The 57,671-nt window shown below is 69.7% G+C and carries 44 protein-coding genes and 5 pseudogenes (1 of these 49 running past the window's edge); 20 read left to right on the top strand and 29 right to left on the bottom strand.

Going from position 1 to position 57,671, the window contains the following annotated elements:
* The 4 genes from ACFUK0_RS14450 to ACFUK0_RS14435 form a co-directional block, all read left to right on the top strand.
* Positions 1 to 524, top strand: the end of a protein-coding gene (locus tag ACFUK0_RS14450; protein ID WP_380249808.1) for a hypothetical protein. 2,950 nt of this gene lie to the left of the window's left edge; only the last 524 of its 3,474 coding nucleotides appear in the window; its start codon lies off the left edge, out of view; it ends in the stop codon at positions 522 to 524.
* 86 nt (positions 525 to 610) lie between these two features.
* Complete coding sequence (locus tag ACFUK0_RS14445; protein WP_380249806.1) at positions 611 to 1,711, top strand: hypothetical protein; 1,101 nt, start codon at positions 611 to 613, stop codon at positions 1,709 to 1,711.
* Between the two features lie 660 nt (positions 1,712 to 2,371).
* A complete protein-coding gene (locus ACFUK0_RS14440) occupies positions 2,372 to 2,521 on the top strand; it encodes a hypothetical protein (RefSeq protein ID WP_380249804.1) in 150 nt (49 codons plus the stop codon).
* Between the two features lie 351 nt (positions 2,522 to 2,872).
* Positions 2,873 to 3,385: a hypothetical protein gene (locus ACFUK0_RS14435; protein WP_380249802.1), complete on the top strand. Its 513-nt coding sequence runs from the start codon at positions 2,873 to 2,875 to the stop codon at positions 3,383 to 3,385.
* Between the two features lie 277 nt (positions 3,386 to 3,662).
* Here ACFUK0_RS14435 and ACFUK0_RS14430 read toward each other — a convergent pair whose 3' ends face one another.
* On the bottom strand, positions 3,663 to 3,902 hold the full coding sequence (locus tag ACFUK0_RS14430) for a hypothetical protein (RefSeq protein WP_380249800.1): 240 nt from the start codon (positions 3,900 to 3,902) through the stop codon (positions 3,663 to 3,665).
* 544 nt (positions 3,903 to 4,446) lie between these two features.
* On the opposite strand from ACFUK0_RS14430, the gene ACFUK0_RS14425 reads away from it, so the two are divergent.
* The gene (locus tag ACFUK0_RS14425) at positions 4,447 to 5,229 is read left to right on the top strand and encodes an IS5 family transposase (RefSeq protein WP_380249798.1); all 783 of its coding nucleotides are present in this window, start codon (positions 4,447 to 4,449) and stop codon (positions 5,227 to 5,229) included.
* Positions 5,230 to 5,737: 508 nt separating this feature from the next.
* Here the strand turns inward: ACFUK0_RS14425 and ACFUK0_RS14420 are convergent.
* From ACFUK0_RS14420 to ACFUK0_RS14365, 12 genes are all read right to left on the bottom strand, one after another.
* Entirely contained in the window at positions 5,738 to 6,391 is a 654-nt protein-coding gene (locus tag ACFUK0_RS14420; protein WP_380249816.1) for an IS3 family transposase, read from the bottom strand.
* Positions 6,274 to 6,627, bottom strand: coding sequence for an IS3 family transposase (locus tag ACFUK0_RS14415; protein ID WP_380249796.1), 354 nt, complete (start codon positions 6,625 to 6,627; stop codon positions 6,274 to 6,276). Before ACFUK0_RS14415 ends, ACFUK0_RS14420 begins: the two co-directional genes overlap by 118 nt.
* A gap of 41 nt (positions 6,628 to 6,668) precedes the next feature.
* Entirely contained in the window at positions 6,669 to 6,935 is a 267-nt protein-coding gene (locus ACFUK0_RS14410) for a transposase (RefSeq protein ID WP_380249794.1), read from the bottom strand.
* A gap of 442 nt (positions 6,936 to 7,377) precedes the next feature.
* Positions 7,378 to 7,842, bottom strand: a complete 465-nt coding sequence (locus tag ACFUK0_RS14405) for a hypothetical protein (protein ID WP_380249792.1) — start codon at positions 7,840 to 7,842, stop codon at positions 7,378 to 7,380.
* Positions 7,835 to 9,037, bottom strand: a complete 1,203-nt coding sequence (locus tag ACFUK0_RS14400; protein ID WP_380249790.1) for a hypothetical protein — start codon at positions 9,035 to 9,037, stop codon at positions 7,835 to 7,837. Before ACFUK0_RS14400 ends, ACFUK0_RS14405 begins: the two co-directional genes overlap by 8 nt.
* A gap of 16 nt (positions 9,038 to 9,053) precedes the next feature.
* Positions 9,054 to 9,875 (bottom strand): thiopeptide-type bacteriocin biosynthesis protein, encoded by an 822-nt coding sequence (locus ACFUK0_RS14395; RefSeq protein ID WP_380249788.1) that lies wholly within the window; start codon positions 9,873 to 9,875, stop codon positions 9,054 to 9,056.
* An 18-nt stretch (positions 9,876 to 9,893) separates the two neighbouring features.
* Positions 9,894 to 11,138, bottom strand: a complete 1,245-nt coding sequence (locus ACFUK0_RS14390) for a lanthionine synthetase C family protein (protein WP_380249786.1) — start codon at positions 11,136 to 11,138, stop codon at positions 9,894 to 9,896.
* Positions 11,135 to 14,038: a lantibiotic dehydratase gene (locus tag ACFUK0_RS14385; RefSeq protein ID WP_380249784.1), complete on the bottom strand. Its 2,904-nt coding sequence runs from the start codon at positions 14,036 to 14,038 to the stop codon at positions 11,135 to 11,137. Before ACFUK0_RS14385 ends, ACFUK0_RS14390 begins: the two co-directional genes overlap by 4 nt.
* 92 nt (positions 14,039 to 14,130) lie before the next feature.
* A complete protein-coding gene (locus tag ACFUK0_RS14380) occupies positions 14,131 to 14,313 on the bottom strand; it encodes an FxLD family lanthipeptide (RefSeq protein ID WP_380249782.1) in 183 nt (60 codons plus the stop codon).
* Between the two features lie 66 nt (positions 14,314 to 14,379).
* Positions 14,380 to 15,573 (bottom strand): methyltransferase, FxLD system, encoded by a 1,194-nt coding sequence (gene fxlM, locus ACFUK0_RS14375; protein WP_380249780.1) that lies wholly within the window; start codon positions 15,571 to 15,573, stop codon positions 14,380 to 14,382.
* Between the two features lie 224 nt (positions 15,574 to 15,797).
* A complete protein-coding gene (locus ACFUK0_RS14370) occupies positions 15,798 to 16,325 on the bottom strand; it encodes an ATP-binding protein (protein WP_380249778.1) in 528 nt (175 codons plus the stop codon).
* Between the two features lie 23 nt (positions 16,326 to 16,348).
* On the bottom strand, positions 16,349 to 16,723 hold the full coding sequence (locus ACFUK0_RS14365; RefSeq protein ID WP_380249776.1) for a hypothetical protein: 375 nt from the start codon (positions 16,721 to 16,723) through the stop codon (positions 16,349 to 16,351).
* A 265-nt stretch (positions 16,724 to 16,988) separates the two neighbouring features.
* Between ACFUK0_RS14365 and ACFUK0_RS14360 the strand changes: the two genes are divergently transcribed.
* The 4 genes from ACFUK0_RS14360 to ACFUK0_RS14345 all read left to right on the top strand — a co-directional run bounded on the left by ACFUK0_RS14360 (position 16,989) and on the right by ACFUK0_RS14345 (position 19,756).
* On the top strand, positions 16,989 to 18,260 hold the full coding sequence (locus ACFUK0_RS14360) for an XRE family transcriptional regulator (protein ID WP_380249774.1): 1,272 nt from the start codon (positions 16,989 to 16,991) through the stop codon (positions 18,258 to 18,260).
* Positions 18,245 to 18,775, top strand: coding sequence for a GNAT family N-acetyltransferase (locus ACFUK0_RS14355; protein WP_380249772.1), 531 nt, complete (start codon positions 18,245 to 18,247; stop codon positions 18,773 to 18,775). Before ACFUK0_RS14360 ends, ACFUK0_RS14355 begins: the two co-directional genes overlap by 16 nt.
* Before the next feature lie 174 nt (positions 18,776 to 18,949).
* Complete coding sequence (tpg, locus tag ACFUK0_RS14350; protein WP_380249770.1) at positions 18,950 to 19,411, top strand: telomere-protecting terminal protein Tpg; 462 nt, start codon at positions 18,950 to 18,952, stop codon at positions 19,409 to 19,411.
* A gap of 144 nt (positions 19,412 to 19,555) precedes the next feature.
* Positions 19,556 to 19,756: a hypothetical protein gene (locus ACFUK0_RS14345; protein WP_380249768.1), complete on the top strand. Its 201-nt coding sequence runs from the start codon at positions 19,556 to 19,558 to the stop codon at positions 19,754 to 19,756.
* 200 nt (positions 19,757 to 19,956) lie between these two features.
* Here the strand turns inward: ACFUK0_RS14345 and ACFUK0_RS14340 are convergent, their stop codons facing one another.
* The 3 genes from ACFUK0_RS14340 to ACFUK0_RS14330 form a co-directional block, all read right to left on the bottom strand.
* Positions 19,957 to 20,925, bottom strand: a complete 969-nt coding sequence (locus ACFUK0_RS14340; RefSeq protein ID WP_380249766.1) for a hypothetical protein — start codon at positions 20,923 to 20,925, stop codon at positions 19,957 to 19,959.
* A 403-nt stretch (positions 20,926 to 21,328) separates the two neighbouring features.
* The gene (locus tag ACFUK0_RS14335; RefSeq protein WP_380249764.1) at positions 21,329 to 21,832 is read right to left on the bottom strand and encodes an SMI1/KNR4 family protein; all 504 of its coding nucleotides are present in this window, start codon (positions 21,830 to 21,832) and stop codon (positions 21,329 to 21,331) included.
* Between the two features lie 48 nt (positions 21,833 to 21,880).
* Positions 21,881 to 33,439 (bottom strand): LamG-like jellyroll fold domain-containing protein, encoded by an 11,559-nt coding sequence (locus tag ACFUK0_RS14330; RefSeq protein WP_380249762.1) that lies wholly within the window; start codon positions 33,437 to 33,439, stop codon positions 21,881 to 21,883.
* Positions 33,440 to 33,918: 479 nt separating this feature from the next.
* Between ACFUK0_RS14330 and mycP the strand changes: the two genes are divergently transcribed.
* The 5 genes and pseudogenes from mycP to ACFUK0_RS14305 all read left to right on the top strand — a co-directional run.
* Positions 33,919 to 35,166 carry a type VII secretion-associated serine protease mycosin gene (gene mycP / locus ACFUK0_RS14325; protein ID WP_380249760.1) on the top strand — a complete coding sequence of 416 codons (1,248 nt, stop codon included), beginning with the start codon at positions 33,919 to 33,921 and terminating at the stop codon, positions 35,164 to 35,166.
* Between the two features lie 65 nt (positions 35,167 to 35,231).
* Positions 35,232 to 35,732, top strand: a complete 501-nt coding sequence (locus ACFUK0_RS14320) for a hypothetical protein (RefSeq protein WP_380249758.1) — start codon at positions 35,232 to 35,234, stop codon at positions 35,730 to 35,732.
* A gap of 32 nt (positions 35,733 to 35,764) precedes the next feature.
* Positions 35,765 to 35,944, top strand: a complete 180-nt coding sequence (locus ACFUK0_RS14315; protein ID WP_380249755.1) for a hypothetical protein — start codon at positions 35,765 to 35,767, stop codon at positions 35,942 to 35,944.
* Between the two features lie 248 nt (positions 35,945 to 36,192).
* Positions 36,193 to 36,336 carry a hypothetical protein gene (locus ACFUK0_RS14310; RefSeq protein ID WP_380249753.1) on the top strand — a complete coding sequence of 48 codons (144 nt, stop codon included), beginning with the start codon at positions 36,193 to 36,195 and terminating at the stop codon, positions 36,334 to 36,336.
* Between the two features lie 1,477 nt (positions 36,337 to 37,813).
* Positions 37,814 to 38,155: pseudogene (locus ACFUK0_RS14305) on the top strand (transposase); the annotation flags it as partial.
* 22 nt (positions 38,156 to 38,177) lie between these two features.
* Here the strand turns inward: ACFUK0_RS14305 and ACFUK0_RS14300 are convergent.
* On the bottom strand, positions 38,178 to 39,455 hold the full coding sequence (locus ACFUK0_RS14300; protein WP_380249751.1) for an IS110 family transposase: 1,278 nt from the start codon (positions 39,453 to 39,455) through the stop codon (positions 38,178 to 38,180).
* Positions 39,456 to 39,750: 295 nt separating this feature from the next.
* Here ACFUK0_RS14300 and ACFUK0_RS14295 point away from each other — a divergent pair.
* Positions 39,751 to 40,131: pseudogene (locus ACFUK0_RS14295) on the top strand (transposase); the annotation flags it as partial.
* Positions 40,132 to 41,265 (top strand): MFS transporter, encoded by a 1,134-nt coding sequence (locus tag ACFUK0_RS14290; RefSeq protein ID WP_380249814.1) that lies wholly within the window; start codon positions 40,132 to 40,134, stop codon positions 41,263 to 41,265. It begins immediately after the preceding pseudogene.
* Positions 41,266 to 41,989: 724 nt separating this feature from the next.
* Here the strand turns inward: ACFUK0_RS14290 and ACFUK0_RS14285 are convergent.
* The 3 genes from ACFUK0_RS14285 to ACFUK0_RS14275 form a co-directional block, all read right to left on the bottom strand.
* Positions 41,990 to 42,391 (bottom strand): Imm7 family immunity protein, encoded by a 402-nt coding sequence (locus ACFUK0_RS14285; protein ID WP_380249749.1) that lies wholly within the window; start codon positions 42,389 to 42,391, stop codon positions 41,990 to 41,992.
* Positions 42,392 to 42,651: 260 nt separating this feature from the next.
* Positions 42,652 to 43,086: a helix-turn-helix domain-containing protein gene (locus tag ACFUK0_RS14280; RefSeq protein ID WP_380249747.1), complete on the bottom strand. Its 435-nt coding sequence runs from the start codon at positions 43,084 to 43,086 to the stop codon at positions 42,652 to 42,654.
* 2 nt (positions 43,087 to 43,088) lie between these two features.
* The gene (locus tag ACFUK0_RS14275; RefSeq protein ID WP_380249745.1) at positions 43,089 to 43,838 is read right to left on the bottom strand and encodes a helix-turn-helix domain-containing protein; all 750 of its coding nucleotides are present in this window, start codon (positions 43,836 to 43,838) and stop codon (positions 43,089 to 43,091) included.
* A gap of 652 nt (positions 43,839 to 44,490) precedes the next feature.
* On the opposite strand from ACFUK0_RS14275, the gene ACFUK0_RS14270 reads away from it, so the two are divergent.
* Positions 44,491 to 44,865 carry a hypothetical protein gene (locus ACFUK0_RS14270; RefSeq protein WP_380249743.1) on the top strand — a complete coding sequence of 125 codons (375 nt, stop codon included), beginning with the start codon at positions 44,491 to 44,493 and terminating at the stop codon, positions 44,863 to 44,865.
* A gap of 532 nt (positions 44,866 to 45,397) precedes the next feature.
* Positions 45,398 to 45,790 (top strand): hypothetical protein, encoded by a 393-nt coding sequence (locus tag ACFUK0_RS14265; protein ID WP_380249741.1) that lies wholly within the window; start codon positions 45,398 to 45,400, stop codon positions 45,788 to 45,790.
* A gap of 511 nt (positions 45,791 to 46,301) precedes the next feature.
* Here ACFUK0_RS14265 and ACFUK0_RS14260 read toward each other — a convergent pair.
* From ACFUK0_RS14260 to ACFUK0_RS14250, 3 genes are all read right to left on the bottom strand, one after another.
* Positions 46,302 to 46,538: a hypothetical protein gene (locus ACFUK0_RS14260; RefSeq protein ID WP_380249739.1), complete on the bottom strand. Its 237-nt coding sequence runs from the start codon at positions 46,536 to 46,538 to the stop codon at positions 46,302 to 46,304.
* A gap of 176 nt (positions 46,539 to 46,714) precedes the next feature.
* Positions 46,715 to 47,677 (bottom strand): hypothetical protein, encoded by a 963-nt coding sequence (locus tag ACFUK0_RS14255; protein WP_380249737.1) that lies wholly within the window; start codon positions 47,675 to 47,677, stop codon positions 46,715 to 46,717.
* A 204-nt stretch (positions 47,678 to 47,881) separates the two neighbouring features.
* Positions 47,882 to 48,274, bottom strand: a complete 393-nt coding sequence (locus ACFUK0_RS14250; protein WP_380249735.1) for a hypothetical protein — start codon at positions 48,272 to 48,274, stop codon at positions 47,882 to 47,884.
* Between ACFUK0_RS14250 and ACFUK0_RS14245 the strand changes: the two are divergent.
* Positions 48,245 to 49,066 (top strand): annotated as a pseudogene (locus tag ACFUK0_RS14245) (glycosyltransferase); the annotation flags it as partial. The gene ACFUK0_RS14250 and the pseudogene ACFUK0_RS14245 sit on opposite strands and share 30 nt — an antisense overlap.
* Before the next feature lie 267 nt (positions 49,067 to 49,333).
* On the opposite strand, the pseudogene ACFUK0_RS14240 reads toward ACFUK0_RS14245, so the two are convergent.
* From ACFUK0_RS14240 to ACFUK0_RS14230, 3 genes and pseudogenes are all read right to left on the bottom strand, one after another.
* Positions 49,334 to 50,449: pseudogene (locus tag ACFUK0_RS14240) on the bottom strand (P-loop NTPase fold protein); the annotation flags it as partial.
* A gap of 1,365 nt (positions 50,450 to 51,814) precedes the next feature.
* A pseudogene (locus ACFUK0_RS14235) lies at positions 51,815 to 52,550 on the bottom strand (IS110 family transposase).
* A 420-nt stretch (positions 52,551 to 52,970) separates the two neighbouring features.
* On the bottom strand, positions 52,971 to 53,615 hold the full coding sequence (locus tag ACFUK0_RS14230) for a hypothetical protein (RefSeq protein ID WP_380249733.1): 645 nt from the start codon (positions 53,613 to 53,615) through the stop codon (positions 52,971 to 52,973).
* A 264-nt stretch (positions 53,616 to 53,879) separates the two neighbouring features.
* On the opposite strand from ACFUK0_RS14230, the gene ACFUK0_RS14225 reads away from it, so the two are divergent.
* Entirely contained in the window at positions 53,880 to 54,281 is a 402-nt protein-coding gene (locus ACFUK0_RS14225) for a hypothetical protein (RefSeq protein ID WP_380249731.1), read from the top strand.
* Here the strand turns inward: ACFUK0_RS14225 and ACFUK0_RS14220 are convergent.
* The 3 genes from ACFUK0_RS14220 to ACFUK0_RS14210 form a co-directional block, all read right to left on the bottom strand.
* Positions 54,274 to 54,747 carry a hypothetical protein gene (locus ACFUK0_RS14220; RefSeq protein WP_380249729.1) on the bottom strand — a complete coding sequence of 158 codons (474 nt, stop codon included), beginning with the start codon at positions 54,745 to 54,747 and terminating at the stop codon, positions 54,274 to 54,276. The genes ACFUK0_RS14225 and ACFUK0_RS14220 overlap by 8 nt on opposite strands.
* 237 nt (positions 54,748 to 54,984) lie before the next feature.
* Positions 54,985 to 55,464, bottom strand: a complete 480-nt coding sequence (locus tag ACFUK0_RS14215) for a suppressor of fused domain protein (RefSeq protein ID WP_380249727.1) — start codon at positions 55,462 to 55,464, stop codon at positions 54,985 to 54,987.
* Positions 55,465 to 55,860: 396 nt separating this feature from the next.
* On the bottom strand, positions 55,861 to 56,466 hold the full coding sequence (locus tag ACFUK0_RS14210; protein ID WP_380249725.1) for a hypothetical protein: 606 nt from the start codon (positions 56,464 to 56,466) through the stop codon (positions 55,861 to 55,863).
* Positions 56,467 to 57,671: the final 1,205 nt, after the last annotated feature.

Here is a 57,671-nt window from a genome sequence, read left to right as displayed (position 1 = left end):
ATGACGGCCTGGTCGGCTACGTCCTCGACGACGACTACAAGCACTTCGAGACGGTCATCGACCCGGCCACCGGCGGCGGGACGTACCTGCGGCCCACCGGTGACCGGCCCAGCCTGGAACTGGACTTCGGCGAGAACAGCACCGCGGTCGCCACTGTGCTGCTGGACCCGCGGGCCGCCGTGCACGCCACCACCGACATCCTCGCCACCAAGAAGGTGTTCGTCCCGCAGGAGTTCACCGAGCAGGCGATCGCCCGCATGAGCGTGAACTTCCGCACCGGCCCGCTCCTGGCCGCCACCACCGCCCTGCGCGGCCCGCAGAGCGAGAGCGAGGAGACCGTCCTCATGCCGGCCCCGGCCGGCGTCCTCGGCACCTGGACCTGGTCCGAGAACCGCGGCGGCACCTGGAAGAAGCTGCCGATCCTCAGCCAGGACCAGTACGACCTCCCCCTCGCCGAACCCGAGATCCGCTCCGGCTTCCTCACCCTCGACGACGCCGCCGCCCACAGCCGCACCCAGCACTGAACCAGTCGCCACCACCGCCGCCGCTTCGCCCGGCCCAGCCGCGGGGCGGGGCGGGGCAGCCGAGAGACCCCAAAGGAAGCCCTTTCGTGACCGTCGTGACCCAGACCCAGGACGTCGGCACCACCGCTGACGAGCCGCTGCTGTCGTACGCCCTCACCACAACCCCGAACCCGCTCAAGGCTTCCCCGGAGAACCCGCAGGCCCCCGAGGAGACCGGGGAAATCGTCATCACCGTCGCCCGGCAGAGCGGCACCCCGGCCGACGTCCAGTGGATCAGGGCGAAGGTCCCCGCCGGGACGATGTCACCCGACCTCACCACCGACCTGAACAAGATCACCCCGCGGATCAGCCTCACCGGCTGGACCGTACGCCTGGACTCGGCGGCCAAGGAGTTCGTCTTCGAACCCGCCGCCAGCCACGCGCCGATCGGCCCCGACACCGGGCTCACTCTTCAGCTGTCCGACATTCCGATCAGCCGCAAGGTCGGCACCGCACCGATCACCGTCACCGAGAGCTCCCGCACCGGAACCGCTGCCTTCAAGCCCAGGGAAACCATCTTCCAGGTAGGCAAGTTCCCCACGGACTTCTACCTGCGCAACTTCCTCTGTGCCCCCTCCGTCATCCCCAACGGCGGCAACGTCCACCTCAGCTGGGAACGCTCCGCCAACGCCACCTACGAGCTGCTGTACGGCGACGTCAACCGGGACGTCACCAACAAGACCAGCCTCGACATCGAAGGCATCAAGTCCGACACCACGTTCTACCTCCGCGGAACCGCCGGCGACCCCACCAACCCCGTCGTGAGGATCCTGTCCGCCCAGGTCACCGTCATCAAACCCGACCTCGACCTACGGAACCTCACAGCCGACAAGGCCGAGATCAAGCAGCTCCTCGGAACACCCCGAAAGGAGGCCGCCATTCTCCCCTCGGGCGGAGTCAGGACATTCGACAGGGACGGAATCATCTCCGGAAATGTCAACATCAACTGGAGCCTGACGGGCAAGACGCGGCTCGACATCACCCAGGGCGAGCACCTTCAGCTGTGGGTCGAGGCCGAGAGGTTCTCATCGGACTCCCAAAATGCGGGCACCTACCAATGCTTCGTCCACAAGGACATCCCGGTGCACTTCACCCACACCGGGACGACCGCGACCACGTCCATCTGGTTCACCCCTCTGACGAGTTGAGTGCCCCTGCCCAGCCGAGCAGGCGTCTGGTCGTTCGGGCCCTCATCCCCCCTGGCCTGTCATGCCCTGCCATGCATGTGATCGTGCGCGTTCGCCGGCAACCTGCCCTGCGGTAGCGCGCCGTCGAACGACTCGCGTCCTGGCCAGACACCGATACCTCGGCGGCCAGTTCCGGGTCGAGGTCCTCCAGCAGCTCCCGGGCCTCCTCCCGCAGTTGCGGTGTCTGCTCGGCCAGGCGGCGCTGGCGCAGGGCGGCCTGGCGGCAAGCCTGGCCGCAGTAGAGGGCGGGCCGGCCTTTGCGGGCCGGTCCGGGAAGTGGCCGCCCGCAGCGGGGGCCTGCGCACGCTGGGGCCATCTGATCCGTCACTGTCACACCGTGACGGACCCGAAGGGTCACCACAAGCTGCCCCGCTGTTGGGGGTGTGGTCGGGGGTGGGTGGTTGGTCCTGCTGGTGCCTGGCGGGTGTCTGGCGGGTGCCGGTCTGGTGGTGGCGGTTCGGGCCGGGATGGTCCACTCTCCGCAGGGGGTTGGCCTGGTCTGGTGGCCTGGGGTGGACTGCCGGGGCAGGGGTCGGTGCCGGGTCGTCCATCCGCCGGCCCGTCGTGTCCGCCCGTCCTGGTCGGTCCTTCGCCCGCCCGCCCGGCTGCCCGGCTGCCCGGGTGCCCGCCGGCCCGGCTGTCCGCCCGCCGGCCCGTCGTGCGGCCGTCCTGGCCTTCGCCCTTCCGCTCGCCTTGGTCCTGGCCGGGACGGCGGTGATCGCCGCCGGAGCCGCCGCCTACGGTCTGCGCCAGGCCATCACCCGCACCTGAGCTTGCCGTTCAACCACCGGCCTCGAACGGTCGGTCATGTCGCCCGTATGGGGGGTTGGGTGGACGCCGGGCGCGGGATCGACCGCGGTCGGTGTGCGGCTGAGCCGAGCCAGGCCGGCCGCAGCGGGCTCGGGCCCGTTCGGGGATTGTCCGTCAACAAGGGGCCCTTGGGTGTGGGGCCCGTACGTGTGAGGGGGCGGCCGCGAAGTGCGGGAGCCGACGGGGGTGCGGCGGATCGCGGGGTGGTGTTCTGCCGGTCGGGCCCTTCCGGGTGTGGTGATCTTCCTTCTGTGGCCAAGGCGGTGTCCGCCGGCCACTACGTCGGTGATGGCGAACAGTTGAGGAGGCGGTATGTCCGAAAGCGTGGATGCTCCGAAGTATGACGAGGCCTACTTCGAGGCCCTTGCCAAGGGCGGGAAGAAGGCCCCGGAGGAAACCGGGGGCACCCTGCACCTGCTCACGCTCAGGGTGGAGTTCGAGGATGTACCCGGGCCTGCCGTGGTGCGGCAGTTGGACAGCGCGGAGGCACTCGCCGCGACCAAGGCGGACGCGTTCGTGCTGCCCGAGGGCTGCCACTACCGGCTCACGGTCGACTTCCGCGTCGACGATGCGTCCGTGGCCGGGGTCGTGTACACCAGCACCCACTACCGCAAGGGCGTCAGGGTCAGCCAGGACAAGCTGGTGCTGGGTTCGTTCCCGAAGCAGGAAAAGCCGCAGTCGGTGACCTTCCCCCGCCACGGCTGGGAGGAGGCGCCCATCGGGATTCTGGGCCGTGGGAGCTACACCGCCAAGGCGCAGCTCCACGACGACGAGGGCAAGGCGCTCGCAGAATTCGAGTACGCCTTCGACATCAGGACGGTCTGACCCGGCGCCCGGGAGGCAGCACGCCCATGCCCCGCATTCGGCCTCCTGACCCGCACTGACAGGGGCAGGCCCCGGGGCCCGGGGCCTGCCCGCCCATCCATCTCCGGCAACCGTGGCCGGGTGTTCCTGACAGAGCAGCCGGTGGCGCGGGACAGGGTGGGTGATCGCGGTTCCTTCGGCGGGGCAGGGGACGGTCGGTGGACGGACTCTGGAGCGATCAGTCCCGCTGGGCTTCGCGCACTTTCATGCGTACGCCGGCGGGAGCGGCCGGCGGGGATCAGCACAGGCCCTGCACGGCATAGAAGGCGCCGAGCAGGAGCCGCAGCGCCCCCTCGGGCAGGTGGGGTTGGAGGCGGGCTCCGAGGTAGCCGTCGCCCAGGTCGCAGGTGAGGCCGAGGGTCCAGTCGCGGGCGATGTCGCCGTCGGCGGTGTCGCTGAACTGGGTCAGTGCTCGCTCGACCACGGTGGTGTCGGCGAGGAAGAGGTCCGAGGACATCTTGTGCGGGAACTCCGCCATTGAAGAAGTCGTTCGCCCGGTGGCCTTCGACGAGGACGACGAGTAGCCGCACTACTACCGCCCCGGTACGGACTTCTCAACTTCCGTGCCGGGGCACTGTGCCGTCAGAACGCGCATCGACGTACCAGAGCGCTCGGACGACGTGATCCGGGACATGGCCCCTACCTGGATTCTCTCCCCTCACACCTCGGGCCGCCGGCTGGCTCGGCAAGCGGCCGGGCCTGCTCAGGACTGTTGCCAAGTCCGCTCTCCGCAGCATGGCTGACCTGGTCTGAGAGGCCGTTGTCGTACCGATGGCGGCGGTTGCCGATCGAACGGGAGTCCCGTTCGGGTGATCGTGGGGCGATGGATGCATGAAGACAGGGCCTCCGGTGCAGCTCCTGGGTGTTGAAGCCGGAGAAGCACCAGGGAGGCCCTGTTGCCGCTGTTGTATGCCCTCACACCTGCCGGTTTCAACTCGGCTGCCCGTGGGTGTGATTGCCCCGCTCACCGGTTCGGTAACGCCGGGGACCGCCCGCACAGACGGCCGAAGTATCCCTCGGACATGACGGATGCCGAATGGGCCGTGGTCCGCGATGCGTTGCCGGTACCGGGGTGGTTGGAGGGCAGGGGCGGGCAGCCGGAGGGCTATTGCCACCGGCAGATGGTGGATGCGGTGCGCTACCTGGTCGCGGGCGGCATTACCTGGCGGGCGATGCCCGCGGACTTCCCCGCGTGGGACCGCGTCTACGCGTTCTTCCGGCGTTGGCGGGACAAGGGCCTGGTGGCCGAGTTCCACGACCGGCTGCGGGATCGGGTCCGTGAGGCGGCGGGCCGCGACCTGGAGCCGACCGCGGGGATCATCGACGCGCAGTCGGTGAAGGGGGCCGCGTCGGTGCCGGCCGCGAGCCGGGGCTTCGACGGCGGGAAGAAGGTCAACGGCCGTAAGCGGCACATCGTGGTGGACGCTCTCGGGCTACTGCTGACCGTCATGGTCACCGCGGCGTCCGTCACCGACCGGGACGCGGGGCAGACGCTGCTGGCCCGGCTACGGGAGCGGCACCGGCGCATCACGCTGGTGTGGGCGGACGGCGGCTACACCGGCCGCCTGGTCGACCTCGCCCGCGACGTCCTCGCCATCGCGCTGACGGTGGTCAGACGCACCGACGACACCACGGGCTTCGTCGTGCTGCCCAAGAGATGGCTGGTGGAGCGCACGTTCGCGTGGCTGATGCACGCACGCCGCCTCACCCGCGACTACGAGACCCGCACCGACACCGCGGAGGCGATGATCCGCTGGTCGATGACCACGGTCATGAGCCGCCGGCTCGCCCGGCGACCAGCCTGAACATCCCCGGACGGTCCTCTGCCAGCCAGCCCCGCGCGGCCAGGCGCTTCGCCTTCGACCGCACACCCTCCACCTTCGCCGGAACCGGATCCAGCCCGACCGCGACCGCGAGCTGCCGGCAGTCCATCGCCTCCCCACCGGACCCGCTCCCACCGGCCAGGACGTCCATGAGCCGCCGGTAGTCCGGCGCCAGCACCGCCTGGACGAGCCCGTCCCGCCACACCGGCACCACCGAACTCGGCGCTGCCGCCGCAATCCGCGCCGGCCGCCACGACCGGCGGAACCTCCCCGCCTCCCCGCGGTCCCCCCCAGGACCTCGGCCACCGTCTCACGGGCGATCACGAACCGCTCCCACGCGGCCTCCGCCTCCCGCAGCTCGGCCTGAAGGGCCTCCACCCGCTGCCGGGCAGCCCGCTCTCGCTCCTCCAGCAACCCCATCACCGACGGCATCCGGCACCTCCACGAAGGGACGACACGACCCCCCGTCCCTACCGCCGAAACACCGGCCCTACGCCTGACCAGCGGCGACGCACCCGTCACTCTCGGAAAGACAACGGCTTCTGAGGTAGCCCAGGCTGCTGTGGAGTCGGTGCAGGTTGAACCAGCCCTCGATGAAGTCGAAGATCGCGTTGTGGGCCGCGGTCCGGGTGGGCCAGGTCCGGGTGCTGATCAGCTCCCGCTTGAGGGTGGAGAAGAACGCCTCGGCCAGAGCGTTGTCCCAGCACTGGCCGGTACGCCCGACCGACAGGCGCACGCCGAGCTTCCCGGCGAGTTCGGCCGGGGCCCGGCTCGTGTACTGACAGCCGCGATCCGCGTGAAAGATCACGCCGTGAGCGGGGCGTCGTTGCAGGTGGGCTGCTTGCAGGGCGTCGGCGACCAGTTCGGTGCGCAGGTGGTCGGCGGTGGACCAGCCGACGACCTTGCGAGAGGCGATGTCGATGACGGTGGCCAGGTAGAGCCAGCCCTCGCCGGTAGGGATGTATGTGATGTCGCCGCACCAGCGCTGGTTCAGCGCGGTGGCGTCAGGAGTGAACTGGCGGTTGATCAGGTCCGGGCGCGCGTGGGCTCCCGCGTCGGGGACCGTGGTGACCGGACGGCGCCGGCGGTGGCGTCCTGCAGTCCCGCCTGGCGCATCAGGCGCGCGACGCGCCGACGGCCGCAGCCCTGGCCCTGACGCTGCAGGACCATGTGGACGCGCGGGGCGCCGTAGGTGCCGTGCGACCGGGCGTGGACAGCGGCGATCTCCCGGCTCAGTTCCAGATCACGGGCCCGCCGCGGGCCAGGGACGGGGCTGCGGCGTGCGTAGAAGGCGGTCCGGGAGACCATCAGAAGCTCACACGCGCGCTTCACGTTGTGGCCCTGCTGCTTCTCCGCCTCGATGAACGGATGCACGTTCACCGGGTCCCTGCTGCGAAGAAAGCTGTGGTGAAGTCAACCGGTCAGCGCAACAGGGCCTCCAGCCTATCGGCTGGTGTGTCGAAGTCGAGGGTCTGCCGGGGACGGGTGTTCAACCGCAGGGCGATGGCATCCAGGTCGGCCTGGGCCTGCCTGACCCAGTCCCGAACCGCGGTCTCGGTCAGGTCGAAGTCCTTGGCTACCTGACCCACCGTGCGGTCCCCGCGCCGGCAGCGCTCGACGATGTCGGCCTTGAACTGCGGCATGAACGACCGCCGCGGCCGAGGCCTCTTCTCCCCCATGCCTTCCATGATGGACATCCTTCCGGGGCCATGACCCCTGATCTCGGATGTCCGCCAAAGCGGACCAACCTCACCACGGACGCAAGAAGCGTCGCGTGCTCCCACCCTGTTCCCAGGGTGACAGATCGCGACGCTCGTTCCGCATGCTTCTCGCAGGGCGGCGAGGGTATGCGGTGGGGTGTCCGGAGCCGGACTCGAACCGCACCCGGAGCCCCATCTGACCTGCGACGATGCCCTGACCTCGCAGAACCCGCCCGAATCAGCCCGGATCAGCCCCACTCGGCCCGATACAGCCCGTCCCCGTGCACCCGTGGGTGCACCGCCAGCAGCGAAGGCCAGAGGCGCCGTCAACCGGCCGATCCCGAGCACAATGGCCAGATCTCGACGCTGACGCCCTCCGGCTCCAGACGTGAGCAGGGCCCGGCGAATGTCCGCCAGACCCCGCTCTCCTCTACCGGTTCGATGAGCCCCTACCGGGGCCAAAGGTCCCGCTCACCGCATTGTCCTGCCGCTGGCAGTCATGGCATCGCACCCGGGAGTAGACCGCGACCGCGCTGCGGACCATCTCCTCGACGCCGCCCAGCAGCGAGCTGGTCCCGGCGGGCCGGCCGCAGTCCAGACATGTCCGGCCTGCCATGGCCTCGACGTGGCAGCTCCGGCAGAGCAGAAGCCAGGGACGCTCCGCGTGTACGACGACCGGCTCAAGGCCCGCACGCAGGTGATCGCAGCAGTCCAGCGTGCCGTCCGCCGTCGCTGCCTTCATGGCGGCCACGGCGTCCCGTTGCCACCGCACCTCCTGGTCTGCGGGTACCTTGACGCCCGATCCCCGGCCGGTCTCCTCCAACCAGCGCGCCGCGTGAGCACCCGCCGCATAGAGCTGGTCGTCCATCGCGATCGAGGCCGGCGAGTCAGGCATGGTGTGCCGCCTCCTTGTCCAGCTGCCTGACTTGGCCAGGCTGGCCGTCCTCGGTCCGCTGCCAGCTGTTGTCTTCCACGCTCTGCTCCTCGTCTAGTAATGCAGGGGGCACGTCAGTCGCCAGGGGGTTCGGGTCGATGCTGGCTCGAGCCAGGTCCACCGCCGCGTGGAGATCGGCCATCAGCGCGTACGGGATGACGCCGGCGTGAAGTCCCGCCGCTTCCACTACTGCCTCCAGGGCCTGCCGCTCAGCACCGTTGAGACGCACTGAGCACCGCGGGTGAGCGAGGACGGCGCGGGCGACATAGCCGTCCTGGCTTGTGATGGCGTCGCTAACGATCCCGGCGGCGACGGTGTCGTCCCGGGCCTCGGTGAGATCGAGGACAGTCAGCCCAAGCTGGGTATGGAACAGGCCCAGTCCCGGGGTGAACTCCATCTCGCGGTAGCTGCGGACCAACTCGACCCCAACTCGTTCCGTCGGCCGGGCGCCGATGGTGAGGCACAGCGCCTTAAGGGCGACCGCAACCGTCTCTTCCCAACGGTCGACCGGCTCGGTGCCGTCCACCAGAGACAGGGCAGCGTCGGTGTCTGCGGCCAGCGACCGGGCAACGATGGCGATCTGGCGTCCGTCGAGCAGCCGGAGGCCGACGCCACGATGGAGACGGACTTGCTCGACTGCCTCTTGCCAGCGTCCGGCCTGGGCCAGGGCCCGGGTGCCGTCGGCCAGCAGCGCCGTCCACACGGCCCGGCGCAGTGCGTGTTGGAGCTCAGCATCCGGAGCGAGTTCGCGGAAGTCGACGGCGATGCCGTCCACGTCCGCCGAGGTGTGCTCGGTGGCCGCGATGTAGAGGGCGGCCAGGAGTTGATGCGCCCGGGCTCCGTCTCCTTGGCGGATCAGGAGGCGGGCCAGGTTGACGGCCGGTTCCATGGCGTACGGCGCCGTCTGCGCGTTCAGCGGGTGAGCGCGCAGACAGGCTTGCAGCTGTTGACGGCACAGGACACGGGCGAGTTCCGGCAAGCCGCAGTCGCTGGCGATGAGCGCGGCGCGGTTCTGCACGGTGGCGGCGGCCGCGAGCCGTCGGCCGCTCTCGGTCTGACCGGCTGCGGCGGTAGCGAGGGCCGTCAGCTCGGCGATCCGGTCGGCCAGTGGCAGCGCTGCGGGCCGGGGGCGAGCGACCAGCGGGAATCGCCGCATGGCCTGAGCGGTGAGGTCAGGGAGCCTCCACACGGGCCGTGATGCTCCTCTCGGGGACCGGGCCGAAGACAACGGTCTTGGCGGCGGCGGTAAGCGCGGCCTGGGCGGCGTAGGGCAGGCCGATCCGGTTCCAGGCGAAGATGACGTGGTGGGCCAGGACGTCGCGCAGGCCGCGATGGAGTCGCCCGGTGGCGTTGAGCGTGGCCAGCTCCCTCCCTGCGTCGCTGTAGGCATCCGCCCACCCTGCGGCGCCAGCCAGCGGGCCGTCCGGCCGCAAGGCATGGTTCGGGTCCGCGCGAAGTAGGCGACCAACGGCATCGTGCAGCCGGTCAAGGGTGTTCCGGTCAGCGTCGAAGGACGTTGCCCGGTGGGCGCCGACGCGCGCCCAGACGTCGCCCTGCTCGTACCAGTCCAGTCCGGCGGAACGCATCAGGAGACTGCACAGCATCAGGGACAGCTCGCGACGGTGTTCGCCGGCACCGCCCTGGAGATAGTCAACGAGACTGCGGCTGTCGTGGTGGAAGAGACGATGAGCACCGGTCATCGCCTCGACGCCGCCGAAGGCGTGGACCTCGGGCTCGTAGATGCTCGCCGTCCACGTGACGTGCCCGCCGGCGGCCAGCCCATCCAGGCCCTGACCGATGCGGTCCTGCCCGCCGGCGGCCGGCAGGTAGCGCACCCGCCAGCACGGGTCCTTGCGGACGACGAACCATGCAGTGATGGCACCTTGGCCCTCCGCCGCGCGCAGGAGCGGGGCGAGGTGAGCCAGGGCCGCGGTCTCGGAGCGACTCCAGTCCGGGAACTTGACGTTTACCTGGCACCAGGTGGGCAAGCTCATCAGGGCCTCCGGGGGTTTTCACGCCAGTGCGAGGAAGGTGTCCCAGTGCGGTGCGGGCGCACTGCCCGTACCGAGGGTGTGCAGGGCGAGGGCCGCGCCTGATGCTCCGTCGAGAAGTTCCGGGTTGTGGCCCGGCTGGTCGAGCGCGGTAATCAGGCGTGCAGCCAGGCACGGCAGCTCAGCGGTGATCTCGGTGTTGCCCGTCTCGGTGGCCATCCGCCACGCGGCGTGCAGCAGTCCGGCCGTGCCGTGGCACAGGCCGATTTCGGAGACCCTGTCGAGTTGAAGCGGGTCGCGCAGTACCGCCAGGATCGCGCTCTCGGCCGCCCGAACGCGGACAGGGTCGCGCAAGGCGAGTCCGGCCAGCTGCTGGGCTCTGGCGGTTCCGCCCACCCCGTAGCACCAGGACGGCCGGGGACGGAGGTCCGGATGGACCTGACCATCACTCGCCTGCTGCATCGAGATCAAGCCCGGCCACCACAGGCCGGCCCCGTCACCATGGCGCCATCGGTCCATCCAGTCGCAGATGCGCTCGGCCGCCTCCGCCAGGCCGGGGACAGCCAGGTCCCGCAGCAGCGCCAGGGACAGGACGGACAGGACGGAGCCGATGCCGTGGGCGAGTCCGAAGTTCCCGTGGCCCTGCGGGTAGTCGGCGCTGGGCGCACCGGTGGGTCCGACGTTCATCCACCACGGCGGCAAGCCGGCCGGATCGGGCACGGGCTCGGTCAGGCGGACCAGGTAGGCCAGGACCTCCCTGGTGATTCCGTGGTGCGGGTGTCGGCTCAGGTGGTAGGCCCCCAGGCCGGACAGTCCCTGAATCAGGTCGAACTCCTCCATCGAGGGCCGCACGGCACGCTCGATGCGCTGGTGGGCGACTGCCAAGCGGTTCCGGGTCACGTTGAGGGTCGCCGCGTCCAGGCGCTCCAGGACGCGCAGGTACCGGCTCGTCGCGCTGGCCGCGCGGTGCGTGATGTAGGCGAGGGTCGGGGCGCCGAAGAACAGGTTCGCGTTGGCCGCTGCGCTCACATCGCCGTGCACCGCTGTGGCCAGCCAGGTGTGCGCGATGTCCCAGTCACCGCGGCCGGTCCGGGCCCGCTCGATGTGGAGCAGCGCGATGCCGGAGGCGCCGCCGGCGAGTGACTGGGGCCAGGACCGGCCGCCGTCGGGCCGGCCGGCGGGCCATACGGTGCGTGGGTCGGACAAGGCGTTGGCCAGGCGGTCGGCGGTCGACAAGGCTGCGGGGGCGGGGGCGGTCGTGGTCACGGTGTCCTCCGTGCTCGGGCCGTCCAGCTCAGGGCGGCAGCTCTGGCCAGGTGCAGGTGTGCACGCTCCTTGGGCAGCCGGGGACCGAACACCCGGACGTGGTGGAGGTGCAGCAGATCCGGCAGCAGGCCGTCGGGGTGCAGGTCGGCGCCGGTGAGCACCCTGCGGTAGGCGGCTAGGGCTTCGTGCCGCGCGGACCAGGCCGCGGTGACGCGCTCTGCCAGGCCGACAGGGTGCGCGGTCACCAGGTCAACGGCTTGGCGGTAGACGGCGCGGGGCGGAGCAACCGGGGCGGTCCGGGTGTGCTCGATGAGCCAGCGCATCGCTGCAGCGCGGTCGCCGAGCAGGCTCGCGGCGATGTCCACCATGCTCGCGGCGGTCACCGCGCGGGCGTCCGGCGCTCCCCTCTGAGCCTGGGTGGCAAGTTGAGCCAGAGCAGCAGTGGAGTCTGCGGCGAAGTACCGCTCGGCCGCATCCAGCGCGCTGGGGCCACCGAACCGCGCTCTCTCCGGGTGATAGGTCTCCACGCTGACGTGGGTGATCAGGCCCCGATCCCGGACCTGCCGGGTCCACTCGCCGATGCGCTCGAAGGCGTTGCCGGTGGTGCCTGGGGCGCAGGTCAGGCGGACGCGAAGGTGGTCACCGGGATCCCGGTAGCGGACGAACCACCACCGGGGACCGCCCAGCTCCTCCAGTAGGGCGGGCAGGTGCCGGATCAGGAGGGCGTTCTGGCGATCAGGGTGCCCGTGGAGCTGAAGGTAAATGCGACCGCCGCAGCCCGGTAGGTGGCCGTGCCCGCGTTCAACGGCGCGGCCAGCTGTCTGGACAGGACCGACTTCCTGGTCGGCGACCAGGGGGATGACGACCTCGTGGGCCCGGCCGCCAGTCCACCCCTGGTCACTGGGGGCCGGGGCGGGACGCAGTGTGGCCGTGCCGGCGCGATCCACGTGGGTGCGGAGCAGGGCCCGGTGTGAGGGCTCCGCCAGGTCGAGGGCGACGGCCTGGTCGGCCTCGCTCAGGTAGACCCGGCCGGGCAGCCGTACCTGGTGACGCCATTGGGTCAGGGCCTCGTCCCACTGCCACCACGGTGCCGACGCGGCCGGAAGGTCGTCACGGCCGAGGAGCCAGCGGGCCGGTGAGAGGATCGTCCGCCGGTAGCGGAGCGCGGGCAGGAACGGCAGGTTGGCGGCGGCGCTGCCCCACATGAATCCCGTGCTGGGGACGGCCAGCGCGGCGGGGGCCTCCGCCAGGAACCGGGCCAGCGGATGGGAGTGGTGGCCGAATTCCACGGCGTTGAGCAGCAGCGTGTGCACCGGGCGGCGGCGGGAGAGCGAGACCAGGTGCAGCCGCTCGGCATCGGCGGTGACCGCGAGGTCTGCCAGGGGGACGAGGCTGGTGTCGGGGTCCTGGTAGTCGCCGAGCGAGATCACCAGTTCGGCCACTTGCGGTGCACGTGCGACGTTCTCCGCGCGCAGGGACAGCGGGGCGGAGCTGATCTGCGCGACGAGCGCACCGGTGTGCACTCCGGGCAGCCCGGCGTACACGCCGGCCATGCGGCGCCGGTCCGCGTCGTCCAGCAGGTCGAGGAAGCGGCCGGTGGTCGTGCCGGCCGAACGGGCCACCCCGACGACGTGCAAGGTGAACTCACCCTGCTGGAGGGCGAGCACGCTGCTGGCGTCGATACGCACGGTCAACTCGGTGCTCGGCTGGACAGGGTGGTCCGGGGCCGTGGTGGCCAGTGCCTCCAGCGCGGCGTCGTCGAGTACCACTTCAAGGCGACCCTGCATCCCGGCGACGTGCGCGAGCTTGATGAGTCGGCTGTCGCGATCGGGCAGGGGCTCGGGCTCGGGCGGTCCGGTGGTGGCGCCGAGGTAGCCGGGCGGGTATCCGAGCGCTTCGATGGCGTCCACGACGGGGACGGCCGCCCGCGGTCCGTATCGCTCAAGGAACCGGCCGTGCCACTCAGCCCATCCGGTCAGCGCCGCACGGGGAGCAAGCCGGGTGAGTGCCCGCGCTGCCGCTGCCGCCTCCTGAGCCACCGACTCGGGGATGGTCAGGTCCCAGTCCACCCGCAGATCCAACGCCGACTTCGGGGCCTTACACAGCTCTGCCACCTCCTCGGGGGCGAGGTACCGTGCATGTCCGAGGAGAGGGGCGAGCGGGTCGGTGACCGTCATCGCCGGGCGGAGGCTGGTGAGCAGGACCCGCTGCTGGACCAGGCCCGCGAGGAGCTTGCCGATCGCGGCCGACGGGGCCGACGGGAATGCGGCGGCGAGCTTGGCTGCGAGATCCCCCCACAGGATTGGGGTCCTCGCGCCGTCCAGGGCTTCGCGGACCGGCGCCGTCAGCCGGATCTGTACGTGCTCGGGGCCTTTGTCGGACGTGCCGCTCGGACGGTGCTCGACTACTGCGTCCCCGTCGCGTTCAACGGCGAGGGCGGAGGTGAGCAGCATCAGGTGGGGACGCAGCGCCTCGTGTGCCTCGAAGCGGCTGACGAGGGCCGTGATGAATGCGGCGTCAGGTCGGGCGACGGCGTAGTGACCGGTCCCCACACGCAGGGCGGCTGTCGTGCCGATTCGCGCGGCCGCGACGCCAGCGAACAGTCCGAACGGGGTGGCGCGCGTGTGGGCGCGAAGCAGGTATCGAAGGACGGAGAGCACCGTGCGCCGGATGACGGGCGCCGGCAGCACCCGGCCGGCACAGATCTGGTCCACCTGGCTCGCGAGGTCCGGGCTGGCGGCGGTTACGGCGGCGGCGAACTCCTGTGACCAGGTCTGTCGGAGCCAGGACCGCCACGACTCTGGGTTCGCGGCCCCGCCTGTCAGGTCCGGCCAGACCGGCCCGCGGTCTGGATCCCACGCGGCCGCCCGGACCAGGCTTGCGTCAACGTAGCTGTACACACGCCCTCCTGTGGCTGCACGGGTGCCCGGCCGCACCCAAGGTGCAGGCGCGACCGGGCACCGCGATGAACGGGCTCAGCGCTGCTTACGCGCTACGGGCAGCTCACGCACGCGGTCGCGCACGTGGAGTTGCAGCCGTCACTGGTCAGGCGGATCAGCTGGTCCGCAGCGGGGCCGCCCTCGATGATGGTGATGTCCAGCTCGAAGCCGGCGAGGTCCACCTGCTCGCCGGCCGGCTGCGCGGGCGCAATCGAGTGCTCCATCTGAACGGTCATTCGGTGCCTCCTGGGGGGCAACTGGTTGATAGTGCACAGCCCGGGCCCCGGATGGGGTCCGGAGTCTCAGGCCCAGGTCACGGTGACGATGCCGTGGCGTCGCAGCACGGTGTCCTGGGGCAGGGGCGACGGAGCGGGGCCAGGCAGGTACCGGAACGTCGCGGCTCCTCGCCGGCGGTGGTTGTCGGCCCAGCGACGAAGCACGTTCACGTACTCATCCGCGAGGGCTTCGGCGTTCGGGCCATGGGCGATCACGCCGCTCTCGAAGCCGCCGGTGTCCGCGTTCTCCCGGCGGGTGCGGTAGGCGAAGCTGTCGTCGCTGACGAGGGCGGGCACGCCGAATCGGGCCGAGGGTTCGATGATCCCGCTGTCGATGACCGCCGGGTCCGCATGCAGCCGAGCGACGCTGGACAGGTTGAGCGTGAGGTAGAGGTCCAGCTCGTCGGGCAGATCGTAGGCCGCGCCCGACCAGCGCTCCAGCCGAGACGTGTCCAGGGCGCCGTTCAGCGCCTGGGTGTTGAGCGGCACGCGGACGTCATCGGTCTGCAAGGCCACGCCGTCGCGGAGCATTACCTTGCGTTCCTGAGCGGCTCCCTCACCCTGCATGGGCACGAAGTGCGCCAGTCCGTAGGAGCGGCTGGTCAGGCCGTCGCCGTCACGGTCGAGTGCGATCGAGCGGGTCGTGCCGCGCACGGTCAGCGGGACCACGAGCCGGCCCTTCTCGGTCAGTGCGCCGATCCAGGACGGGGGGATGTCCCACGCGGCCACGGTGACGATGATCCGGTCGTACGGTCCGCCGGGCACTCCGCTCTCGCCGTCGGCGACGACCGTCTTCACCTGGCTGTATCCGGTGGCGTCCAGGTGCAGGCGGGCAGGGCCGATGACATCCGGGTCGATGTCGACAGTGGTGACTTCCCCGTAAGGTCCCACGAGCTCCTGGAGGTACGCGGCGTTGACCCCGTTGGAGCCGATCTCCAGCACCTTCATGCCGGGCTCGACCTCGAGCTGCTCCAGCATCACGGCCTGGAGGTGGGCGGCGGACATGACGCTGATGTCCAGGCCGTTCTCGTCCTTCTTGACCGGCACCGTGCGGTGAAGGTTGTAGGCGAGTTCCGCCGGGACGTCCGGCGCGAACAGGTGCCGGGGCACCGCGGCGAAGGCGGCGGCGACAGACTGAGATCTGATCCCGTCCTGCTCGCGAAGGGCTCGGATCATGTCCTCGCGCAGCACCTTGGGGTCGCGGACCGGAGAGTCGTCCATGATGGTCATCCAATTACCTACTTTTGTCGGGCGGTTGGTGCTTGCAGCAGCTCAGATCGGCATGCGGGTCAGCGACGACGCTAGCCACCCTCCGTGCCGCGTGGGCGGATACGCGCGGCCGGAAGGGATGGCCTTCAGAGATCGGCTGAAATCACGCCAGCCTTTCCGAAAGCCGTGTTGGTGCCCCTCCCGGGCCTGGTCTCGTCAACAGATCCGGGAGGGAGTCAGCGGGGCGCTCCGACGCGGGGCCGGCGAGGAACCGCCCGGAGGTGGGACGTCCGCAGGGCCTCGGCGAGGACCACGTCTCGGCGCACAGCGCGGGACAGTTTCGGGACAGACACGGGGGCAGGCAGGACGAGCTCGGCCCAGACCCTCTTGCCGCCCGCGGTGACGTTCGCACCGCACTGCGCGGACAGCGCACCCACCATCAGCAGGCCACGGCCGCACTCCGCTTCGTCGTCGCCGAACGCACCGTCGGGCACACGCGGCATGCGGGTCGTCAGGTCGTAGACCTCCACCACCACGCGGTCGCCGTCCGGCGACAGCAGCAGGGCGGCCTGGAGGAGACCGGGCGGGCTGTACCGCAGGGCGTTGACGACCAGCTCGTAGGCGACGGTCATCACATCACCCAGCCCGTCGCCGCTGATCCCCCACCCCTCGGCGACGTCCCGGAGCGCGTCCTTGACAGGGCCGAGGCACCCCAGTCGGCCCGCCAGGTCCGGACTGGTCGCTCTGATCGTGACGCGGTGCACCAACCCGCGCTCCTCGCCGGCTCTCACCGGACGACCTCGGCCGGCTCGCAGTCGACGCGGACGCGAGGCAGGTGGGCGGCGGAGCCGACGGTCAGCAGTGCGACGTCCTGCACGTCGAGTTCCGCGACCATCCGGTGCCAGCCCTTCACCCCGTACACGACCATCCCCCGGTTCAGGGTGATGACCGCGCCGACGCCGCCGGTGGCAACCAGCTCGACGACCCGGGCCCAGCCCGGCCGCTCAGCCAGGGGCACGCTGCTGTCGGTGTCGACCAGCACCTCGTCGACGGCCAGGCCCACGATGGCGGCCCGTTGCCCGCACCACTCGGCACAGAGATCACGGCCGGCGGGATCGTCTTCGGTACAGAGGTAGGCAACGGCTCTACGGCGGTCAGACATGGGGCGCACTCCAGTGGACGACACAGTGAGCAAAGTGGGGCGCCTAGCCCCGAGGGAGGACACAAGGCCGGACGTCAACAGCCACCCGCTCCTTCCGACGACCCATATGCACGGCATCCCGGGTGGCTGCGTTCCAGTCAACGGCCGCAGGCTCGGCGGAGGCAGGGTAATTTCGCGGGCTCTTGCTCGCAGCCGACCGGAAGTTTTGGCGCCCTCTTTACCCATTCATCTGTACGTGGCGTCACAGCGGCACTACTTTGCGCGCATGGGGGCCAACGTCTCGCTCCGCCGCCGGATGGCCGAACTGGAGCTCAGCCAGGTAGAGCTGGCACACCGCGTGAACAAGCACATCGCGGTCGTGACCGGCCGCTACGGGACCTGCTCCGAACGCACCGTGCGGGACTGGCTGACCGGAAAAACCAGCTGGCCGCACGTGAGACAGCGCGCTGCGCTAGAGGCAGTATTCGACTGCACGGCCGAAGAACTCGGCTTCGTACCACGGGGCGCACCGCGTCCCGCATCCCCACCGGAGGAAGACGTGCGCCGTCGGACCTTCATCACCTCGGGGACGGCTGCGGCAGCAGCCTCCGCCTTCCCGATTCCCGCCCCCAACCGGCAGACCACCCTCGGTGCCGCCGACCTCCTAAGACTGCGGTCCGGCCTGGAAACTCTCGATGCCCTCGACGACCACCAGGGTGGACACGCCGCACTGGAACGCGCCGCCCTCGCTGGGGCGGACCAGGTCCTCATCGCCCAGCGCAACGGCAGCGCCAGCGAGCGCGTACGCCGCCGCCTGTTCGGAGTCGCCGCCGACTACACCGCCGTAGCGGCCTGGTCCTGCATCGACGCGCGCGAGCTCGACCGCGCGCAGCAGCACCTCGACGCCTGCATGCGTCTCGCCGGTCTCGCCCAGGACTCCACCGCCCAGTTCCGCGCGTGGAACTCCATCGCCATGCTGGCCCATCAGCAAGGCAGGCACCCCGACGCCGTCGCCGCCGCTCACGCCGCCCAGGCCACCAGCGTCACCCGGCGCGACCCTATGTTCGCCTCGCTCGCCTACGCTCGCGCGGCCATCGGGTACTCCAACCAGAGCGACCGCCCGGCAGCGCTCCGCTCGCTCGGCCTCGCCAACGACTCCCTCGGCCGCGCCCGGCCTGAGCTCCGGCCGTCCTGGTTCGCGTTCTACGGGCCGGCCGAGCTGCACGCGCTGACCGCCGTCGTCCGCGACCGCCTCGGTGACTCCGACCAGGCCGAGGGGTCGTCCCACCAGGCACTCGCCATGCTGCCCCCGCAGTTCCGCCGCAACCGGGCCCTCGCCACAGGGCGCCTCGCCTTGGCCCAGCTCCACCAAGGCGACCTCGAGCTTTCCACCTCGACGGCCGCCAGCATCTTCGACCTGATGGCCAGCGGCTCCATCCCGGGCCGTATGCGGACCCTGCTCGGCGACTTCCACCGTGACCTGTTGACCCTTTCGTCGAACGCCCCGGCTGCGCGAGAGTGGGGGGACCGCTACCGGACCGAATGGAGCCGAAAGTGATCCACCTTCGTCACTACCAGCACGGCGCATTCCCCGAAGGATTCCGCCAGTTGCTGATCGACGTCCACGCGGACGCCTACTCAGCGGAGCTGGCAGCGGGGGACGAGTTCACGCAGCGCTTCCCCTGGTTCGTCGACCACTGGACGGGCTTGAAGGGCTTCGCCTGTGTGGTGGCGTTCGACGGGGAGGAGCCGGTCGGCTTCGCCTACGGGGCGCCGCTCACCTCCGGCGGGGAATGGTGGCGCGAGCACATCGTCCCCGCCCCCGATCCGTCCACCACGTTCGGGTTCTCTGAGCTGATGGTCCGTCCGAAGTGGCGCAAGGGCGGCGTCTCCTCTCAGCTCCAGTCGGCGCTGATTGACGAGCGGCCTGAGGCCCTGGCGGTGCTACTCGTCGACCCGGACCACCCCAAGGTGCAGAAGCTGTACGAGTCTTGGGGGTACAAGCCGGTCGGGTTCCGTCAGCCCTTCGCGGACTCACCGCGGTACGCCGTGCTGGTGCGTACGCTCCACTGACCGGCGGTCCGGGCCGGGCACCGCCCGGCTCGGACCACCGGCGCCCGCCGCGGCCCGGTTGCCAACTACTTCGTGAGGAGCAGCGCGTGACCGCGACACTGACCGTCAGCTACCACACCGCCGACGACCTGCCCGCGATCGAGCAGCGCCTCCTCAACGTGTACGTCGAGGTCTATGCCGTGGAGGCAGCCGCCGACCAAGGCGCTCGCCGCCGAACTGAGTGTCTCCCAGCGCACCGTGCAGCGCTGGCTCAAGGGCCAGGGCGCCCCGAAGCCGGCCGCCGCGAAGAAGGTCGAACAGCAGGTCCGCGCGAAGTGGCAGCCCACGGTGAAGCAGCGGGTGCACCGTGAGGCCGAGAAGCGCGGCTTCATGCTCCACATGAGCGGCACCTTCGGCTACAGCTCCGCCGCCGGCTCCACCGACGACCCGCGCCCGCGCACCATCACGCAGAAGATGCCCGGGTCCGTCGCCCATAGGCTCTACGCCGCCCGGGACGCCAAAGCCGGCCAGGCCGAGCAGGAGCGGATCCTCGCCGAAGGCCTGCGCGAGCACTACTTCAAGGACAACGGCCACCGCGCCGCCGGCCTCGACGTCGAGCTCAACGACATCTCCTGGATGGACGTCGAAGGCCTGTAGACCTCCGCTGCCGTACCCCCGACCCGGGGTCGGCGCCAACCCCGACACCCGCCCCGAAACTCAAGGAAACCGGGGCGAGCACCCGCTACCGATCGGCGATCCCGACCCGACGTCTTCGACACCCCCGACAGCGACGCTGTGCCGATGGACGCCAAGGAACTCGCTGCCGAGATCAACATGGACTCGTCCCTCTTCTCCCGGTTGCGCGGCCAGCTCGTCGAGCGCGGCTGGATGGAGAAGATCGACGACACGGTCTACTACCGGTTCACGGCGAAGGCCGACGGCAGTGACAACGTCCTGCCCCTGCGCCGCGCCGACGGCGAGCACCAAGCACGCCGGGCCTGATCAGGCCAACGGGAAGCAGCGAGACTGCGGGTGCAGCTTTTGGCCCGTAGGCCCACACTGATCCCGGTGTGGGCCAGCAGGCCGTTTACGGAGGCGTAGCAGCCTTGATCTGACGCGATGTCGCTTCCGTATGCGCTCCTACCACCACGGGTAACACGTCCTGTCGGTTGCTGACCGGACGGCACAGCGACCGTCGGCTTCTACCTGACCGCGGCCAGCGCGATCTCCGCGGCGCGGGTGTTCGGGTGGTCCGCGCCGAAGTACTGCAGCCAGGCGGCCACGTTGGAGGCAAGCTGCTCACGGGCCTCGACGATCCTGCCCTCGGCTGCCAGGAGCCGACCGTCCAGGGTGCCGGCTTCCAGCATCCGGTGATGACGGGGACCCAGCGAAGCCCGGCAATCGGCCAGGGCCAGGTCGGTCGCCTGACGGGCCTCGTCGAGGCGAGCCAGACCCAGCTGTGCCGTGCCGATCGCGAGGCGGACTGCGGCGGCGAGGGGAATTTTGGCGTCGGGCCTCCCGACGTACGCCTCCTCGGAAGCCTGCGCAGTCTGCAGTCCCTCCGCATGACGGCCCTGGGCGATCAGGGTTCGGGCAAGTCCGATGTGAAGCGCGACCGGGTACGTGCACCCTGGGAGTTCCGGGACGGACGCCAGCCGGATCGCCTCTCGCGCCTCGGCTTCGCCCTCCACAGCGCGGCCCCGGCCTACCAGTGAGAGGACCAGCGCGTTGCGGGCGGAGCAATGCACGACCGAGGCCTGTGCCCGGCCCAGGCCGGCCGCTGCCTTGATCAGAGCTCGGCATTCTGCGTCAGTCTCGTCGAAACTCCCGAGCTGGACCAGATTCTGTGCCCGCGACGCCCGGGCCCGCAGCGCCCCGAATTCGCCGGCCCCATGTTCAGCGGCGATCGCGCCCGCGAGGGCCAAGGACTCCTCGGCCGCCTCGGCATGGCGTCCGAGCACGGACAAGGCGGCCGACCGCATGCTCCTGACACTGAAGACGATTCGGTTAGGGGCGGAAGTGCCCGCGCGTCCCAGCAATGCGTCAAGTTCTGTCAGACCCTCCTCTACGCGCTGGGAGGCCAGCAGGATGGCGGCGAGCATCAGGCGGGTGCTTCCGTCGAAAGGTTCCAATGTCGGTGTGGCTGCCACGATGCCGAGAATGTCGCGCAACTCAGCCTCCGCCTCTCCGGCCCGACCGAGCCGGCGGAGCGCTCTGACCCTGGTCATCCGAGTCGCAACAGCGTCGGGCGCTGCAGAGCCCGACCAGGCGGTTCGGATCCGGACCGCCTCAGCAAGGAGCACCTCAGCGTCGGCCGCCCGGCCCCCCGCCAGCATCCGAACACCGTCCTGAACCAGCCCCTCCGCCCGCACGTCTGCGCTCCGCGCAGACCGGTGCTTCCGCCACTCGGCTATAAACCCCACCATTCCTCCACCGTGCGCCCCCTGAGCGGCGATACTCTCGACCGATTGGCTATATTTGGCAAGCAGCCTACGGCGGCAGGATCGCCGTTTAGAGACAGCCGCACTGGACTTTTATAGGCGCCAAGCCTGGGTGCATCAGCTGCCCCGCAGCCTACTCCGCCAGGAATTCGATGGCGCCGCCTCTGCCAAGAGTGAACCCATCTATTTCCAGATGACCGGAAATAATTCCCGACATCCAATCCGAAAATGAATCCTCCGATTCCCACCACTCTGCCCACTGGCGGAACCATATTCCCACGGCCCACTGGTTGGGATTAATTGGGATCAGGAAACAGGCATCTCCCTCATCGGTCAGCCCCCAGAGAAGGGCCCCATCTTTTTCTGGGAGGATGGGATATGGGATTTTCTGCGGGAAGAGGGCTCGATATGACGGTGCCAGTGCCTTATGCAGATAGCTGAGCGAGTCCTCCCCGGATCCTGGGTGAAGAAGGGTAAGAAACCGTCCGATCTGGCCCGGTCCATAGGCCGAAATGAAACCCTTGTAATCGCCTGGGAGCGAGATTCCGAATTCTCTCTCGATCTCCTCCCAGACCTCGATTGTCGAGTATTTCCTTGGGCTACCGAGAGTCTCACGAGCTGTCAGTATGAGGTCCACGAAATCACTCCTAATTGTTATCAAGTGGAGAAAGTTTGTGAAAATTTTCTACCTTCGATTAACTCCGCATTTATAGGTGGGAGTAATGGAGTTGAATACGTCGCAATCTTCCTTCATGTCGCCGCTCGCGCTCAACTCCACGGCGCTGGGTATTAGTGAATTACTTCCACCGTATACGGGGGTTACGGTGATCTTGACGTGGCCTCCGCCTCGCAGCGTTGCCTCTACCTGCGATTCAAAGACATCGTACATCATCTGATTTGCTACCTGATACATGGGAATAAAGTTCCTCAGATCATTTCCGGCTCCACCGTAGACCGACGCGATCAAGTGGCCACGAGCGCGAATCGCAGAGGGTCCAATTTCAAGGAATCCATCAGGGTCGACTGAGGGATTGACGCGCTTATCGCGAATATCCTCCGGTGATAGGTAGGCGTAAGCCCCCGTCGCCCTGCACTTGCCTTCTCTGCCAGGAGCCTTCTCCAGAGGCTCATATACGAAAGCCATGTCATTGTGCGATCCGAAGGCGTCCGACTGGCAGGGGTCCTCCTCTTCTGTTGCTTGAGGTGCTTGAGGTGCTTGAGGAGCTCCGGGTGCTATGGGCAGCCCCTGCGCTGCCGCGGCCTCGCCCGGCGAGAATTGTTGACCCGTCGCTGTGCCCCTATTTTGCGCTATTCCTGTCTGGCTTTGCCCGTCTTCGATCCCTCCATTGAGGGGGCGGCCAGGTTGGGGCGTGGTGGAGCAGGTGGTGCACGGGACCGGCGCCTGTGTATGCAGGTCTATATGGGGTCCTCCGCCGGACCCGCTGGCTCCCGATCCTCCGCCGGACCCGCCGGCCCCAAGACCACCACCAGAGCCCGATCCTCCATGGGCTCCGCCTCCGGAACCGCCAGCTGAGCCGCCGCTGGAGCCATCACAACTCTTGTAGCTGGCGGCCAAAGCATATTCTTCCGCCTGTATCAGTGCCATTGCATATGCCATGGCCGAGGCTTCGGCCGCATACGCCATTCCTGAGGCGTCGTATCCCACCTCGCCTGCCCGTGGATCCAGGTGGGCCAAGATTTCCGGGTAACTGTGATGGACGCTCCACCATCTCATTTCGACCGCATAGGCGCCGCTCGCGGCCTGGCTGGCGGATGACTCCATGTAGCTCATGCTGTTGTAGGAGGATGCCAGGCTGGCCGAATACTCAACATCTTCGTCCAGCAGATGCTGGAGCTTTCGTTGCTGGGCGCTCGGTCCCTGTTGGGGGCTTGAGGGACCGGCGGATGGGGCGCCGTCGGGTTCGCAGGGATTGTGCCCGCTGGGGTCGGCGTTGCCGACTGGATCGGCATTGCCGTATGCGTAGCGGTTGGCGTCAGCAGAGGTGGTGGGTGCGAGGTTGGCGGTGTCGCGGCTGGTGAAACCTGAAGCGGACGGGTCGTACCAGCGGCTGGCCGTGCTGACTTGGCCGGTGCTGGAGTCGGTCCAGCCGCCTTGGTAGCCGAGGTCGTGGGGGGTACCTGCGCTGGCTGTGGGCTTGCCCCACGGGTCGTAGGCACTGGACCCGGCAAGGGTGGTGCTGGCGGCGGTAAAAGTGCCGACCAGGTCACCGTGGCGGTTGCTGTAGGCGAAGGCTGCTGTGGTGCCGGTGCCGATCGCAGTCAGGGAACCGCCTGGGGTACGTGTGTACTTCTCGGAGCCGTCGGAGGTGAGGTTGCTGGTGATTGAGTCGTACGTGAACGAGTGTCCGGCGTTGCCGGCCAGTCGGCCGAGGGCGTCATAGCTGTAGGTCTGACCGGCCTGGGCGGTGAGTTCGTCGAAGGCGTCGTAGGTGGCGCTGGTCGTGGTGCTGCCGCTCACCGCGGTGGAGCGGGTACCTCGGGCGGTGTAGGTGTAGGCGGTGCTGCCCTGAGTGCTCAGCTGGTTTCGCTGGTTGTAGGTCGCCGTGGTGGACCCATTAGAGGTGAGGTTGCCGTTGCCGTCGTAGCTGTAGGCGGTGGTTGCGGCGCCGTTGTTCCAGGTGCTGAGGCGGCCCGCGGCGTCGTAGCCATAGGTGTGGGTGGTGGCGCCGGCGATGCCGCTGGTGGTCTGCATCTTGAGGCGGCCTGACGGGTAGTAGCCGTAGGCGAGCGAGGCCACAAGCGAGCCAGTGCTCGTCTTGATGGTGTCGCTTGTGACGTTGCCCTGGTCGTCGTAGGCGTAGGTGCGGGTGCTACCGGTTCCGTACTGGAGGGAGCTGACCTGCCCGAGGGGTGTGTAGGCATAGGCGATGGTGTTACCGGTCTGTGGTTCGGCGAGGGTCTTGAGCTGGCCGGCCGCGTCGTAGGTGAAGGTGGCGGTTCCTGCTGCGTTCGTTCGGGAGGTCAGCTGGCCGTCTGCGTCGTAGCTGTAGGAGCTGTTGCCGGATGGCCCGCTGGCGGAAGCGATGGCGCCCCGGTCTTCGTAGGTATAGGTCTGCGTCCCGCTCGGGGTGGAGAGAGAGGTGAGGCGCCCGTCGAGGTCGTAGCCGAAGTTCCGCGTCGGGGTGGAGGCCTGGCCGCCGGTACCTGACTGACTGATCAGGTGGCCCACAGGGTCGTAGGTACTGGAGATGGTGACCGCGCCGGGCTCTGTGACCGTAGTGGGTTCGCCGAGTGGGTCGTAGCCGGTGGTATAGGCACGATCGGCGATGTTGGGGTAGGCCGAGGTAGCTGGCTCGATGGTGGATTCGGGCAGGCCGAGGGTGTTGAAGGTGTAGTAGGTCGTGTTGTTGTTGCCGTCGGTATAGGCGGTGCGGTGGCTGGCGGAGTCGTAGGCGAGGCCGGTGGTGATGTTCTGACCGGTGCCTGTGGGCTGGATGTGCTGGACAGGGCGGCCGGCAGCGTCGTAAGTCCAGGTGCTGGCGTTGCCGTCCGCGTCGGTCTCGGAAGACCGGTTCCCCGCCACGTCGTACTGGAGGCTCGTGCTGGCGAGCGAAGCACCGGTGGTCGAGAGCTGTGTCGTGCCGGTGACTTGGCCCGCCTGGTCGTAACTCGTCTTCACTGAAGGGCCGTTGGTAGTGGTCTGGCTTCCGGGAAAGATGGTTTGTGTTGGCTGGCCTGCCAGGTTGTAGGCCAGCCTGGTGGTGCGCTGGAGCGGATCAGTGGTGCTGGTCTGTTCTCCCGCGGCGTCGTACACGGCGGTGACGGTCGCTCCGCCTGCCGCGGTGGCCGTGGTGCGGTTGCCTGCGTCGTCGTAGCCGAACGTGCTGGTGTACAGAGCGGGGGCGCCAGCGCCCTGGCGGACCTGGCGGGAGAGGGTGACGGGGCGTCCGAGGTCGTCATATGTGGACAGGGTCTGCGCACCGGTGGGGTCGGTGATGCTCTGCTTTTCGCCGTCGAGGTCGTAGGTGTAGTGCCATTTCGGCGTGATCCCGCCGACCGCGGGGAGGTCGGTCTCGACCAAGTTGTCCACCTGGTCGTAGATGCTGCTGGTGATCTGGCCCTTGGCGTCGTGGAGTGTCTTGACCCGGCCGAGTGCGTCGTAGTCGATCTGGGTGACAGGAGTGACCGCAGTGATCTGCCCCGGAGCCGTGTACGAGTTCTGGGCGATCGCGTCGTGCTGGCCGGCACTGTCGAAGGTGCGGGTGAAGGTAGTGACACTGCCGCTCGGGTCCTGTGCGGAGGTAGGAGTGTCGAAGACTCCGTACCCCGTCCGACTGATGGCGCGCGTCTGCGGGAGAGTGACCGGCGTTCCACTCATGGTGTTGAAGACGGTGCTTGCGAGGGCCGGACCGGTGGTGACGACGAGTCGGCCCACGGCGTCGTGTGCCAGGGTGGTGGTATAGGCGCTGGGGTCGGCCCCCGCCACGTTGCCGAGCGGGCTGATCGTCGTGAGCGGACGACCGCTCTGGTCGTACGTCGAAGTGACCGTTGAATCCTGCGGGGTGTTCTTCACCGTCGCGGACAGTACGTCGCCCACTGCGTCGTACGTCGTATCGGTCTCGCGACTCTGGCTGCCGTCGGTCAGCCGGGTGCTGAGGACACGGTTTCCGGCGTCGTAAGTGTAGCTGCTGGTGCGCTTCAGTCCGCCGGGGTCGACGGTGGTGCTGGTGGCGCGTCCTGCTGCGTCCCAGCTGTTGGTGACGGTGCTCTTTCCGCCTCCGGTGGTGCGCTGGGTGAGGTGGCCTGCCGCGTCGTAGGTGTTCTGCTGGAGGACGACGTTGCGCAGGCTCCCGTCGAATGCCCGGGTGGTGGGGTTGAAGTTGTGAAAGGCGTCGAGGTCCGTCTCGGCGACAGTGTCGTCGTCGTTGTAGTACGTGTGGGTGGTGCGGCCCATGGCGTCGGCGACGGTGGCGAGGCGGCCTGCGGGATCGTAGGCGCGGGATTCGAGGACCTGCCAGTGGGCGGTGACCGGGTTGTTCGGGTTGCCGGTGTAGTTGGCGATGGCGGTCTGCTTGAGTTGGCCCATCGGGCTGTAGGTGTAGGTGTAGGTGGTGCCGACCGCGTCGGTCTCGTAAGTGGTGTTGCCGTACGCGTCGTAGATGTAGCTGGTCTTGTGCCCGGCGGGGTCGGTCACCTGGGCGAGATGGTCGTTCGCGGCGTTGTAGGTCCAGGTCGTGGTGCGGGCCTTGTCGCCGCCGGTGGTGTCGGCGATGGTCTGGCTGGTGGGATCGCCGTCGGTGTCGTAGACCGTGACGGTTCTGCGGGTGTGGACGGTGCCGGTGACCGCATCGGTGGTGGCGGGGTCGGTCCTGGTGATGAGGTTGCCCTGGCCGTCCCAGGTGTAGGCGGTGGTCGTGGTGGTGGGTGTCTGACCCTGGCCGCAGTTGGTGCAGGCCTGGGTCTGCGAGGCGGGGCGGCCGAGGTTGTCGTAGGTGTATGTGGTGGTCAGCCCGAGTGGGGAGATGGTCCTGGTGAGGTTGCCGGCCGTGTCGTAGGAGTAGCGGGTCTGCTGGCCGGCGGGAACGGAGGAGGCCTGGGTGTAGGCGTTGGCGTCTACGAGCTGGCTCTGGGCGGCGGCGAGGCCAACGGGCTGGGTGCCGCTGGCGGGCTGGCCCGCGCTGTTGACGGCCTGCTCGGTACCGGTGGTCAGGGTGATGTAGGTGGTCCGGCCCTTGGGGAAGTCCGCTGTTGCCGGGCTGGTGACGGAGGTGAGGTCACCGGCCGGGCTGTACGTGTAGGTGGTGGTGTAGGTGGTGTCCGACGGGCCGGAGGAACGGGCGTCGAGGGAGGAGAGGCGCTTGTCGTTGAGGGGGTTGAGCGCGTTGGCGGCGTCGAGGTAGTACGTGGCGTAGCTGGTGTTGCAGTGGGCGGGGTCCTGGCACGTGGTGCTGGAGACGGTGTTGCCGCGTGCGTCGTGGCCGGTGGTAACGGTGTGGCCGTCGGGGTCGGTCACGGTGTGGACGTAGCCCGAGGTGTCGTAGGTGTAGCGGGTGCTGTTGCCGAACGCGTCGCTGCGTGCGATGAGCTGGGAGGATCGGGTGTCGTAGCGGTAGGCGAGGGTGTTGCCGGTCGGGTCGGTGACCGTTGCCGTAGTGACGGGGGTGGCGGTGCCGCCGTTGCCCATGGCCTTGTAGTGGGCCGCGACCGTGTCGCTGTCGAGGCGGGCGGGGTAGTACGAGGCTTCGGCTATCGAGCCATTGAAGTAGCTCGCACCGCCGGCGGGCCAGTAGTCGGTGGCGGCGGCGCCGAGGTAGACATAGGGCGTGCCGTTGAAGGTGATCTTGCGGGCCGTCGTGTCGGCGGCGCTCTGGCGTCCGTCGAGGTACAGGCTCTGGCCGTTGTCATCGGCGGCGAGCACGACCTGGTGCCAGGCTCCGTCTGTGACGGTCCGGTCGGAGGTCAGCGCGTAGTCCGCCAGCCCGGTCCAGAACTCGCCGTGCACTCGGCCGTCCGATCCCACGTACAGCGCGGGGTTCCACGCCTGGGCACCGGGACTGTGTCCGGCACCTGCGGGAAAGTCCTGGTAGCCGTACAGCGGCCCGCCGCTGGTGGTCTTGAACCACAGCTCCATCGTGGCCGGCCCCCGCACGGGTGCGGCGTCGCCGGGCAGGCGGAGGGCCGAGGTGCTGCCATTGAAGACCGCGGCACGCTGGTTCGCGGTGTCGTTAGAGGGCCCGTCGGCGTTCAGCGTCGCGTCGGTGTAGGTGCCCGAGGTGACGTCCGGCAGGGCCGTGCCGAGTTCGTCGGCGGCGTACCCGGAGCCGGCAGGGTCGTCCAAGCGCCAGTATCCGGCTGCGCCGCTCTGGACGACGCTCGCACGGTAGGCGGTGGAGGCGTCGAGGCCGCCCGCCGTGCTGGCGGTGGTTGCGACGCGGTACTGGGTGGCGATGGCGCTGGCCACCAGTGGGTAGTCGTAGATGGCGAAGTCGGCGATAGTGCCGTTGAAGTGGCCGCTGGCGTCCGTGGGGTGGTTGGGCCACCCGCCGTCGTCCGTACCCCCGCCCAGGTAGGCGTAAGCGGACCCGTTGTAGCCGAGGGGCCGTCCAGCTGTGCTGGTGGCGGCTGCTGCGCCGTCGAGGTACAGAGTCTGGCCGCCTCCGCTCCCGGTCAGCGCCACATGGTGCCAGGCTCCGTTGTTGACGGTCCCCGGTGTCACCAGCGCGTTCGCGGGATTCCCGGTCCAGAGGGTTCCGTACAGTTTTCCGTCGCTGCCGACATACAGGGCGGGGTTCCAGTGGTTGGCGACCTCCGCATGCGCGGAGCCGAGCGGGAAGTCCTGGTAGCCGTAGAGGACACCCGGCGTGCTGGTCTTGAACCAGAGCTCGACTGTCGTCCAGCCGTCCTGCTTGGGTGCGGTGTTGGCGGGCAGTTGCACGTATGACGTCGTGCCGTTGAAGCCCGTTGCCGTCGTACTGCCTGAGGCCCACGGGCCAGCGGGGCAGCAGGTCGTGTCGTGGTTGGTGCCGCGATTCTGTGCGAGTGCGGCTGAGGAGATCAGCTCGCCGGCCTGGTTGCCGCTCGTGTCGCCGAGGCGCCAGTAGCCGGTGGGATGGGCGTCCACGATGGCCGCGTCGTACTGGGCGGCTCCGTTGCCGGTGGCCAGCTGGTAGAGGGTGGCGATCCGGGTGCTGTCCAGGCCGTGCGGGAACGCGGCCACGTCAGCGATCTGGCCCTTGAAGTGGCCGGTGCTGTCGGAGGTGGGGGAGGGCCAGCCGCCGAAGACCGCGCCGGCGCCGACGAAGACGTGCCCCGTGCCGTTGGGGGAGATGGTGCCGGCCAGCGGCCCTGCGGCCATCGCGCCGTCCAGGTATAGGCGCTGGGAGCTGGTGCTGTCGGCGGACAGGACGGCGAAGTGCCACTTGTCGTCGTTCACGGGTGCTGCGGTGACCATGGTCTGCGCAGCGTCGCCCATCCACAGCTGGGCGCGCAGCCTTCCGTCGCTTCCGATGTACAAGGCCGGGTTCCAGCGGTCCGTCGTGCCGTTGGGACTTCCCCCGATCGGGAAGGACTGGTAGCCGAGCAGGACGCCGGCGCTGCTCGTCCGGAACCACAGTCCGAGGGCGCCGGGGCCGGCTTGTGGTGCGTAGGAGGCGGGCAGTTCGGCCCAGGATGTGCTGCCGTCGAAGGAGGCGGCTCCTGTCGAGCCGCTCATCGGGCCGGCCCCGCCCAGCGTGACGCCGGAGTAGGTGCCGTTGTTGGGTGTCGGGCGGGGCGTGTAGACCTGGTTTGCGGCCTGCACTCCTGCGCTTTCGGACATTCGCCAGTAGCCGGAGGGCCGGGAGCCCATGACCTGGCCGCGGTACTCCTGCGAGGAGCCGGAGACGGTGGGGGCGTTGAGCTTCCAGGTGCCGCCGTTCTCGTCGGTCACCTGGGCGGCACGGTCCTTGACGGTGTCGTAGGTGACGGCGAGGCGGGTCTTGCCGGAGGGCAACTTCAGCCCGGACAGTTCAGGTGAGGCCTGGCTGCCCGCCTGCCACAGCGAGGCGATTGCCGGTGCCCCGAGTGCGCGGTTGTAGAACGCGACGTCGCTGATGCTGCCCGCGAAGAAGTTCGCCCGGCCGGTGTAGTCGTAGGGTGTGTCCGCCCACCAGGCGCTGATGAAGCCGCCGCCGACGGCCTCGGAGCGTTGCCCGGGTGCGATCACCGCTCCCGCCAGCGTTCCCTGGGCCTGGCCGTCCAGGTACAGGGTCTGCGAACTGCCCGAGGCTGACAGCAGTGCGTAGTGCCACTTTCCGTCGTTGACCGCCGCAGCCGACTCGATCGGGTTGGAGGGACCGTTCCAGAACTTGCCGTGCAGCTTGCCCGAGGACCCGACATACAGCGCCGGTGTGTAGTTGGCCGAAGTCGTTCCGCTGCCGGGGAAGGTATCCGCCTGGTAGCTGAACAGCACCCCCCAGCCGGAGGTCTTGAACCAGAGACCCACGGAGGTGTACGAGGACGTGTCGAGCACGCTCTGAGGCAGCGTAACCGCCCCCGAAGTGCCGTCGAAGGTTGCCGCAGTGGCAGACGACGCTGTCGGCCCGGGCACGCCCAGCGTGATGCCGGTCGCGGAGTAGCGTGCGTTGTCGTTGCCCTGGTTCTCGACCGCCTCGCTTTTGGCAGTGCTGCCCGAGGGGTCGCCCAGGCGCCAGTACGACACCGGTGCTGAATCCAGGACTGCCGAGCGCAGGTGCGAGCCCTGGCCGTAGGTGTACGTGGTGCAGGAAGCTGCGGTGTTGCCGCCGGGCGGTGGTGCGCACACCTGGTCCAGCTCGTCCGCACTCGTCGCGTTGTAGGTGTAGGTCCAGGTCAGGGCGGTACTCTGGTCTGTTCCGAAGGCGGGGTCGGTGAGAACCTTCGCGACGTGCCGGCCGTCTGCCGTCCATCCGAAGTGCAGGGCGCGGCCGGAGGCGGCGTCCGTCACCGTGGCGAGCCGGCCGCTGCTGTAGACCAGGTCTTGGACGTGCCCGACGGCATCACGCACAGCAGACAGGGCGTAGCCGCCTCCGGTCTGCACGTGGAATTCGTACCGAGTCCCGTCCTTGACCATCAGGTCGAAACCCGCGGCGACGCTGCTGAGCGACTCGAACTCCCCCGGCGGTGGGGTGTAGATACTGCCGCCCTGCGGATCCGCGCCGAACCGCGCGGCCCGGCCACTGGCCGTGGTCAGGACCACCGAACCGGAGCCGTCGCCGTCCGGCTGGACACGCATGTCGAAGGCGGAGGTCCAGCCGGCCCCGAAGAGGGTCGAGGTACGGGGGTCGAGGGAGTTGTACGAGCGAGTGACCGTCAGCTCCGGTCCGACCGCCTTTACGCTCGCGTCCGTCGCATCGGTGGTGTAGTTGCCCACCTGGGTGTCGAACGTGCGGCCGGATCCGTCACCGGCGGCGCCGCCCAGGTGGGAGGTGATCACGGGCTGCTGCACCTGTGTGGAGAACGCGCTGAAGTTGGCCCAGGCGCTCCCGCTTTGATGGTCACCGTCCCGGACGGTCCACAGGTAGGAGGAATTCCATGCCAGTCCGCTGGGCACGGCCCACGATGTGCTCGGCTGCCAGCCGGAGTCCGCGACCAACTGCGGGGATCCCGAGGACGGGTTGGAGTACACCTGGAACTGGTAGTCCACCCCCGTGCCCGGGTAGTTGTCCGAGTCGTGGCCCGACGCGTAGAGCTGGGGGTGCACTGTACCCAGGACCGAGTTGCTCAACGGTGCCGTGATGTCGAGCTGAGGGTCCGTGTTCAGGGCCGATACCCATGTGCAGTTGCGAACCGGGATGCCGTAGGAGTCGTACAGGGAGGTGGTGCCACCGACGTAGCCGTCCCAGCACATGTCATACGACTGACCTGGTGGAATCGGAGGGATCGTCGCGTTGAACGTGACCGACTGGCCTGTCTGCACCAGTCCCGGCACTCCCGTCATCGGGGCGTTGCCGGCCGGCCACCGCTCCTGCCAGTTCGCGTCGTAGAACCGCGGCTTGACCTGCATGCTCGACGAGTTCCACCAGTTCGCGCCCAGATTGGTCATGGTGACCTGCTGGGAGCCGGGAGTGTTGTAGGTAGGTGCGTTGTAGTTCGGCGGTATCGAGTAGTTCGCCGCCCAGTCCACGTACGTGACCTTGAGGTAGGGCGGAAAGCTGGTGTTGACGCTGTCGAAGACCTTCCATGCGGTCGAGTCCGACTCGTTGGTGGTTAGCGCGAAACCGTAGTTCCCTCCACCGTGGGCCCAGCTGTTCACCAGTTGTGCGCCCGGGGTGGAAGCGGCGTCGCCCAGGTTGAACGGCGTCCACGCCACCGACCCGCAGGGGGTACCACCGTAGCTGGTTGCGGTGCCCAGGACGTTCCAGTCGATCGGCACCTGCGAGGCGTACGCCACCGAGGCCGGATCCCACGCGGAAGAGATGGCGTGCACGTCCACGCTGTGGTTGGAGCATTGGGCGGAGTGGATCAGGGCGACGTCGAGTTCGACTTTCTGGACGTAGTCGTTGTAGAGGCTCTGGCCGACCGAGTCGAAGACGATGTAGCTGCGTGCTGTGTGTGTCCCGCCGTCGTAGGTCCCGACCTTCAGCGACGCGTCGGAGGCGAAGTTCATGTTGTACGGCGTCTCGACGAACGTCGACCGGGTGGTGTTCAACTGGGTCTGCGTCGTCGGGTCCACCTTGACCGGCCACACCCGCTTCGCGTCGTGCAGCCATGACTCGTCCAGCGACATCTGCAGTGCGGGCGAACCGCCCACCGTCGTCAGTGAGTAAGTGACGGCGGTGGAGATCGTGCCTTCGCCCGAAGCGGGATCCGTGGCGCTGTCCTCCATGTAGCCGTGCGGGATCGTGACCTCGGCCTTACCAGTGGCGTCCGCGAAGACGACGTTCCCAGCCTGGTCGATCGATGGTGTCAGTCCGGTCAGCTGCAGGGGGAACACCCACGTGGTCGCCGCGGTGGCATCGTGCAGGAGCAGCGACTCCTTCACCCCGCCGGCCAGGGCGTTGTAGACGACGTCCGTCGACGGGGCCGCACCCGCATAGGTGAGGACGTTGTCCTTGGCTGCGGCCGGTACGGCCTTCGCGCCCTGCAGGCTGTAGGACAGGCGGTGCGAGGCGTCTACTGTCCATGACACCAAGGCGGGGTCGTCCGCCTTGGCGGCGAAGGTGGGTTGCTGCTCGTTGGCCTTCTCCGACCAGCGGCCACCGCCGTCCTGGGCGAGACCGGTGTCGATGTTCGCCCACGTGCCGTCGGACTTCTTGTAGTGCACCGGCCTGCTGTAGATCCGCTTCGTCCGGGTTCCGTCGCCGTTGTCGAACACGGAAGTCGTCGCCGTTCGCTCCGACGGGACCTCGGCCGCCACTGGATCCGTGCCCGGGATGCCGGCGGTGGCCGTTGCGTCCTTGCCCGCCTTGGCAGCTGCGGCAGCTCGCGCCTGTACCGGCTGCTGCTTGGCGGCTGGCTGCAGCTTGTCGGGCGGATCGACCTGACGGCCGACCACGGCGGTGGGCGCAGTGGTGGAACTCTGGACGTCTCCCGGCTTCGCCCGGTCCGTCTGTTCGGGCAGTTCGCCGGGTGCTGGCGAGTGTGTACCGCCTTCTCCGGCATGGAGCTGCGTCGCCGATGCGGCGACGGTGCCGTCACGCCCTGCGGCGGTGCCGCTCAGTTGTTCGGGCGGGGGCGGCGCAGCTGGCGCAGCTTGGGCCTGGAGAACGGTGAAGGCGCTCGCCGACTGGGTCGACAGCGTCAGCACAAGGGCCAGGCTCGCCACGATCGCCACCGCACGGCCCGCACGTGTAGTGCCCCGGGAAGCCGGCATGCGGCGAAGAGCACGCGACGCTCGCCGCAGAACACCGGCCACGGCAGTGCGCAGACGGCGAATCGGCATGCTGAAAGACGAGCGGCTCACGCCGGACCCCCGGGTATGCGGAACTGACAGCGCGCCGGACAAGGCGTGCCGGGGAATCTTCTACAGCCCGCCTCCGGCGGGGGTCCATAGATCATCAAGAAGGAATTGGCGCTTTTGTTCGCATCACTGCTGATTTGGCGTCTCAAACCTTGCCGGGATTTTACCAAACTGCTCCATAAAGGCGGCACAGCAAACCGACTTGACGGTCCGTCATGAAATATGCACTGGACTCAAGAAAGCGGGCGGATACGATCTGCATGCCTACCGGTCGCCTTGGTCCTCAGCACGTCGCACAGGCCCAGTAGCGGAGGCGTCCCGTCACCGATCGTTCAGGAGCAGCCATGCCGAGCCCCGGGCCCTTTGTCGCAAGGCTGCTGACGGTGGCGGCCGCCGCCGCTTCGCTCTGTGTGCCGATGTCACCCGCGATGGCGGACGACATACGCGCGAGCGAGTGGCCACTGAACGCCCAGCACTACCAGGCCGACAGAATCTGGGAGATATCCAAGGGAGGCCACGTAACGGTCGCCGTGGTGGACAGTGGTGTCGCGGCATCACACCCCGACCTCTCCGGCCAAGTCATCGCCGGCACCAGCCTGCTCGGCGACGGCGGCGACGGCAGGACGGACACATCGGGCGACTCCCACGGCACTGCGATCGCCGGGATCATTGCCGGAACAGGCGGCGCGCAGGGAACCGGCATGACGGGCCTCGCGCCCGAGGCGGAGATCCTCCCGGTCCGGGTCGCAACCGACGGAGAGGTCCTGCCGTCACTACTCGCCCGTGGCATCGTCTGGGCATCCGACCACGGTGCACAGGTCATCAACATCTCCATGGGGTCGCCGCACCCGGATCCGCTGCTCCGGCAGGCTGTCACCTATGCACTGGGCAAGGACATCGTGCTGGTCTCCTCGGCAGGCAACCAGGGCGAGGGAGAGAACCTCCCGATGTACCCGGCGGCTTTCCCCGGTGTGCTGTCCGTCTCCGGGGTGGACGAGACCGGCGCCTTCTGGACCCCGAGCGAGTCCGGCCAAGGCATCACCATCGCAGCACCGGCCACCGGGATCTACTCCACCAGCGACCAGGGCCGGTACGTCCACTCAGACGGCACCAGCTATGCCGCCGCGTATGTCTCGGCCGCCGCCGCCCTCGTCCGTTCCCGCGATCCCCACCTCACCGCCGGCCAGACGATCCGTCGCCTCATCACGACCACCACAGACCACCACGAACGACCCGGCCCACGCCTCGGCTACGGCATCCTCAACCCACTCGCGGCCCTCACCTCCTCGGCAGACCCGGGCGACGCCGAAAACCCGCTGCTGAAGGCCACTACCGCATCACCCGCAATACCCGAAAACTCCACTGCGGTCATCGCCGCCGTGATCGCCGTGCCGACGGTCGCCTTCGCCGCGGCGGTGGCAATATTCGTCCGCCGCCGAAGGCACGACCACGCCTCGTCGGACCAGAGGCCTGCCGCTGGCGCTGGATCAAATCGGTTGAAGAGCCGACGCAGGCCACATCCGAAGACAGGCCAAAGCAGTCAACAGGCGACTGCGCGAGCCAGGAACCGCTCCTCCGCCCGAACCCGCTGACAACCGGCTACCTGTCAAGGACACCCCTGATGACTTCACGAACCCTCTTCCGCCATCGTGCCCTGGTGACCGCCATCATCGGACTCGCCCTCGCAGCAGGCGGCACGGTTGTACTCTTGCTCGGCTCGGAGAGCAAGCCGGCCCGTCCAGCCCTCGTCGTCGCAAACGACGTGTCCGGCCGTGCGACCGCCTGTCTGGCCACCGACACCGCCACGGCAACAACCACGGACGCCGTGCCGGAAATATGGGCTGCCATGCAGGCCGCAGGATCCGAGAGTGCTACGAACGTCCAACAGCTCATCACTCCCGCGGTGGACGCGGACCAGGCCGAGCCCCATCTCGCCGGGCTGCTCAGCCAGCACTGCGACCTCATTGTCACCGTTGGACCGGCCTTCGGCTTGGCCGTCCCGAAGTTGGCTCTGCTCGTACCCGCAGTACGGTTCACCGCCATCGCCTCCACGTTCACCGGATCAATTCCCAACGTCACGCTCCTCGGCCGGGAAAGCCCTGTGAATGCCGTACGTCAACAGGTCACCACTCTCCAGCTCAGTAGGGTCGAGCGCTGAGCTTTTCCAGCGTCGCCGCCCGCCACCACGTCGTGCACTACTCCGACACTGACGAGGAGCCGGTGGTGGAGACCCTGGGCGCGGACATGGAGGGTGTCAGCAACCTGCGAATCAGCCTCTACGACGGCTGGGGCCGTCTCGGCCTTGCGGCAGCCCTGCGGGAGGCCGCCGAGATGCTTGAGGCCGTCGACCGGCAGCCCGACGACACCTGAAACCACCCGCCAGCACCCCCGCACGGCCCCGACCTCGCCCCCGTGTCGCCGGAAAAGGGATAGCGAGGCACCCGAAAAAGCAGACCCGGGCCATTCGGTAAACCCACCAGAAGAATTCACCGGAGAACAGCCGACAGACGAGAGGAATGTCGTGGAGAGAGACTCGAACTGCCGCTGACCGCGGTCGAGGGCGAAATGTTCATGCCCGCTGTCGTGGTCTCCGCCCTCCTGAGGGGCTTCGGCGCCCAGTGGCAGTTGTGGACGGCGTCGAGCTGGCCGACCTCGACCCCGACACCGTCGCCGCGCTCGCCGAGGCCCTGGGCGACTTCGCCGGCCAGCTCGACGTCCAATGCATCGCCCTGACCCAGCCCACCGAGGAGAACGACCAATGACCCCAGCCCTCGCAGCCTCGGCCGCCACCGCCCGCTTCACCGGCTCGCCCTCGCCCTCGCCCTCGTCCGAGCGCGCCGCCGCCGGCCTGCCCGGCCACTGCGATACCTGCGTCCTGCCCGGCCACCAGAACGCCCACCCGACCTGGGCTGCGCCGACGTCGGTTGCGCTGAGGTCCACGGCACCACGGACACGGGCCTGCCGCTGTGCGCGGACTGCGGGCTGCCGATCACCGGCCAGTGGCTGTCCGACCTCCCGCTGCCGGGCGAGAGCGGCACCGGACAGCTTCGGTACTGGCACACCGGGCCCTCCGCCTGCGCCGAGGCAGCCGGCTGAAGTACTGCCCGACTGGTGGGGGCCCTCGTGCTCGAATCGCGAGGGCCCCCAGTGCGTGAGCCTATGGTCGGCCCGGCCAACCACCCTCCCCTCGATCTCCCCAACCCGGCCGGGTGCACCCACTGCCCTGCCGGACGACCGGGTCCGGGCGGCAACCGGGCCGTCATCGCGGGCCACTGCTGCGCCTGGGCGGGCCGCGGCGTGCTTCGCCCCCGCACTCGTGACCAGCGCCTGGATGCGCTGGACCATCCGGCTGCCGCCTGGCCTGAGCCGCCGGCCTACCGCCGTGGCCGTGTCCGGCCACGCCGTCCGGCCGGCGGCTCACCCCCGAGCCCTGGCGGGCCCGGGTGGCCAGTTGCCCTCCACCTTGGTGGCAGGTGCCCGTACCAGTCCGGGGTGCCTGCCGTACCGGCCTGCCGAGCGCACCGCGTCCTGCCCTCCACCGCCTGGTGGACGACGCCACCATCCACCTGACGATCATCCTGTTCACTGACACTTCCACCCTCGACCGGACGGCGGTCACCATCCGTGCCCGGTGCGGGTCCCTACGGGCAGGGTCACCTCGTCCGGCAGACTGCCGACATCCACCACCGTCGGACCAGTAGGTGGGGAAAGGGCCCCCTGGGCCCGGGTCCGGCGGCAGCCGGACTTCCACGACTGGCGCGGTGAGCGGAACTGGCCCAGTACCGGTATCCGTAACGCCAGGCCCCGCTGTTACGGCTTCGCGTACCCGATCGGCCTTCCTGGCCCGGTACGCCGCTTGCCGACAGGCACCCCCGCAGTACACGGCGTCCCGGCGGTGGCCGTGCTTGTGGGCGAAGCGCCGGCCACAGGAGGGGCAACGCACCACCTGCTGGGTCTCGACGCCCTGGGTGAACCACAGGCCGATGGCGACAGCCTCCAGGAGGTGGCGCCGCCTACGGCGGGCTGCTGCTTTGCACTTCACCGAGCAGTACCGGGCATCGCTCCGCGCACCTGCGCGCAGCGAGTTCCAGCAGTACGCGCACTGGCGCACCCGCCCAGCCATGTCTCCACGGTACGTCCAGTCCGAGACACATGTCTTACGTGCCTTACTGATCGTTTCAAAATGAGTTCGGCACAGGGGCTTGGCAGTTGAGGGGTCCGAGCGGCAGAGTGCTGCACGTGTCGGATGATCTTGTGCCTGATGACTTGTGGGATCGGGTGGTGCCGTTGCTGCCGCCGCGTGCGCCGCGGCGGCACCGATACCCGGGTCGGCTGCCGGCGGACGACCGTGCGGCGCTTCGCGGCATCGTGTACGTGCTGTGCAAGGGCGTGAGCTGGCGGGACGTGCCCGCGGAGCGGACCGGGTGCAGCGGGGTGACGGCCTGGAGGCGGCTGCGGGACTGGACCGAAGCCGGTGTGTGGCCGCGCTTGCACGAGGTCCTTCTCGCCGAGCTGCGGGCCGCGGGTCTGTTGGAGATGGACGACGCCGCGATCGACGGTTCGCACGTCAGGGCGCTCAAAGACATCTCAGGGAGCTAAGGCGTCAAGCGGCGGCCGTGATCGACGACGTGACGGAGGAGGTGAAGGCGTGGTTCTCGTCGAACAGCTGGCGGTTCTGGAGGCAGTGGAAGAGCTGGCCGAGCAGTCGGTTCAGGAGGTTGCGTTGGGCGCCTGCGTGCCAGTCTCCGTGCTCGCGTCGGCGGCGGTAGTGGGCGTCGGCGCCGGGCGAGGCGGTGAGGGAGGAGAAGGCCCAGAGGAATCCGGCGTGCATGAGCCGGTTGTTCTTGACCATGCGTCTGCCGACGTAGCTCTTCTTGCCGGAAGCTCTGGTGATGGGTGCGGATCCGGCGTAGGCCTTGAGGCCGCGGGCGTCGGCGAAGCGGGTGCGGTCGTCGCCGATCTCGGCGAGGAGACGGGCGCCGAGCTGGACGCCGAGGCCGGGGAAGCTGAGGTATACCTCGGCGTCCGGGTGCTCGCGGAAGGCGGCCTCGACCGCCTCGGCGAGGTCGTCACCGGCCTGGCAGGCAGCGTCGAACTGCTTCAGCAGGGCGGCCAGCTGGTGGCCGAAGGCGGCCTCGACGGCGTCGGGGTGGCGGGTGTGCTCGGCCCGGAAGACCTCGCGGAGCCGTTCGGCCTCGGCGTCGATGCCGCGTGTGCGGCCGGCGCGCTTGAGCGCGGCCCGCAACTGGGTCAGGGAGAGCTTCGCCGCTCTGGCCGGGGTCGGCGCTGCGGTGAGCACGGCGCGGGTGTCCGGCCGGGCAAGGCCGCCGGCCTTGCTCTGGAAGGCTTCCAGGGCGGCCGGGTAGTACTCGCGCAGGAGCGAGCGGATCTGGTTGCCGAGCTGTTGCCGGTTCCAGACGGCATCCTGTTGGGCGCGGGCCAGCACGGTGACGGCCCGGCCCTGGTCGGAGTCGGCCGGCAGTGGCCGGTGCATGGGCAGGTCGGTGCGCAGGATGTTCGCCAGGACCAGGGCGTCGCCCGGGTCGGACTTCTTGCGGGAGACGCCGTGCCGGTCCCGGTAGCGGGCGGCGGCCAGCGGGTTGATCGCGAACACCTGCCGCCGGCCGGTGCGCAGGACGGCGACCAGCAGGCCGTGGCTGGTCTCGATCGCCACCGGAATCGGGGCCGTCTCGGTGTCGCCGTGCTCGGCGAGCAGGTCGAGCAGCAGCCGGTAGCCGGCCGCGTCGTCGCTGATCCGGCGCTTGGCCACCAGCGATCCGCTGTCGTCGACCAGGGCGACGTCGTGGTGCGATTCGGCCCAGTCGATACCGCAGAAGATCTTCAACCCACTCTCCCAACATTGCCTGTTTTCGCCGGTCACGAGCACATGCGGGTCACGCGGCGCCCTATTTTTCGCGGCAGCCCGAGGACGCCGGACAGCGCCGCTCTCTGTTCAGACCTCGTCGGCCAGGGGTTGCCCAGGCATCAGCCCGGCACCCACGCGACCGCCACGAAACCCACCGCCGCGACAGCACCGCTCTTTGAGAAGGCCTCGCAGGCCCGGGGGGCTCCAGGTGTCTGTCGCGTCAAGCGCTCCGGAAAGCCCAAGCCGGGTATTCCGAGTAGCGCCTTCACACAGGATTAGGGGGGCTCCCGACTGGGACAAAGCGGATGATCACGCCCTCGGTCGATCCCGGGGCGGACTGACCACGAAGCTCCACCTCGCCTGCGACGGGCGGAGACGCCCACTGGGCCTGGTGGTCACCGGCGGGAACGTCAACGACTGCACGCGCTTCGAACAGGTCATGGCCGACATCCGCGTGCCCCGCCTCGGGGCGGGCCGCCCGCGCACCCGCCCCGACCACGTCCTGGGCGACAAGGGCTACAGCTCCCGCGCCATCCGCACCTACCTCCGTCGGCGCGGCATCGCCCACACCATCCCGGAACGCGCTGACCAGGCAGCCGGCCGCTGCCGAAGGGGACGACACGGCGGACGGCCGCCCGGTTTCGACAGGGAGAAGTACACCCACCGGAACACAGTCGAACGCTGCTTCAACATCACGCCCGCGACCGCCGGCGGACTGGTCGGCGCCTGGGCACTGACGATCGCCGTCGCCAGCGTCCCGCTGACGCGGCTGACCGCACGGGTACCGCGCCGGCCGCTCTTCCTCACCATCCTGCTGCTGCTCGCCCTGGCGACCGCCGGCACCGCGCTCGCCCCCTCGTACGGATGGGCACTCGCCGGCCGGATCACCGCCGCCGCAGCGCACGGCCTCTTCTGGTCCCTGCTCGTGCCGACGGTGGCCACGCTCGTCCCGCCGGCGCGGACCGGCCGGGCGGTCTCGGTAGTGCTGGCCGGGCCCGCCATGGCCGGCATCGTCGGCATTCCGCTCGGCGCCACCGTGGGCGCCGCGCTCGGCTGGCGGTTCTCCTTCGCCGCGTTGGCGGCGCTGCTCGTACTGGCGGCCCTGGGGATCCGTACCCTGCCGCTGGCGGACGCGCCCCAGCAGGCAGTACGGCAGGAAGGCCGTGACCCGGCGCTGTGGACGGTGCTCGGCGTCGCGCTGGCCGGAGGCCTCGTCATCACGGGCCACTTCCTGCTCTACACCTACATCGCGCCGCTGCTCCATCAGTTCGGCGGGTACGACAACGCCACCAGCGGCATACTGCTGTTCGTCTTCGGGGCGGCCGGGGTGGCCGGCACTCTCGGGGCCGGATCGCTCTTCGACCGGTTCCCACGGCAGGCGCTCGGCTGGGTCAGTGCGGCCTTCGCCGGCAGTGCCGCCTCACTGCTGCTACTCGATCTCCATCTCGCCGTGGCAGTCGTGGTGATCGCCGGCTGGGGTGTACTCATCGGGTTGCTGCCACCGGTCTTCCAGATGCATCTGCTGCGGATCGCCTCCCCCGGGCGGGAGGCCGCCTCCGGAGCGATCGGCATCACCGTGCTCAACCTCGGGATCGCCACCGGGGCGACGCTCGGCGGGGCGGTACTCGACAACTGGCAGGCCGGTGCACTACCCGCCGTCGCGGCCATCGTCATCGCCGTCGCCACCGTCGGGCTGGTGGTCGACGCTCTCCGGGGCCAGGGCACCGCCGGTGGTGCCCGAGCCGAGCACACCGCCGGTGCTGTTCCGGACGGTGACGGCCCCGGAAGCGCAGCGGCGCCGGATCGTGTGAGTGGACTCCTGTAAATCCTGTTGAGCGGACGGTTCAGGTCCACGCCTGCGGACAGGGTTGTCCACTCGCTGGCCTGCGGTGGGCGACCGGGCCGGGGGTCGGTGCCCGGTCGCCGGCTGCCAGCCGTCCTGCTCGCCCGGCTGCCTGGTTGTCTGCCCTGGTTGCCGGTGGCTGGGTGATTGCGTGGCAATCACCCAGCTCCTGGTGCGGGTGCCCGTCCCGCCGCTGTCCGGCCCCGCCGGTTCCCGTGCTGTGACCTCGCACTGTTTCGAGCGCTTGAATCGGCTTCTGGTAGACCAGTCCGGGTGGGTGTGCGGGGCCCGGTCGGGTTGTTTGGGTCACTGCGGGGCGCGCGGGTTTCGGTGACTGTTGGTGGTCGGTGGGCCGGCTGGCCGGGGTCCGGCGGTCGGTCCGGGGCCGGGGTCCTCTCCGGGGCGGTCTCTCGAATTGATGGCCCGTCGGAAATGCCGCTGTTTTCCGTGCCGGATTCCGTTGCCTATTCGGCTGGTATTTCCGCTGTTTGAGGCCGGTTCGGCGGTCCTTGGATCTGCGCGGGAATTCTGCGAGGGGTCCGGGAGCGGGCGGGTGGCCGCCGGCTCCGGCCCGCCGGTTCCGGTGTGCTGCGCCTGGTCGTCGTCCTGGCCGTCCTGCTGGCCACCCCCGAAGCCGCCCGCCCGACCATTTCGCAACCAAGCACCGACGTTGTCGCCCTGCGGCGGGTCTGAGCGCCTCGGGCACCTATCCCTCGAACGGATCTTCCAGCACAGGGATACAGGGCGACAGCAGCGGCTCCGCGTGCTCGGTCACCCGCCCGCGGACCATCCTGATGACGAGGACCTCGTTCTCACGAGCGGGGTCCTCGTCATCGCGCACATGCAGCAGGCCATACGAACCCGGCGCCCGCTCACCGACCTCCCCGAAGAACTCCACGATCTCCGCGTCACGGTGGTTGGGGAAGCCCCCGAAGTGGACGAACGCCTCGCCGTTCATCCACCGCAGGTCAAGGAGATAGGGGCTGTCGATCTCCCGGATGCGCCGCTCGATGCCCTCGACGATCTCCCGCAGACAGCCGTCGTCATAGTTGTCATCGTCGGCGCTGGCGCTCTCCTGAACGTTGATCCAGCCGTGGTATTCGAACATGGCCGCAGCCTACTGACCCGCTCACCAGCCGCCCAGCCGATTCCCGCTCAGCTGATTCCCCACGTCGTTCAACCAGCTACAGAGTGGGGAGTCGGAGCGACACTGGCCGTTTTCAAGGAGCCTCATCACCAGGTCCGTACCGGATGGTGAGTTGTGCAGTCCCCGGGGGATCCGCGGCGGCGCCGGGACCGGCGGGGGTGTGTGGCCCGTGGTCCGCTCGGTGCGTGCGGGCAGGGGGCCCCAACGGGGCTTGTTCTGGGTTAGCCGGCGATGCTGAGGAGGGTGCGTCGGCGGCGGTCGTCGCGGGCGGCGTTCTGGCCGGCGAGGCGGGTTTTGTAGTTGGTGATGAAGTGGTCGTCGTCGAGGCGGTCGTCGGGGTTCATGGCCTCGATGGCGTCCCAGGCGTCGGCGGGGGTGCGGTAGCCGGAGATCATGGGGTTGAGCTGGTAGCTCTTGTAGCCGCCGTCGGGCCGGTAGACCAGGCGCGCGGTGTCCAGCGCGGCCAGTGCCACCGTGATGCTGGAGCGGCTGATCCCGAGCTTCTCCGCCAGCTTCGCCTGCTGGAAGACACAGCGGCCGCCGGCCTCCTGCTGCTCCATGAGCATCCACAGGACGCGGTTGGCCTGCCCGGGAAGGTTGAGTTCCGCCACGACACCGAGCAGGTTCACCGGCGTGTACAGCACATCAGCAGCCATGATCATCCCTTCCCGTCGGGCTCTATGGCCTCGTCACCGAACAGCATCTCACTCTGCACCACCGCAGCGGCAGCACGCCTGCGCTCCCGCGCCCGCTCGCGCCGCAGCTGCGCCCGTTCCTCGCGGGAGACGTCGATGGCCTGCTTGAGGGCGTCGAGGCTGGGGTAGCGCACGCGGTCCGGCAGATCGGAGCGCCGGCGCAGTTCGTCCAGGACGTCGGCCTGCTCGACCTGGACGAACTCCGTCTTCCCGTCGGGCAGGCGCCGAAGCGCTGCTCCGCGGTAGGAGAAGACGGGGTTGAGGCGGTAGCTGCCCCGGGCGATCTTGACGACGATGCCGTGCTCGGTGAGCTCGGAGAGGGCGTCGTTGACGGCGGTGCGGTGGACGTCCAGGATGTCGGCCATCTGTTCCTGGGTCAGCTCGATGACCCCGCCGGCCTGCTGGTTGGCGATGAGGATGCAGACGAGGCGCAGCGGCACGTTGCCCCGGTAGTACTGCGCCATGATGAACAGGAATTCCTGGCTGTCCATGGTGAAGGCGTTGGGCTGGGCGTCGGTGCTGTAGAACTCCAGCCCCTTGCGCTTCTCGCTGACCTCCACCCGACGGTCGGGGTAGAGGCCGACGACCTCGTCCAGGGTACGGACGGCCTTCGTGCGGCGCCCGGAGAACGCCTTGCGGGGGTCGGGCCTGGGGTCCGCCGCCGGCCGGGTGAGCTTGCGCCGCGGCTCGGGCGACGCTGCGTCTCGCAGCATGGGCTGATGGCACCTCCGGGTCGGTACATGTGCACGGCGACACTAGCGGATTGGTCGGCTGGGCTAACCCTTTGGTCGGCTGGACACACCGAACGGCGTTTTATGTCGCCCTGGGAGGGACACAACTCCGCTGCAACGCCCACCGTGACGGCGCCTCACACTGAAGTCGGTTTTTGGTCGCTTCACACGACCAAAGAGTTAGAGCTAACCAAAGCAGGTCACTCCGACTGTCCACAGGCTGCATATCGACGCCTGTATATGTAGTCCACAGACCGACAGATCCCCTCTAGGCACGAGGTTCTGACCTGCTGTTTTGCGGGCTCCGCCCCAATCTAAGTGGGTGCTGCCGCTCACCGGGGACTCTGCGGCCCCGGTGTGGGTTGTCACTGCCCTGTCGTACGGTCCTCCGGGCTGGAGGGACCAGCCGGCCGGGTCCGGGGCTTCCAGGACTGGCAGGGAGAAGGGGTGCCGGACGTGAGCTGGGATGTTGTCGCGGAGGAGCAGCGGATTCGGTGGACGTCGGAGCCGCTGCACGGCGTGGGCCCGCTGCGGTTCGGAATGACGCCACAGGAGGTGGAGGAAGCGCTCCTCGGCGTGCTGGAGCTCCTCCCCTGGGGAAGGGACCGGCCGCACTACGGGCCGGTGGTCAGCCGTGATTACAACCCCCCCGCGCACGGATGCCTGGCCGGCTGTCACCGCCTATTTCAGCACCGGGCACCTGGTGGGCGTGGCCATCGACGCGTTGCTTGGCCCCCAGGTCCTGCTGGAGGGGATTCCGCTGGTGGGCCGCGTGCCGTCCCGGCTCACCGCGGATCTCACCGCGTACACGGACGCCCACGACATCTTCCTGCAGCGCACCTACCTCGATGACCTCGCCTCGGAGGAGCTGGGGCTATTCGGCGGTTCCCAACGGGCCCACGATGTCCTCCTGACCAGGCCGGTGCTCGTCGGTTCCTTCTGGGCGGACCGTATCGGTGATTACACGGAGACCCATCTCCCTCCGGCGGAGTGGCGAGACCGCAGGTAGCGGCCGGCATCAGCCCGTCGGGGTGGGTTCGGCGGGCACCGGTGCTGCCAGAACGTCGCCGGGCGGGGCCTGCTGCTGTTCCTGGCCGTCGTGCCCCGCGTCCCGGCTCGTCGGCCCCCGGCCGCTGGCCGGCCGTTGTGGCGGTGCCCGGTGGAACCTGTCCGTGCGGCTGCGCCTGGTCGTCGTCGTGGGTGCGGGGGCCGGTTTCTTCCGGGGTTGGGACGGGGTGTCCCAGCTCTGTCCCAGCTCTGTCCCAGCGCGCCTGGTTTGCTTGGTTTTGCTGGGACGGTCCCAGGTCGTTTTCCCAGGTGGGGGTGTTTTCGGCCGGGGGCTGGGACAGGCTGGGACATGCCTTCGCGTCGGCCCGCCCGCCCCTGTCGGCCTGTCGTCTCGCCGGTCGCCGATCGTGCCCCGCACTCTACCCAGGGGCCGGAGCGGCCCAGCTGTCCATATAAGCTACATCACTCGCCGTATCTCTCAATTCAAGCTAGCGTCAAGTGACATGACGAACACTCGGCGAATTGTGTTGGCCGTGACCGCCACTCTCCTGCTGGCCGCCTGCAGCAGCGGCAATACCGTCACCGTCAAGCCCTTGCCGACCCCCGCCGCAACCGACCTGTCCGCCGCAGCCCAGGCGCTGCGCGCCCTGGACCAGGCGGCGGGCGCCACCACCGAGACCGCCGATGCATACGACCAGGCCTTCGCCGCGTTGGCAGCCCGCTGCGTGGACCAACCCCGGGAACTCGAGACTGAGGCCCACTCCGCTGTGGCCCGGCTGAAGGCCTTCGGCAGCAAGACCCAGACCCACCTGACCGTGCTGCGCGCCATCGCCGCCGCCATCCCGCCGGCCTACCCGAGGACGAACTGCGCGCCCTACTTCGGCATATACGTCGACGCCCAGCAGGGCACAGGCACGATTCACTGACCCGCCCGGCCGGGCGGGTCAGTACCGCCAGCTGTTCCCAAGGCCGCCCGCGCTGGAGGGCCAGGCGGTGGTGGTGCCCGGCTGCGTCCGGCTGTTCCTGGCCGCCGTTCCGGCCGCCGGGTGGGGCGACTGCCGGGGGCTGCCAGGGCAGCGGTGCCACTGGCCGGGCGGGCGGTGCCGGTGCCTGCCTCCCGGGGGGCCGCAGGCCACCCCTGTCGGCGCCGCAGCAACCTCCTGGCCAGCGCGCCCTCCAGCCGGGCCGTTCTCCCGGGCCAACGCGCGATCGTCTCCTGCCGCGGCTGCGGACCCGTTTCATCCGCTCCACGCGATCAACGCGCAACACCTGCTCGAAGCGCTGCCTCTCCCGCAGCATCCGCGACCGCGACGCCGAGCTCGCCCTGTACGAGAACCGCGACGTGGTCGACGACGGCGGGCCGGACTACGACGAAGCGTGCTGATCACCATGGTCCTGTCCGCCGTTCACCATCGCGATGCGCCCAAGGCGGCGAGGTCAGGGCGCGAAGTACCAGCAGTACAGCTCGAGGTGCTTCTCCGCACGACTGCTGGCCAGGGCTGACACACGTTCGAGGAGATCCATCGCGTTGTCCGGCGAGATCTCGTCGTCCGGTTCGGAGGCGGCCTCGGCCCACGCACGAGCTGCGGCTCGGAGCCGCTCCCCTCGCGCAGTGACCAGGGCCGTGCACAACGGCTCCGGGACAGCGAAGACGGTGAACCCGTCATTGGCCATGGGGACCACGTGCCGGAGTGTGCTCTCGCCGCCCGTCAGCTGGGCTTCCCACCTCCAGACCGCGTCATCGGGGTAGATGCCGTCGCACCGTACGGCCGGGAAGTCGTGACTACGGCGAGGGCCCACTCGCAGGGCGGACTCATCGTCTCTTGCAAGGAAGAACTCACCTACGCGAATCATCCGCCGATCTTCGCAGCCCCGGGGCAACTCATACGAGCCAGTGCCCCGCGGTGGACCGCCGCCGTCCCGGGGTCCAGCGAGCCCCGGGCGTCCACCGGGATCCCCACCACCCAGTGCTCCGGCCCCCGCCGCGCCACCAGTGGCCGCCCGTGGCCGAGGTCGTCGGGTCCGGCGCTGACCAGGGTGAGAACGCGCGCGACCCGGTCGGTGCGGGCGAGCGCGTCACCGAGACCGCCCAGCAGGACACCCATGCCGCCGCTGAAACCCGCTCCAGGCTCGTCCAGCCGCCCCAGCAGCATCGACTGGGCGACGACGAGGCCACCCGGGGCCGTTGCGGGCAGCGGCCGCACCGCCTGCCGGAAGACCTCGCCGGCCGGCGCCCCCGGCATCGCCTGCTCCCAGGCCGCGGCCAGCAGGAGAGCCTCGTACCGGTCCGCTGTCCGGGGCGCCGCCGTCGGTAGAGCATCGGCGCCGCGCGGGATCCCCGACAGGTAGCGCCATACGGCGTGCCGTCGTGCCCGGTCCGTCGCCCGTGCTCCGTCCGCGCACTCGGCGGCCGTCAGCGGGAGCAGCCGGCCGGACCCGGCGAGGTCGAGCAGGAAGGCCGTCTCCTCGGCGGGCGGCGCCGCGAGGAGCCGGCTGCGCAGGACGGCCGTGGCGTGACCGCGGTGCCCGGCCGCCAGGGTCACCGACCAGGCCTCCGCCAGTGCCGTCCGCAGGATGGGTGACCCGTGGGCCGCGTGGACCAACGTCGCCGGATCCGTTGCGCGGCCGGAACGGACGGCGTACCGCAGGGCGGCGACCCGGAGGTCCTCGGCGGACAGGCCGGCGGCCCAGGGGCCCGGTTCGGCGCTGCCGTACTCGGCGCGGGCCAGCAGGCCGAGCAGGTCCCGGTCGGAGCCGGCGGGGGAGTCCCGGCCCCAGAAGTGCCGCCGCCACCGGACCAGCTCGTCGGCCACCGGACGGCCGGCACCGTCCGTCGGGCCGGTGCGCCGGCGGGGTGGCGTTCCTGCGGTGTCCTGCCTCACGGGGTCGGCCTCTCGTCGGGGGCGTTGCAACCGTCGGTTCCTGTGTTCGGAGCGCGCGGCCGGACGGATTGGACGGCGGGAGGCCCGCATCCCGGCTGCCGGCGTCCTGACCGGTTCGTCGGTCTCCCTCTGGCATCATCGAAGCGGCAGCCGCCGTCCCGCGCCCGCCGGGATCCCAAGGAGGACGCGATGGCCCGGATCGTGGTGGTCAGCCCGCCGTTCCGATCCCACGCTGCACCCCTGAGCGTGCTCGGCTCCGCCCTGCGCCGCGCCGGCGCGGAGGTGTCCCTGGCCTGTTCCCCGCCGTTCGCCGACCTCGCCGACCGCTTCGGCCTGGGCTTCCTGGACCTGGTCGTCACCCGCAACGCCAATCACGGCATCGCCGAGCGGACGGCACAGGACGAGGGCGAGGCCGCCCGGCTGCGGGAGTTCCTCGCGGCGACCACGCAGGGCGCGGTGCCCGCCCTGCTCACCCAGGCCGCCCACCGCCGGGCCGACATGATGGCAGAACCCGACCGTGTCCTGCACGACCTGCGGGACCTCGACCACCGGGTGAGGCCCGACTGGTACGTCGTCGACCAGCTCAGCTACTCGGTGACACTCGCCCTGCACTGCCTGGGACTGCCGTACGCGACGTTCTGCCCCGGTCACCCCAGCTACATCCCCGCCGGCCCGGACGCGTACTTCGGCCTGCCGTACGCCTGGCCCGACAGCTTACGACCTGACCCGGCGTCGCTCGGCCTGCTGCGTGAGGCGGCCGCAGCGAACGACAGGGCCTTCACCACGGCTTTCCGCGCGTCCGTCAGTCGAAACGCACCGCGACTCTCGCTTCCGGAGAGGGCGTTCGCACTCTGCTCACCACACGCGATCGTCTTTAACTACCCGCCGTTCCCCTGGCTGCCGCCGGCTCCGGCCGGCCCCGTCGCCCTCTATGCCGGCCACTGCGGAGCGGAACCCGGCCCAGGCGGGCTGGACCCGGCCTGGCGCACCGTCGTCGAGCGACTCACCACCAGCGGACGTCCACTGGTCTTGGTCGCGTTCGGGACGTTCCTGTCGGCCCGTCACGACGTCCTGCGCACCGCGGTGGAGGGAATCCTGCGCCACACCGACGCGTCCGTGATCGTCGCGGCCGGGGACCGAGTGGCCGACCTCGGCCAGGCCCCGGCCCTGCGGGACGCCCCAGTCGGACGGCTCCACATCGCTGCCACCGTCCCGCAGCAGGCGCTGCTGCCTGCCGCCGCCGCGATGATCCACCACGGCGGCAACAACTCGTTCACCGAATGCCTGCACGCCGGAGTGCCCGCGCTCGTCCTGCCCTTCTCCAGCGACCAGTTCGCCATTGCCCACGATGTCGAGCGCGCGGGCCCCGCCGAGCATCTGCTCGTACAACTCCCCGGGCCTCCCGCTGTCCCCGGCCAGCACCGCCCACTCCGCTTGCTGCTCCTCGGACAGCTGGGACCAGCGCGATTCGCGGGCGCTCAGGGCGGCTTGGAGCTGGTCGCGGCGCAGGCGCGCGGCGCGCAGCCGGCGCGGGAGTTCGCGTTGGGCGACCAAGTCGGCCGAGAGCCGGGAGAGCTGGCGCTGGGCGGTGCCGCTGTCCTGGTCGGGGGCGGTGGCGAGCTGGGCGAAGAGTTCGGCCACCAGGCTGGCCCACAGTCCAGTCTCGGCATAATGCCAGGCGTTGAACCGCACCTGGCGCACCGCGTGGTGGGCGAGGGGGTTACTCGGTTGGGCGGTCGCGTCGACCTGCTGCTGCATCAGGTCCAGGAAGTGGCTCTTGCCTTCGCCCCAGTCGCCGAACAGCCCCACTGCCAGCGGCGGCCTGGCAGAGCGGGCGGTCACCAGCTCCGCCAGCGCGCGGGCTTCCTCGGCCCGGGACAGGTCATCGCTCCTGGATGTCGCATCGGAACGATAGGAGGGCAGCCGCCCCACCGACCCGTCCTCCACCACCTCCCACAACTGCACCGAACCGCGGTTGTCGGGGGCGCTGCCGGTGGCCAGGACGGGCCTGCCGTCGAGGACGGCCCACGCCACTGACAGTACCGGGCCGCCGGGGCCGTCCAGGGGCGGGCCCAGGGGGACGGGTGCGGTGGGGTCACCCACGTCCCACAACTGCACCAAACCGCCGCCGCTGCCGGTGGCGAGGACGGGCCTGCCGTCGAGGACGGCCCACGCCACCGACAGCCCCTGGTCGCCCGCGCCGCCCAGGGGAGGGCCCAGGGGAACGGGTGCGGTGGGGTCACCCACGTCCCACAGCCGCACCAAACCGCCACCATGGCTGCCGCCGGTGCCGATGGCCAGGACGGGCCTGCCGTCGAGGACCGCCCACGCCACCGACCGCACCGGGCCCCCGGGGCCGCCCAGGGGAGGGCCCAGGGGAACGGGTGCGGTCGGGTCACCCACGTCCCACAGCCGCACCAAACCGCCACCATGGCTGCCATCGGTGCCGGCGGCCAGGACGGGCCTGCCGTCGAGGACGGCCCACGCCACCGACCGCACCGGGCCCCCGGGGCCGCCCAGAGGTGGTCCCAAGGGAACGGGTGCGGTCGGGTCACCCACGTCCCACAACCACACCGACCCTCCACCGCTGCCGGCGGCCAGGACGGGCCTGCCGTCGAGGACGGCCCACGCCACCGACAGGACCTGGCCGCCGGGGCCGTCCAGGGGCGGTCCCAAGGGAACGGGTGCGGTCGGGTCACCCATGTCCCACAACCACACCGAACCTCCGCCACGGCTGCCGTAGCCGCCAGCGGCCAGCAAGGGCCTGCCGTCGAGGACGGCCCACGCCACCGACCACACCCAGTCGCCGGGGCCGCCCAGGGGCGGTCCCAAGGGAACGGGTGCGCTTGGGTCACCCATATCCCACAACCGCACCAGACCGCCGTCCTCGCCGTAGCCGCCGTCTGTGCCGGTGGCCAGGACGGGCCTGCCGTCGAGGACCGCCCACGCCACCGACCGCACGGGTTCGACGGGGTCACCCAGGGGTGAGCCCAGAGGCACTCCCGACCAGCGTTGAACGTCAGCCATGTCGGCTCCCGAAGGCGCTCATGGCGAAGGGTCTGGGCTCCGAGGCAGTCACATGCCGATGATCGGGCGGCGGCCCGCCCGCCGTACGGCTGTACCTCAAGCTGTTACACATGGCACCGCCGGGAAGGTGGCGGCGCCGCTCTCGCCGGCCCGCCCGGTGTTGCCCGCCAGAAGCTCCATTTGCGCGGCGATGGAGATCACGGCCGGGTCGCGTAGTCGGGCCGGTCGGTGCCGCGGGTTGCGCTGCCCCACGGTTTGCCGATCGGGAACTGGCGGGGCATCGGCACGTCCCCGGCGGTGATCGCGGCAGGCGCAGCAGGTGGGGATTCCGAGAGAGCAGATCTGCCCACTACCCGAGCACGAGGTGGGGACATTCAAAAAGAGCGCCATCAGCACCGCCTCGGCCGAGGTATCCCTGCGCGCAGGGAGGACGCAGCCGGGGCGGACGGCGGCAGTCCCTGCTGGGGGAATCCGTGAGGTGCCCGTCCTCATCGGCCCGTACTGCGCCGGTGTGCAGGGAACCCGACTGTGACACCCGCCCCACGCCTACCGGCCCGACCGGCAGGAGTGCGGCCCGTCACCTACACCCTCGAGGTTCTCCGATCGCGCGAATGCTTTCGCGGTACGGACGGGCACGTCACGGGGACGAGAGGTGGGCCTGCCGAAGTGGGGGAGCGCGTGACCTGGCCCTTCCACGGCGGATGGTGACACTGTCCTCGACGCAGAAGTACCGTGCCGGACCCGGCCGGCAATCCAGGTACTGCTGCGCCACTGCGCCGTATCGGTACTTCGCGCCAAACAGCGACTCTCCCGCGCCAGCAGCACCCGCACGTTTCTGAAGGTCACAGGCCCGTGATCGTCCAACCGCTCATCTCTTCGTGCTGGGCCGTGGGTTGCGGCGGGTGTGGCTGCGGACGCGGTGGTGTCCTTCGGGCACCGGCATCGGTCGTGTCCCTCCCGTCGGCGGTCCGTACGGCGCGGACCGCCGACGGGTCATTGGTGTATCAGCGACCCCCGAAAAAAGTGCCCCTATGGTCTTCGTCAACCGGTCGCGGTGGTCGGTGGCTGGTAGAGGGTGCCGTCTCTGAGCATGGCGAAGAGGACGTCGATGCGGCGGCGGGCGAGTGCGACGAGGGCGGCGACGTGGTGTTTGCCTTCGCGTCGTTTCCGGTCGTAGTAGGTGCGTGACTCGGGTTGGGACAGTGAGGCGAATGCGGCGAGGTAGAAGGCTCGTTTGAGCTGTTTGTTGCCGCGCCGGGAGGGGTGTTCGCCGCGGATCGAGGAGCCGTAGGATCGGGTGACGGGCGCCAGGCCCGCGTAGGCCGCGAGGTGGCCGGCGGTCGGGAATGTCGAATTCGGCGATCATCTCCAGCTCGGCGACGGTCTCGTCGGCCGCCACCAGGTCGCGCAGGGTGTGCGGCATGGTGCGGGCGGCGTCCGCGATGACGTGCGCGTCGCGGGCGTCGGTCTTCGCCTCGCCGGGGTAGAGGTCGGCGATCCGGCGCATGGTCAGGCCGGGCAGGTAGGCGATGCGGCAACCGGTGTCGCGGGCGACGGCCAGTGGCAGGGCGCCGACGGTGGCCGGCTGGTCGACCACCACCAGCACGGTCCCGTGCTTGGCCTGCAGTATCGTGAACAGTTCACGGAGCCTGGGCTCGTTGTTGGGCAGTGCCTTGTCGAAGACCTTCTTGCCGGCCGGCGTGAGCGCGGTTGCATGGTGCTCGCCCTTGCCGACGTCCAGGCCGAGATAGAGATCTATGCCGTCGGTGCTGGTCAACTGCCCCTCCCCAGGTCTCGTCCTCCCCGGCCCTGCGGCATCGGCGTGCCGGCATCCACGTTACGGAGAGCCTGCCTCACCCGGTGCGGGATCCGGCGCTCAAGCCCCTCATCAGCGGTCTGCCAACGCCTCCGAGCACCTCAACCTCGGCGCCCGCGAGGACGGGGACACACCGACCAGGCGCCGGTCCTCCGGCCCATCCAGTGACTCACGAGAGCCGTCCTCCTCCCGCTGCGCCGCCGCAGCCCGAACACCCCGCTTCGGGTCCAACGACTGCCCGTCGCTGCAGGCTCGGTCCCGCGTCCCGAACTGGCCGGGTCTCTAGAAATGCAGCGGCGGACGGTCGGTATCGAGGAGATCGGGGTCCTGACGAGTGAGGAATTCTTTGAAGGACTCCCAGCCATGGGCCTGGGGTGGTGTTCAGCGGGTGCGGCGCCGTCCGGGCGTGCGGTGGGCGGCCCGCAGGACGGCTCCCGCGAAGACGAGTGCGATCGCGCAGAGTACGGTGAAGCTGGCCGTCCTGAGTTTTGTATCCGGCAGGTCCGGGGGCGCACCGAATCGGCTCGCGACCCGGTGGCGGGGGTCGAGGGTGACGGTGACGTTCTCGCCGATGTCCGGCCGTTCCTCGGGGGTGTCGGTCTCCACTCGTTCCGTCGAGCCGGTGGTGAGAGCGACCTCGGTGAAATGGCGCACGCGGTCGTTCTCGCCCCTGCCCCAGTCCGTCCACAGTCGGTCGACGTGGCCGGTGGCGGCCACCCCGCGTTCGGCCAGGGCGCGCTGCCCGGCCCCGTCCTGGAACGCCACCATGAAGACGGTTATGGCCCCCAGCAGCAGGAAGCCGAACAACAGCGCCGTGCCGGACTCCATGGTGTCCTCCCCGAGACGGCGGACATGGCGCAGGACGATCACGAAAGCCAGCAGGTAAAGCCCGTAGACGGCGCCGGTGAGGAGCCCGTGGGTGTAACCGATGGCCGCCATCAGCCAGGCGGCGCCGAAGGTTCCTCCCGCGAACACCGGCACGGTCAGCACGCCACTGAAGATCAGCCTCGCCCTCGAATGTGCCATGGGACCAGCGTGCCGACCGACGGTCCATCGGCACAATACGTTTCCACAAAACAACAAGTGACGCTTCGTCGGATACGCCGACGTCGGGAGCATGGGCCGGTACCCCCCCGAAAGAGGAGTACCCGCGTTCGGGGATCAACGGCCCGGCCCCGAGTCCGTTGCGTCGGCCGGGCTTCGACTGCAGCCCGCAGCTGCCGACGAAGCCGAACCGGGCACCGGCCCCCACCGCCGGTGCCCGGTTCCCAAACGGGTAGCTTTCTCACCGTGACAACTGCGGGCGGAAGGTGGACGGCCGGGCTCTGGGCCGCGCTGACGATGTTGTGCCTGGGTGCGGCCGGCATCGCCCTCCTGTTCGGCCTGTCCCTGGTGGCACCACACGGCTCACCGGAGCGAGCGACCATCTCCGCGTGCGAGACCAGGCACTCCGCCCGCAACAACTACGTCCAGTGCGAGGCCCTCCTCACCGACGGAACCCACATCTCGCTGCGCCGCGCCGGCCACCCCGGCGGGAGCGTCGACGCGGTGAGAGCCCCGTGGGGCTCCTACATCGTTCCCTGGAAGGGCTTCACGGCCTGGACCGCGGCCCTGGCCGCTCCACTGACGCTGCTTGTGGCAGCGGCCGCGTGCGCGGTCGCCCTGCGCAAAGCGGTGGCGTCGCTCAGGTGAGCGTGTAGGGCCGGGGGTGACCCCTCCTTATGTACTGAGCGGTGTCCTCGTCCAGGATCCGCAGGGCCTCGGTGCGGCCGACCGCTTCCAGGAGCATGACGGTGGTACAGATCGCTACGGCGTGGGCCTGGTCCTCGCGCCGGCCGAGTTCTTCCACCACAGCGGCAAGTCCGGCATCGCCCGAGGCGACCCGGCGCACCGCCGTCGTGACCGCGAACTGCGACTCCGCCGGCGCCAGCGCCGCCACCGCGTCGAACCCCCGCACCGGCATCGACGGCTCCCCCAGCTCGGCGAAGAGATCGTCGTGGTCGAGGACCAACCAGGCCAGCACCCCGTCCAGCACCCCGCCGTCCACTCCGGCGAGGAGCCCCTCCACCACGGCCCGCTCCCGGGCGAGGTACGCCCGCGTCAGATCCGCCGCCCGACAGATCGCATCGACCGTCACCCGGTCCCCGGCATCCGTCACAACCCCGTCCTACCCGCCCGATGACGCCCACCGCAGGCACTGCGCCGGATTCACCTCCACGAGAGCGACCCTAATCCGAGGCCCGTCCCACCGTACTCCCGGGCCGCAGGCGGGCTTTGAACCGGACCCGGCGCCCGCCACCGCGACGCGGACCAGGTACCCGCCCCGCCCGTGCGGTGATCCCACCGGAGCCGGCCCCGCCCCGCCGCCCCGGTCCCGCCCCTCTCGGTCGGGTCTCTAGAAATGCAGTGCGGGACGGTTGATATCGAGGAGGTCGGGGTCCTGCCGGGTGAGGAATTCTTCGAATGACTCCCAGCCGTGGGTGTGGATGAAGGCGGATTCCTCACGGGTGATGGGGATGAGCCAGACGATCGTGACGTCGCTGCCGTTCTCGACGGTGACAGTGGAGAAGTCCTCGTCGTAGTAGACGGGCATCGCGGCGTAGAGGGCGGTCATCACCCCGCCCGGCAGCGGTGAGGGCAGGGGGATCACGTTGCCGCGCAGGACCGCCGTCCCGCCGGCGAGCATCCATGCGGCCACGTGCTCCAGGACCTGAGGAAAGAACCCGTACCCCGCCGGCCGCCTGTCGTACTCCAGAGCCAGCAGCTCCAGATGGAAGTGCCGATCCGTGGTTGGATGCCGCAGCGCGGCTGTGAACAGGCCGATCGTCGCGAACCCCTGGACCCCCGCGATCCGGCCCCCACGGAAGCAGCCCACCGGCGGGGCAGCCGACGCGATGCCCCGGACGGGGACCAGGCGCCGAGCATGCGCCCGAGCCGGGGCCAGCTGACGGCGCGGGCCCGATCCACCAGCTGCCCGATCAACCCGTCGTCCAGCAGGTCCGCCGACAGCTCGGCCGGCCGGACCTCTTCAACCGCCTCGACGGAGGCGATCACGTCGCTCATCAGGTGTTCTTCCTTGATCGGGAGTTACACCGAAGACCGTACAGACCCCGGGCCTGCCGGCAAACCCTCCGGCAGGCCCGCGGTGGCCCGGGCCGCCGCGGGCGCGGGCCACCGCCGGCTGCGGGCGGACAGCGGCGGCCCGGCACCCGCGGAGCTCCGGCCGGGGTTCAGGGGCGCGGCGCCGTGCGGGAGAGCAGGTCCGGGCCCACTACAGGGTGACGATGGCGCTTCCGTAGACGGGGCTGGTCACCGAGGCTCCGCCGTAGACCGTGGTGATGGTCGCCTGCGCGCCGGTCTGGTAGTTGCCCGGGTTAACCGGGTACTCCGTGTCGGCGCTCGCACTGAGTGCATTGTACACGGTGTTGGAGTTGTAGGTGACCTGGGCGCCCCGGTAGAAGAGCGCCACCCCGAGCTCGATCTTGTAGACGGGGGCCGAGCAGCTGACGCTCGCGAAGCCTTCCTCCCCGCCCCCGTAGGGGCCCCCGTAGTAGCGGAAGGGCGCCGAGGGGGTCACGGTGCAGTCGATCGACTGCACCGCGGCCCCGGCACGGGCGCCGGGAACGGTGAAGGTGAAGACGCCGGCACCGGCGGCCGGCTTGGCCAGGACGACGGCCGGCTTGGCCAAGGCGGCGGCCGGGTGCGCGGTGGCCGCGTGTGCGGCGATGCCCGGCACCACCAGGGCGGCCAGGGCCGCCGCACAGGCGCCGAGGGCGGCGCGTCGGACGAAGGGGCGGGTGTCGTTGATCATGGCTGCTTCCTTGGAGTGGCCGCCGTGGAGCCGGATGCTCCGGTGGCGGACTGTGAAGAAGGGCATGGACGAACACCCTGGGGCGACGGCGCCGGGGATGGGGCCGCACCAGGACGATGCCAGTCTCCAATTTCTCTAACAGTTCGTCAACATGCCATCTGGCCAGTGCAGTTGAAGCCATGGACTGCCGCACGCGCGAAGGACGCGCCAACGGCCGGGATGCCTGCGGCAGGCCCCGGCCGCCGTGGCACCCGGCACGGTCGGCGCCCGGCGCCCCGGGACCACGTCGACCCGGCCGGGCCCTGGCCTCCGGATTCCCCGGGACGGACCGGGCGGTATCCGGTCCGGCGGCGCGTACGAAACCTTCCCCGTTCCCGGACGCCTCAGGGCACCGCTGCTCGCCGCCGGGCATCACCGGCGCCTGGAGGGCGTCGGGCCGCAGGCACGCCTGTTCATGGCCCTGCGCGCGGACGCTCTGAGCGCCCTGGCGTGCCGTTGCGCCCTGCACACGCTGGCCGTTGGCAGGTAGATCGGATCGGCGGCCGTCCTATGGCGGGCTGCTTGGGTGGCTGTCCCTGGTGTCTAGTTCCGGGTTCCCGGGTTCGGTTCTGTGACCTCACACCGTTTCGGGCGCTTGGATCGCGTTCTGGTAGACCAATCAGGGTCCGGGCGCGGGGCCCGGTTCGGCCGTCCGGGACACTGCGGGGGGCGCGGGTTTCGGTGACTGCTGGTGGTCGGCCGCCCGGCTGGCCGGGGTTTGCCGGGCAGTCCGGGGCCCGGGTCCTTTCCGGGGTGTTCCCGTGAATTGACGGTGCGCCGGAATTGCCGCCGGTCGGGTCAGTTTCGGCGGGCCGTGATTTCGTGTGCCGGGTTCACCGGGGGATTGGGGCGCCGGGTGCGGTGCGCGTCCCGGCCGCTGGGGGGCGTGCGGGTGGCCGTCGCCCCCTGGTCCTGAGCCGTGTCCGGCGCCGTGCGGGGTGGTGGTGGCCGGGCTGCCCTCGCTGCCGGGAACGACCCGCCGATCGCCGGCCCCGGCCCGGTGCGGCTGCGCCTGGTCGTCGTCCTGGTCGTCGTTTTGGTCGTGGTCCTGGTGGTCGTGCTGTTTCCCGGGGTCGGGCGCCTGGGCCTGCCAGGAGTAGCCGGCCCCCGTGCCCCGGTCCTGTGTCAGCGCCCCATTCAGGTACTTGTGCACCGCCGCCGAGCACTCCAGGTGTCGCATCCCTTCCCGTGTACCGGGCGACCCGGGTGGTCTGCACGGCATGGCGGTGCCT

This window comes from Kitasatospora sp. NPDC057223 (genome assembly GCF_042669755.1).
In the GTDB taxonomy this organism is placed as follows: Bacteria; Actinomycetota; Actinomycetes; order Streptomycetales; family Streptomycetaceae; genus Kitasatospora.
The sequence above is the reverse complement of the archived record's forward strand: the minus strand, read 5'-3'. Positions and strand labels throughout refer to the sequence as shown.

Bases quoted from the DNA above. Each gene is read 5' to 3' on its own strand.
- tpg (WP_380249770.1), top strand. From the start codon at position 18,950: ATGCCGTGGAGGCAGCCGCCGACCAAGGCGCTCGCCGCCGAACTGAGT.
- ACFUK0_RS14260 (WP_380249739.1), bottom strand. From the start codon at position 46,538: ATGGCCAATGACGGGTTCACCGTCTTCGCTGTCCCGGAGCCGTTGTGC.
- ACFUK0_RS14395 (WP_380249788.1), bottom strand. From the start codon at position 9,875: ATGAGCTTGCCCACCTGGTGCCAGGTAAACGTCAAGTTCCCGGACTGG.
- ACFUK0_RS14285 (WP_380249749.1), bottom strand. From the start codon at position 42,391: ATGTTCGAATACCACGGCTGGATCAACGTTCAGGAGAGCGCCAGCGCC.
- ACFUK0_RS14405 (WP_380249792.1), bottom strand. From the start codon at position 7,842: ATGCCTGACTCGCCGGCCTCGATCGCGATGGACGACCAGCTCTATGCG.
- ACFUK0_RS14380 (WP_380249782.1), bottom strand. From the start codon at position 14,313: ATGACCGTTCAGATGGAGCACTCGATTGCGCCCGCGCAGCCGGCCGGC.
- ACFUK0_RS14365 (WP_380249776.1), bottom strand. From the start codon at position 16,723: ATGTCTGACCGCCGTAGAGCCGTTGCCTACCTCTGTACCGAAGACGAT.
- ACFUK0_RS14410 (WP_380249794.1), bottom strand. From the start codon at position 6,935: ATGGAAGGCATGGGGGAGAAGAGGCCTCGGCCGCGGCGGTCGTTCATG.
- fxlM (WP_380249780.1), bottom strand. From the start codon at position 15,573: ATGGACGACTCTCCGGTCCGCGACCCCAAGGTGCTGCGCGAGGACATG.
- ACFUK0_RS14425 (WP_380249798.1), top strand. From the start codon at position 4,447: ATGACGGATGCCGAATGGGCCGTGGTCCGCGATGCGTTGCCGGTACCG.
- ACFUK0_RS14355 (WP_380249772.1), top strand. From the start codon at position 18,245: ATGGAGCCGAAAGTGATCCACCTTCGTCACTACCAGCACGGCGCATTC.
- ACFUK0_RS14210 (WP_380249725.1), bottom strand. From the start codon at position 56,466: ATGCCCTTCTTCACAGTCCGCCACCGGAGCATCCGGCTCCACGGCGGC.
- ACFUK0_RS14345 (WP_380249768.1), top strand. From the start codon at position 19,556: ATGGACGCCAAGGAACTCGCTGCCGAGATCAACATGGACTCGTCCCTC.
- ACFUK0_RS14435 (WP_380249802.1), top strand. From the start codon at position 2,873: ATGTCCGAAAGCGTGGATGCTCCGAAGTATGACGAGGCCTACTTCGAG.
- mycP (WP_380249760.1), top strand. From the start codon at position 33,919: ATGCCGAGCCCCGGGCCCTTTGTCGCAAGGCTGCTGACGGTGGCGGCC.
- ACFUK0_RS14360 (WP_380249774.1), top strand. From the start codon at position 16,989: ATGGGGGCCAACGTCTCGCTCCGCCGCCGGATGGCCGAACTGGAGCTC.
- ACFUK0_RS14430 (WP_380249800.1), bottom strand. From the start codon at position 3,902: ATGGCGGAGTTCCCGCACAAGATGTCCTCGGACCTCTTCCTCGCCGAC.
- ACFUK0_RS14275 (WP_380249745.1), bottom strand. From the start codon at position 43,838: ATGCTGCGAGACGCAGCGTCGCCCGAGCCGCGGCGCAAGCTCACCCGG.
- ACFUK0_RS14400 (WP_380249790.1), bottom strand. From the start codon at position 9,037: ATGCGGCGATTCCCGCTGGTCGCTCGCCCCCGGCCCGCAGCGCTGCCA.
- ACFUK0_RS14230 (WP_380249733.1), bottom strand. From the start codon at position 53,615: ATGGCACATTCGAGGGCGAGGCTGATCTTCAGTGGCGTGCTGACCGTG.
- ACFUK0_RS14280 (WP_380249747.1), bottom strand. From the start codon at position 43,086: ATGGCTGCTGATGTGCTGTACACGCCGGTGAACCTGCTCGGTGTCGTG.